The organism is Acetobacter okinawensis JCM 25146 (assembly GCF_000613865.1).
Taxonomy (GTDB): domain Bacteria; phylum Pseudomonadota; class Alphaproteobacteria; order Acetobacterales; family Acetobacteraceae; genus Acetobacter; species Acetobacter okinawensis.
The window spans coordinates 1-53,318 of record NZ_BAJU01000014.1 but is presented as its reverse complement, the minus strand read 5'-3'; the positions used below and the strand labels follow the sequence as shown (position 1 = coordinate 53,318).

Genomic DNA, 53,318 nt, shown 5'->3' with positions numbered 1-53,318 from the left:
CGTCTGATGGTGGCTTGGCGGGGCGGCGCGCTCTCACCCTTCCCCATCCCAGAAATCAGACCCCATATGCCCAGCACGTGCAGTAAAAGCACGAGCAGGAATACAATCACACCGACAGCAGCACTTGCCCGAAAGACATAGTTTGCCGAACCTGGCTGCTGCTCAGGGTTACTCATTTTGGCCCTTCCTCCCTTCAAACTGCCAGAACAGACAGGCTCTGTTCCTTTTCCAGTTATGAAAACACTCAAATCACATCTGGTCCCGGCAACCAGAATGGCAGCCCTGACGGTCTGTCTTGTTATCTATTGTGTTGATTGGGCAATCTGGCACGGCAGATGTCAAGCGACTTATCTGAGAAAAGTTTGCATATAAACTTTAGGAACCTAACCCCCTTGCACAAAAGAAAAAAGGCGGGCCTGAAGCCCGCCTTTTCCTCTCGCCCGCCCATAGCTGGCGCAGCGCTCTAACATGCCATTACTGCGCGGTCGCACTGGCTTCCGAACGGGTGGCACCAACACGCATGGCCAAAGCCGCAGCCATGAACGCATCCAGCTCCCCATCCAGCACGGCATCAGGGTTACCGGTTTCAACACTGGTGCGCAGGTCCTTGACCATCTGATAAGGGGCCAGAACATACGAGCGGATCTGATGCCCCCAGCCAATATCGGTCTTGGCCGCCTCGGCCTCGGCAGCGGCGGCCTCGCGCCGCTGCAACTCGGCCTCGTACATACGCGCACGCAGCATCTGCATGGCCGTAGCACGGTTCCTGTGCTGCGAGCGGTCCGTCTGGCACGCCACCACAATGCCGGTGGGAATATGGGTAATACGGATAGCGGAATCCGTTTTGTTAACGTGCTGCCCACCCGCGCCAGAGGCCCGGAATGTGTCCACCTTCAGGTCAGCATCATTGATTTCAATTTCAATTGAATCATCAATCACCGGATAAACCCAGACCGATGCAAAGGATGTCTGCCGCCGGGCTGCCGCATCAAAGGGAGAGATGCGGACAAGGCGGTGCACGCCTGCCTCGGTTTTCAGCCAGCCATAAGCATTGGGGCCGGAGACCAGAATGGTCGCGGATTTAAGCCCGGCCTGTTCCCCTTCCGAGCTTTCAATCAGCGTCACCTTATAATTATGCGCCTCTGCCCAGCGGGTGTACATGCGCAGCATCATTTCGGCCCAGTCTTGCGCCTCCGTGCCACCTGCCCCTGCGTTGACTTCCAGGTAACAGTCGTTGCTGTCCGCCTCCCCGGAGAGCAGGCTTTCAATCTCACGCCGTTTGGCTTCCTCTGCCAGAGCGCGCAGGCTGGCCATGCCCTCGGCCACCAGATCGGCGTCGCCTTCGGCTTCGGCCATCTCAATCAGTTCAGACGTATCGCTTACGTTGGTTTCCAACGCCTGCACGCCCTCAATCTGGTTGGCCAGAAGCGTACGCTCGCGCATCATTTTCTGCGCAGCTTCAGGGTTGTTCCACAGGTCTGGGTCTTCTGCCTGGTTGTTCAGTTCCGCAAGGCGGGCTTCTGCGACATCCCAGTTAAAGATGCCTCCTCAGCAGCGCTACGGACTGCTTGATCTGTTCATTAAGGGCTTCTGTCTCGGCGGACATCGGGCCTGTTCTCCATTTACCTGCCAGACATTATCGTCTGATTGTGTTCTGTGCGGCCCTCAATAAAGGCCGCCCATGCCAATGTCACCCCCAGAAGGTGCGGGAGCAGGAGCACTGCCCCCACCCGCCGGGCTGGCTCCAGCACCACCGGGTGGCGTGGCACCATTGGTGCTGGCTGCCATATCACTTTCCGAATCCGGCATGTTTTCGGCCCCTGTGTCGGCGGCACTGAGCTGCTGGGCGTCCACATTGCTCAGCAGATTAGCACTGACACCGGGGAGCTGGCCGTCCTTGAACGCGTCTATCGCCACGCCACGCCCTGTATCGTAACTGACCAGCATGATGCCATCGGGGGCGGCAAAGTCCAGCTTTGGCTGGTCCTTGAGTGCTGCCTTCATCACCTTGTTCCACAGCGGGCCTGCAATTGCGCCCCCTGTCTCGTTCCGTCCAAGGGACTGGGGTGTATCAAACCCGACCCAGACGACCGTGACCAGCTCTGGCGTGTACCCTGCGAACCATGCATCGTTAAAATTCTGGCTGGTGCCGGTCTTGCCCGCTACGGGCACGTCTATGCCCTCACCCGCACGCACACCCGTGCCGCGACGGATAACATCTTGCAGCATGGTCGTGATCTGGAACGCACTCTGCTCGGATGCGGCAACAGGCCGGTCATCGCGCAAAGCGGGCAGGTCATCGGGCGTTAGCACCACAACGGCGGGCTGGGCGGATGACGCTGCTGTGGGCGGCGTTGCCGCGCTGGTCAGCCCTGTTGGGGCGTCAGGATGTACTGCGTCCACCCCGACCGATGCAGTAGCGGACCCTGCCGCATTGGACAGAGATGCAGCAGATGCCAAAGAGAGCCCTGTTGTGGGCCGCCAGATCACGTGGCCGTCCCGGTCCTGCACATCGTCAATCAGGGTGGGGGTAATCCTGCGCCCTCCGGCAGCAAGGGCCGCATAGGCACCTGCCTCCTTAAGGACTGTTGTCTCCACAGCTCCCAGTGCGGCAGGCAGCACGTGGGGCATGCTTTCCACCAACCCCAGCTTGATCGCCGTATCGGCTACCGTGTTCATACCCAGATGAGCAGCCAGACGGATGGTGACAAGGTTGCGCGACTCCCGCAGTGCGTCATGCAGGGACGTGGGACCCCAGAAGTCTTTTTCGTAGTTATTGGGATGCCATGTGCCATAGGACACGGGCGAGTCGTCAAACTCCTGCGAGGGCGATATGCCCTGTTCCATAGCCTGTAGATAAACAAATGGCTTAAAAGACGACCCCGGCTGGCGCAGGGCCTGTGTCGCCCGGTCAAACTGCGACGCCTGAAAAGACCAGCCCCCGACCAGAGCAAGCACTCGCCCCGTGCGGGCATTCATGGTCACAATGGCCCCTTCGACCACCGGGATCTGCATCAGAGCAACAGTGGACTGCCCGGTCTGGGGTTCCACCATGACAATATCACCCGTGCGCAAAGGCCGTGAGCGGCGGACCCATGACATATCCTTGGGCTGGATCTGCCCTGTATGCGGCTCTCCCCCCTGCATGGCGTTGCGGCGGACCACGCTCCCTTCCAGCCAGCCGACCTGCCCCTTATTGCCATCAAGCACAATAGCCAGACGCCACTGGTCCAGCATGCCCGCAGGCGCACTGACCGTGCGCAGGGCGCGCACCCACTCCTCCTGTGTCAGAGGGATGGGGGTGGACAGGTGCGTGACCGGGCCATGCCAGCCACGGTGCTGGCGGTCATACGCCATAAGACCCTGCTGCAAAATGGTCTGGGCCGCACGCTGGAGAGGCAGGTCCAGACTGGTATGCACATCCAGCCCGCCCTGCATGGTCGTGTCCTGACCATATTTTTCCAGCAGTTCACGCCGCACTTCCTCGGCAAACCATTCCGAGCCGGGAGCAGGACCGGGGCGGGAAAAACTGGTGGTGACAAGGGCCTCGGCCTCAGCCAGCCGTGCATCGGCCTGTGTAATGGCCCCAATATCGGCCATGCGCTCCAGCACCCAGTTACGCCGGCCGCGTGCGGCATCGGGGAAACGGGCAGGGTTATAATTGGTGGGGGACTTGGGCAGGGCGGCCAGAAAAGCAGCCTCCGCATTATCAAGCTGGTCCAGAGGTTTGTTGAAATACGTCTGTGCCGCGGCGCCAATGCCGTAAGCACCGTTGCCCAGATAAATTTCGTTCAGATAGATTTCGAGAATTTTTTCCTTGGGCAGCACCTGCTCTATGCGCATGGCCAGAAATGCTTCCTTGGCCTTGCGTTTGAAAGAAACAGCATTGCTACCCAGCAGCATAACGCGAGCAACCTGCTGGGTAATGGTGGAAGCGCCAATGGGCCTGCGGCCCTTGCCACGCGTCAGGTCGGTCAGCCCCGCGCGGATAATGGCGGCAGGGTCCACACCCTTATGGGTCCAGAACTTCTGGTCCTCCGCGGCGATAAACGCGCTTTTTACCCGATCGGGAATGGCGTTGGAGGGTACAAACACCCGCCGCTCATCCGCCAGTTCGGCCACAAGCTGGTCATCTGCTGCGTATAGTCGACTCATGACCGGCGGCTGGTAAGAGCGCAGGCCATCCACCGTTGGCAGATCGGCCACAATACTCTGGTATTGCGACCACACCACCACAGCCCCACCGGCACTGCCCACAAGTAGCACGGCCGCAGCCGTGCCAAGCAGCATGCGCCACTGGCGGAAGCGGGGCCGGCTCAACAAAAAGGACCGTGCGTTGTCCCGGCCATGCCGGGGGGAGGAATCCGGGTCACCAGAAGGCGGAGTGCTTGTCATACCGGTCCTTTACCATTCCCATATCCTGTCGTCTCCTTACCATCGTCATTGTGTGCATAATCGTGGCGGAATTCCGACTTCTGTCCCAACATCTGCATGTCTGGCTAACCCAGCAGTTCGCCCAGAATACGGGCCGTATAGTCCACCACCGGCACAACACGCCCGTAATTGATGCGTGTTGGACCAATAACACCAATGGCCCCGACAATCCTGTTGGCCTCATTGCGGGCGGGGGCCATGACAACGGACATGCCCGTGGCCCCAAACAGCCCGCTTTCGGCCCCGATAAAAATACGCACACCCTCCGAACTTTCAACCAGCTCCAGCAGGCGCAGCATGGTCTCCTGCGCTTCCAGCCGGTCAAACAGGGTCTGTATGGCTACCAGACGTTCCTGCCCGTCCACATCGGCCAGCAGGCGCGACTGGCCACGCACGATCAACGTGCCACCACTCTCTCCGCGCTCCGTGTTCCAGATGGCCAGACCGCTCTCCACCACCTCGGCGGTCAGGCTGTTCAGGACCGTGCGGTTCTCACCCATTTCCGCCCCCACACGCTGGCGCAGGTCGGGCAGGGAGGCCCCCATGGCACGGGCATTCAGGTAATTGGCTGCCTCCACCAATGCAGACGGGGGAGTGCCGGATGGAATTTCGATCACCCGGTTTTCCACATGCCCATCCGCCCCAACCAGCACAACCAGCGCACGATGACCGCCCAGCGCCACGAATTCTATGTGCTTGATCCCACCTTCCCCTTTGGGGGCCACCACCAGCCCGGCGGCATCGGACATCCCGGCCAGTAGGAGGAGGCTTCGGTCAGCGTATCCTGCAAGGAGCGCCCGCGCGCTTCCAGCGAATGACCAATGACCTTCTGCTCATCCTCAGACAGCGCACCGAACTGGAGCAGCCCATCCACAAACAGGCGCAACCCTTTTTCGGTCGGCAGGCGGCCTGCCGATGTATGGGGGGAAAACAGAAGGCCCGCCTCGGTCAGGGACACCATGACATTGCGTATGGTCGCCGGAGAGAGCGGCTGCCCCAGCCTGCGTGAGAGGGTGCGCGAGCCCACCGGCTCGCCACTGGCCATGTATTCCTCCACAATCTCGCGCAGGATGTTCGCAGAGCGCCCATCCAGTTCGGGGGGTAGCATCGCTTGGGCTGGCAACAGGCCACGCTTCATGGCTATCAGGCTCCTTTGTGCGGTCTGATGCGTGATTATAATGGCTTATTGCCGGTTTTACTCCTGCCAAAAGCATTTTATGTGCAGGCACAACCCTTTGTCATTGTTTTGTCAGGAGCCGCCGCCATGCGTCCATCAGGCCGACAGGCCGGGCAGATGCGCCCCATTGTTATCGAGACCGGTTTTTCCCGCCATGCGGAAGGCTCAGCCTTATCCGCATTGGCAATACGGAGGTCCTGTGCACCGCCAGCGTGGAAAATCGCGTGCCCCCCTTCCTACGCGGCAAGGGGAGCGGGTGGGTTACGGCGGAATACGGTATGCTGCCCCGCGCCACCCATGCCCGTGGCAACCGCGAGGCCGCAAAAGGCAAACAGTCCGGCCGCACGCAGGAAATCCAGCGCCTGATCGGTCGCTCGCTCCGCGCCGTAACTGACCTGAAGGCCATGGGCGAGCTTTGCATTACACTGGATTGCGACGTGCTCAACGCCGATGGTGGCACGCGCTGCGCCTCCATTACCGGCGCATGGGTGGCGCTACGTCTGGCCCTTGGCAAGCTGGTGGCCAACCGTGTGCTCCCGCGCATGCCGCTGAGCGGGCAGGTTGCCGCTGTCTCCTGCGGGTTGACCAGTGCTGGAGCCGTGCTGGACCTTGATTATGCCGAAGACAGCACAGCACTGGCCGACACCAATTTTGTGCTCAGCGCCGACCACCGTATTGTGGAAATTCAGGCCACGGCAGAAGGAACCCCCTTTGCCGAGGACGCCTTTAACACCCTGTTCTCCCTTGCCCGCCAAGGTGCAGGGGAACTGTTTGCCGCCCAGTTGAACGCCATCCATACAGCAGAGCAACCCACAACATGACCCACCCCACCCTACACTCCGGCGACCGGCTGGTGCTTGCCACCCACAATGCGGGCAAGCTGGCCGAGTTCTCCACCCTTATGGCGGAATTTGGCATTACCGTGCTGTCCGCAGGGGAGCTGAACCTGCCCGAACCGGAGGAGACAGCCACAACTTTTGCTGGCAATGCCGCCATCAAGGCACTGGCGGCGGCCAAAGCGGCCAACCTGCCTGCACTGGCTGATGATTCAGGGCTGTGCGTTAGCGCCCTTGGGGGGGCTCCGGGCATTTACTCCGCCCGCTGGGCTGGCCCCAACAAGGATTTTGCTGCCGCCATGGCCCGTATTGAGGAAGGCATTGGTCAGGATGAGCGCGAGGCATGGTTTGTGTGCGTGCTCTGCCTTGCCTACCCCGATGGGCGGACCCTCAGCTTTGAAGGACGGATTGACGGGCAGATCGTCTGGCCACCCCGTGGCGACAACGGGCACGGTTACGACCCGATTTTTGCCCCCGAGAACGAAACCCGCAGCTTTGCCGAAATGACAGATGCGGAGAAAAACGCCATCAGCCACCGCGCACGGGCGTTTGCCGCCTTCCGAAAAGCCTGTCTGGACTAAAGGCACACCCCATAAAAAATAGCGCCCACAAAGGGGCGCTATTTTTGTGCATGGCAAAAAAGCTTTGCCAAACCGGGATGGCCCAAACCACCCCGGTTTTTTATGCTCAGTCTTCGGTGTTACGACGACGGATCGCCGCACCCAGAATATCACCGAGCGATGCGCCGCTGTCTGCGGAGCCGTATTCGTTGATAGCCTGCTTGTCTTCTTCCACTTCGCGGCCCTTAATCGTCAGGGCAACTTTGCGGGAGGTACGGTCAACGGACACAACCTTGGCGTCCACGCGTTCGCCAACAGCGAAGCGTTCGGGGCGCTGTTCGGCCTTGTCACGAGCCAGTTCCGCACGACGGATAAAGCCGCTCAGAACGTCGTCAACCTTCACTTCAATGCCGTTGGTCTGCACAGCGGTCACGATGCAGGTTACGATCGTGCCCTTCTGGATGCTGGCCAGAGCGTCAGCTGCCGGATCTTCCTGAAGCTGCTTGATGCCAAGGGAGATACGTTCTTTTTCCACGTCCACGTCCAGAACCTTGGCTTTTACAACCTGGCCCTTTTCGTAGTTCTTCATGGCTTCTTCGCCAGCTTCGTCCCAAGACAGGTCGGACATGTGAACCATGCCGTCGATGTCCGCAGACAAGCCGATGAACAGGCCGAATTCCGTAATGTTGCGGATTTCGCCTTCTACCGTGGAGCCAACCTTGTGCTCTTCGGCGAACTGTTCCCAAGGGTTGCGCTGAACCTGCTTGAGACCCAGAGAGATGCGGCGCTTGGAGCTGTCCACATCCAGAACCATCACGTCCACTTCCTGAGAGGTCGCAACGATTTTGCCGGGGTGGACGTTCTTTTTCGTCCAGGACATTTCGGAAACGTGCACCAGACCTTCAACGCCCGGTTCCAGCTCAACAAATGCGCCGTAATCGGTAATGTTGGTCACGCGGCCCGTAAAGCGAGCGCCCGGCGGGTACTTGAGTGCAACATTTTCCCACGGATCAGCTTCAAGCTGCTTCATGCCGAGGGAGATACGCTGCGTGTCGGGGTTGAAGCGGATCACCTGCACGCGTACCGGCTGACCGATCTGCAGTGCTTCGGAGGGGTGGTTGATGCGCTTCCATGCGATATCGGTCACATGCAGCAGGCCGTCAACGCCGCCCAGATCAACGAACGCACCGTAGTCGGTGATGTTCTTGACAACGCCGTCCAGGATCATGCCTTCGGTCAGGCCCTGAATCAGTTCGCTGCGCTGTTCTGCGCGTGTTTCTTCCAGAACGGCACGACGGGAGACAACAATGTTGCCACGTGCACGGTCCATCTTCAGGATCTGGAAGGGCTGGGGCACGCCCATCAGCGGGCCGACGTCACGCACGGGGCGGATGTCCACCTGGCTGCCGGGAAGGAACGCCATGGCGCCGCCCAGATCAACCGTAAAGCCACCCTTGACGCGGCCATAGATGGTGCCGTTGACGCGCTGGTTGGCTTCGAAAGCTTTTTCGAGGCTGGTCCATGCTTCTTCACGGCGTGCTTTTTCGCGGGAGAGAACGATGCTGCCGTCGCGGTCTTCGTAACGCTCGACGTACAGTTCGATCACATCGCCCGGCTGCACTTCGGGCTTGACACCCGGCGGTGCGAATTCACGCAGGGAGACGCGGCCTTCGCTCTTCAGGCCGACGTCAACAATTGCGTAGTCGTCCGTCAGGCGGACAACGCGACCGCGAACAACGGACCCGTCAAAGCCGGAATCGCGGCCGAGGGTCTCGTCAAGAAGGGTGGCAAAATCTTCGCCACGGAAGTGATCCGTGGTCTGGGTGGTGGCTGAAGCCATGTGGTACCGTAAATCCTGAGCCCGCCAGCAACACGCTTGCAGACTGTTCCTGCGCCCCGCAAACTGCGGCACGGCTTGCCTGACGGAACGGATGGGCACCAGCGCCCTCCGACCTGTTGGTCAGACCCGGGTGTTATCAAGAAAAACCCACCATCAGGGGCGGATTTCTGTTTGCACAGAGACCACCTGAACCCTGTTTGTCAACTCAAAGAGCAGTACAGGGCGCAAATGGGGGGCAAAAAATGCGCAACTGCACCCCAGCCCCCTTGGCCCGCCACCTGCGCTCAGGCGCGGGAGGCCACGAGTCGTTCACGCGCAAAGCGTAAGGCTTCGGCCAGAACAGCCTGCGCATCCAGCGTATCGGTCTCGATCACATGCGCGTCATCCGCTACGCACATGGGGGCGGAATCCCGGCTGGCGTCCGCCTTGTCACGCGCGCTCAGGGCTTCTTCCATATCACGCAGCAGCTTTGTGCGTCTGCTGCGGTGGCATCCCCCCCGTTTTGCAAAAAGCGCCGCAACGCCCGCGTTGCGGGGGATGCGTGATGAACAGCTTGACATCCGCATCGGGGAAAATGGCCGTGCCAATATCGCGCCCGTCCAGCACAGCGCCCTGCTCGGCGGCAAAACGGCGTTGTGTGTCCACCAAAGCCGCCCGCACCGCAGGCTGGGCCGCCACCTTGCTGGCCGCCAGAGCCACATCTGGCGTGCGCAGGTCCTTGCGCTGCATGTCCGCTGGGGTCAGGGCCTGAGCAAATTTTTCGGCAGGCTGGGCAGGGTCCTGCCCAGCGTCCAGCGCCAGCCGCCCGACTGCACGGTAGAGCAGCCCCGTGTCCAGATACGGCAGGCCCAGTGCTTCGGCCAGCCTGCGGGCCAGCGTGCCCTTGCCTGCCGCTGCCGGGCCATCCACAGCAATAACCGGTCCGCCCCGCATCACAGTGCAAACCCCGCGCCAAGGCTGTTCATCAACTGCAAATAACCGGGAAAGCTGGTGTCTATGAAGGCGGTATCATCAATCTCCACCGGGTTCTGGGCAACCAGCCCCAGCACGGATGCACTCATGGCCAGCCGGTGGTCCATGTGGGTCTGGACCACACCGCCGCCGGGAATGGCGTTGTCCGTGCCATAGACGACCAGATCATCCCCCTCGACCGCTGTTTTAACACCGTTATTTTCCAGCAAAGCCACGGTCGCGGCCAGCCGGTCGCTCTCCTTCACCCGCAGTTCCTCCACCCCGCAAAAGCGCGACACGCCAGAGGCATACGCCGCCGCCACGGCCAGAATGGGGTATTCATCAATCATGGATGGCGCGCGGTCTGCTGGCACGGTCACGCCCTTGAGGCTGGACGCACGCACATGCAGGTCCCCCACCAGTTCGCCCCCTTCGGTCCGGACGTTGGTGACCTCAAGCTGTGCCCCCATTTCCTGCAAGGTGATGAACAGCCCTGTGCGCAGGGGGTTCAGCCCTACGGTAGAAATTACAATATCCGCACCGGGCACCAGCAGGGCCGCCACAATGGGGAAGGCGGCGGAGGACGGGTCCCCCGGCACCACCACATCGCGCGCAACCAGGTCGGGGCGGCCTTGCAGCACAATAACCCGCCCCCCCTGTGGGGTTTCCTGCACCTTAACGTGCGCGCCAAAATGGCGGAGCATGTTTTCGGTATGGTCACGGGTTGCCACGGGCTCTTCCACCCGAGTCTGCCCCTGTGCGTTCAACCCGGCCAGCAATACGGCGGATTTGACCTGCGCCGAGGCCACGGGCAGGCGGTAGTCCAGCGGTCTGGGCTCGGCCAGCCCTGCAATGGCCATGGGCAGGCGCCCACCCTCACGCGCCATAAATGTGGCCCCTGTGCCTGCCAGCGGTCCATAACGCGCTTCATGGGTCTGCGGCGCAGGCTGGCGTCCCCCGTCATGACCGACACCATGCCGTGGCTGGCCAGAATGCCAGACAACAGGCGTGCCGCCGTGCCGGAGTTGCCCATATCCAGCACATCTGCTGGTTCACGCAGCTTGCCAATGCCCAGCCCGCTCACGCGCCAGTCCCCCGGCGCATTCTGCGTAACATCGGCCCCCAGGGCGCGCATGGCCGCTGCGGTGCGCAGCACGTCCTCGCCCTCCAAAAGCCCGGTGATATGTGTTTCCCCCCGCGCGAGGGAGGCAAACATGAGCGCACGGTGGCTGATGGATTTGTCACCCGGCACACGGATGGAACCGGAAAGAGGAGCCTGCGCGCGCGTGACCCGCAGCGGACGGGCGGAGGGGGAGGATGCGTGTGTCATGCCCTTTTCATTCCGGCGGGATGGCCCGCAAGTCAATCCGGGTTGGGGTAGAAAAAGAGAGGGGGCGGGGCAGAAAATGCACCCCAAAGCAAACTCCGGGTTTGACAGGACCCGAAACACAGTGGCATTGGGCATCGCCTTAACAGTCTGGTTCGAGTCCCGCTTCAGCGTTGCGTTGCTGTTCGGGGTTCGTTCGTGTTCCGGGGCGTTGGCCCCAATATCTGCTCAGGATTGACAGGTAGCAAGATGTCCCAGCCCGATCTCGGCACCAAACGCGTCTGCGTGTCCTGTGGTGCCCGTTTTTATGACCTGAACCGCGCACCCGCCATTTGCCCAAAATGCGGAACGGAACAGCCTGCTCTGGTGCCGCGCCTGCGCCGCAACTCTGACAGCCTGTCCCCCCGTTCCGGCGAGTGCTGCCCCCATCAAGAAAACCGATGAAGACATCGATATCGATACCGATGACGATACGGACGATGATGATGTGATGGAAGACACCGCTGATCTGGATGATGACGACGACGACATCAGCTCAGACATCGATGTCAGCACGGATTCGGAAGACCACGAATCCTGATCCCTTCGGGGGTGCTGGCCACCATCGTGTCAGACGACTAAAAAAACCCCCGCGGGCCTGCCTGCGGGGGTTTTTTTATATCTGAATTACGCGTCTGGTGCGCCCGCAGCGTTCAGGCGCTGGCGGGGCGGCGCTCTATTTCCACACCTACGGCCTCGATTTCCTCAAACACATCCAGTTTTTCTATGCGCACGCGCACAACCCGCACGCGGTCATCGGCCAGAACGCCCGAGGCAATGCGCTCGGCCAACGTTTCCACCAGCCGCACATGCCCCTCGCGCACAATACGATGCACAAGCTGGACAACCCGCTCGTACGAGACGGTACGGCTCAGGTCATCCGGCCCGACCTCAAGGTCCGTACGGTCATCCACACCAAAATGGACCGAAACCCGGATGCGCTGGGTAACACCCTGCTCATGGGGGAACACGCCAATATGGGCGTCGAGCACCATATTCTTCAAAAACAGGCAACGCAGCGGCGGCTGGTCCGCCCATGGAGCAAAAACGGCCATTCTTTTATTCTTCCACGGCATGTCCGGCCAATGGGGCCGGAGACCATTGCAGATGCTGCCCACCATCGAGCGCCAGCATCTGCCCGGTAACGGAGGGCAGGGCCAAAAGGGCAAGGGCTGCGCGGGCGACTTCCTCAGGGGTTGTGCCATGCGCCAGCGGTACGGAAGCGCACTGGCGCGCAAACTGCTCCTGTGTCTGCCGGGGGCTGGGCAGGGCAGGGCCGGGGCCAATGGCGTTAACCCTGATCCCCTTGGGGGCAAGAGCCAGCGCCATGCTCTGCGTAAGCGTCCACAATGCCGTTTTGGATACGGTATAGCTGACAAAATGGGGGGTGAGTGACCACACCCGCTCGTCCAGCATGTTCAGCACCATACCCTGCGCCCCCTGCGGCAGCCCTTTGGCAAAGGCCTGCATCAGCACAAAGGGCGCACGCAGGTTGGGCTTCATGTGCATCATCCAGCTCTCGAGCGAGGCATCGTCCCACTCATCACGCTCAAAAGTGGAGGCATTGTTGACCAGAACGCCCAAAGGACCGCCAAGAGCCTGTGTGGCCTGCCCATACAGGGCCTGCACCTGCTCCTCACGCATCAGGTCGGCCTGAAGCACACATGCCGAGCGCCCCAGCGCGCGCACTGCATGTGCTGTCTCTTCCGCCTCGGCCCTGTTGCTGCGGTAATGGATGGCCACGTCAAACCCGGCCTGCGCAAGAGCCAGCACTATGGCGCGGCCAAGGCGTGCGCCACCTCCGCTCACCAGAGCGCGGCGCGGTATGGCCGGGCTGATCGGCAGCATGTCCACGGGCATGATGGTGTTTTCCTCGATCTGTTTGCGTGGGTTGTCAGGCAGGGCGGCGTGCGCCAAGGGCTGCGGCCAGTGTGCCGTCATCAAGCACATCCAGTGCGCCACCCATGGGCACACCCTGCGCCACACGGCTGATGGTCAGACCCTCGTAAGTTTCCAGCCGGTCCATAAGCCAGTGCATGGTGCTTGCCCCCTCCACCGTGGCCCCGAGCGCCAGAATAACCTCGCGCACGCTCCCTTCATGCAGGCGGGTCAGCAGGGCAGAAACATTCAGGTCTTCCGGCCCGACCCCGGCCAGCGGGGACAACGTACCCCCCAGAACCTGATAAACACCCCTGTGGACCCCGGCACGCTCAAGCGCCCACAGGTCCCCCACCGTTTCCACCACACAGACCAGCCCCTTGTCCCGCAGCGGATCAGAGCAGATGTGGCATGGGTCGGACGTGTCCAGATTCCCGCATGACGAGCAGGTGCGTATGGCTTCCCCCGCCCGTTCCATGGCCCGCGCCAGTGGGGCCAGCCGTGTATGGGGCTCGCGCAGTAGGTACAACGCCACCCGCCGGGCCGAGCGCGGGCCAAAACCCGGCAGACGCCCCAGCAGGCGGATAAGCTGCTCTATTTCCTGACCACCCATGCCCGCCTGCTTTCCCCCACACTTTTAAGGTCGGTTGCGCCTGTGCCTTAGAAGGGCAGCTTCATGCCTGCGGGCAGGTTAAGCCCGCCTGTGACCTTCTGCATTTCCTCGGCGGCTTTTTCGTCCAGCTTCTTGCGCGCATCCGCACAGGCCGCCACGATCAGGTCCTGCAACATTTCCATTTCGCTCGGGTCCGCCAGCTTGGGGTCGATGGTAATGGAGCGCATGTCCCCCTTGCCGCTCAGCACAACGCTGACCATGCCCGCACCGGCAGAGCCATCAATGCTCATGGCTTCCAGTGTGCTCTGCATGGCTTCCATCTTGGACTGCATCTGTGTGGCCTGCTTCATCAGTGAGGCAAGGTTCTTCATGGTCATCCCCTTAGCTTGTCTATCGGCCGCATGGTGCGGCATGGCGCACCCCTGTGGCGCATCATTCGGTCCCTAATCTGGCCCAGAACGCACTGTTTTGCCAGCCCGGCCCGCTCACTTCAGTCCTGCGAGGCACCGGGGTCGAACGGCCGTTCATCCTCATCCAGCGGTTCGGCATCAAGGGGGGCAAACAGCAGCTCCGGCGGTTCCTCGGGCGGCAGGCCGTAATCATCCAGTCCATGATCACTGACCTCACCCATCTGAGCATCGGGGAAGGCTTTCAAAATCGCACGGACCAGCGGATGGGCCTCTGCCTCGCGCTGCCGGAACTGGATCACCTCAGCACCTTGGGCGTCCAGCGTGGGTTCGCCTTCCTCGGGGCTGGTTTCAATCACCCAGCCCATGCCTGTTGCGCGGTCAAGCACACGGCGAAGCTGCTGCACAATATCGCCCGGCACCCCGCGCTCAAACCGCAGGACAATCCGCCCTTGAGAAAAAGAGACCAGATGCGCCGCATGCCGGAGCTGACCATGCAGAATGGCCTCGCGCTGATCCCTGACCAGTGCCACGGCCTCCCGCCAGGTACGCGGGAGCGGAGGTGCCGCAGGCTCCTCCTGTACCGGCACAAGCGGGGCATGAGGGGGCTCGGGTACTGGCTGGGCCACGGCCAAACCACCGGAGCTGACCATACGCAGGCGTGGTGGCTCCTGCACAACACCCCCCTGCGGCGCGGCGCCACCCCCGAATGCGCTGCCAGATAATCCGCCCTGTAGGGCCGTGGGCGCACCGGCCTCTCCCACACCGGGTGCCACACCCCCGACTGGTGCACTCATCCCACTGGTCTGAAGTGGTGCAGATGCGGGCATACCGCCACGCATGCCACCGCCATCTGGCGTGGTCGTCAGGCGCTTGAGCAGATCCTCGGGCGAGGGCAGGTCGGCCACATAGCACAGGCGGATCAGCACCATGTCTGCTGCGGCACGCCGGTCCGGTGCACTTTCCACCTCCCGCACACCCTTGACCAGCATCTGCCATGCCCGCATGAGCACGGGCACGGTAAACGTGCTGGCCATATGCGCGCCACGCACCCGCTCGGCCTCGGGCATGTCTGCCGAGTCCCCCAACGCGGGCACAGCCCGCAGGCGGGAGACAACATGCACAAGCTCCAGCATGTCCCCCAGCACAAGCCCCGGGTCCGCCCCGCGCGCATAGGCTGCATCCAGCAGCGCAAGGGCCTGCTCTGGTCTGCCGGTCAGCACCGCGTCAAGCAGGTCAAACACCACCTCGCGGTCGGCCAGACCCAGCATGTCGCTGACAATAGACGCACCAATCACCCCGCCCTCATCCGTCTGCCCAGCCCCTTGGGCAATGGCCTGATCGAGGAGGGAAAGCCCATCGCGCACCGAACCATCGGCTGCACGGGCAACAAGGGCCAGTGCGTCATCAGACAGCCGGACCTGTTCTTTTTGTGCAATACGGGCGAACAGACCGACCAGATCGGCCTGTGGCACCCTACGCAGGTCAAAGCGCTGGCAGCGCGAAAGCACGGTAACAGGGACCTTGCGCAGCTCGGTCGTGGCAAAAATGAAGGTTACCTGCGCTGGCGGCTCTTCAAGCGTTTTGAGCAGGGCGTTAAAGGCATTGCGTGAGAGCATATGCACTTCGTCGATGATAAAGACCTTCATCCTCCCTGCATGGGGCGGAAGCGCGTGGCCTCTATGATCTCACGCACATCATCCACCCCCGTGCGGGAGGCGGCGTCCATTTCCAGCACATCGGGGTGGCGGTCATTCAGAATGGCAATGCAGTTGGGGCACACGCCGCAGGGGTCAGCCGTAGGCCCACCCTGACCGTCCGGCCCGGTGCAGTTGAGCGCACGGGCAATAATACGCGCGGTCGTGGTTTTACCCACCCCGCGTACCCCGGTCAGCATAAAGGCATGCGCCACACGCCCCAGCGCAAACGCATTGCGCAAGGTGCGGACCATGGCCTCCTGGCCGATCAGATCTTCAAATGTTGTGGGGCGGTATTTGCGCGCAAGCACCCGGTAGGGCGCGGTGGCAGCGTCAGGCACTGGAGGCTGAGGGGCAGCAGGAACGGGAGGTTCAGCCTCGCCAAACAGGCCGGGGCCTTCTGGTTCCGGACTGGGAAGCCCCTCATCGTGAGGGAACTGCTCGTCAGTCGTGTCGCTCATGTCTTGCCCGAAGAATGTAAGGTCACGCCCTGCATGGCCGGGATAACCGGCACAAGATGGTCTGATCCACACGGGCGGGAAATCAGGGTGGAAAGCCGAACAATGACCCGGACGAAACTCACCATGGCTGCTTCCTTCCGGACCTGACCGGTTTAGCAAGGTGTCCGTCCACCGCCGACTTTCCGAGGCCACACCTAGCACCAAACCCAAGGCCATGCCAAGCCTTGAGGCAGCTTTTCGGGGTTGTTTCTTTACCTCTCCAACACAGACAGGCTAGAAAACAGGGAATTGGTGCGCCCATCGCAGACTTCAGGAGAATTGTGCCCGTGTCCGGTTTCCGTTTGTATCATGCCGCTATGGCATCTGCTCTTGTGGCGGGTGGCCTGATCCTGAGCCCCATTGCTCGCGCTGATGACGAAACAGCCCCCCGCAGCAACGTCAACAACATTCAGTTGCAAAAGGAACTCGCCGTTCTGCACCTCAAACCCGATGCGGCAGGCCCTGCGTGCATAGACGCGCTTAAGGAGTTGCACAAAACGCAGGACCTCTTGCAAAAAGATGAGGAAAATACGCACAATCAGGACCTGACCGTTGCTGAGGACGTGCTTGAATCCGACTTTGAAAACTCGATTGAGGCCTGCGCCCCCGACGTGGAAAAAATGTGTGAATCCCACAACCCGTCCCCCGAACTGCGCGCAGCCTGCGAAAAAATAGACAGCCTGCCCTCCAAGGACACACAGGCAGCCGACTAACTCACCCTACCCAAACAGGCTCCAAGCACTATGCCACAGCCCCCCACCCGCACATCTGGCGCAGCACGCGTGCCCTGCCCCGCCGGAGCCTACGGGTGGCGGCCGTTGCTGCTGTGTGCGGTGCTCTTCTTTGTCATCGGGTTTGTCACATGGCTGAACGGGCCGCTCATTTCCTTCGTGCGGGTTGCATTTGACCTGAGTGACCTTGCAGCTTTTATGGTGCCGCTTGTTTTTTACTGTTCCTACTTTGCATTTTCCATTCCCGCGAGCCTGAGCGTTAACCGCACGGGCTTTCGGCACGGACTGGTCTGCGCACTTCTGGTCATGGCCTGCGGCATGGTGGTTGCAGGCCAGTGCCTGCATGCAGGCTCCTACCCCGGCGCGCTAAGCGGCTTTGTGCTCCTTGGTGCAGGACTTGCCCTGTTGCAGGTTGCCATAAATCCCTATGTCAGCTTTTTAGGCCCCAGCAGCCATAGCGCACAACGCATTGCCATTATGGGCATATGCAACAAACTGGGCGGCATTGCCGCCCCCATAGCACTGGCCACACTGGCCATGCGCCACATTACCGACCTATCCACAACGCTACAGAATGGTATAGGTGCACAGAAACAACAGGCCATACAAAAGGATTTTCTGAACGCAGTTTACTGGCCCTATATGGGCATGGCGTTTTTACTGGCACTGACCGCACTCTGGACAGCCCGATCCGGCCTACCTGAAATACAGACTGACCTTTGCAATAATAATGACAGGCCGGAAAATTTTATCAAAACTCTCTACTCGTCCCTGACACCAAGAACCCTGCTGGGTGCGGGGGCTATGTTTTTTTATGTTGGCGTAGAAGTGCTTTGCGGCGATGCCATAGGCACATATGCACAGGGTTTTGGAATACCCCTTGACCAAACAAAGTTTTTTACATCCCTAACATTATTGTTCATGCTCTGCGGCTATGTCTGTGGCCTGCTCCTGTCTCCCCGTGTTATTCCGCAGGAACGTTACCTTGTCCTGTCCTGCCTATGCGGGGGACTGCTCAGTCTGGGAGCATGGGTTACGCAGGGGTACACGTCGGTTCTATGCGCAGCACTCCTTGGTTTTGCAAACTCCATGATTTTTCCATCCCTGTTCCCTCTGGCCCTCAAAGGAGCAGGTCGGCACACGGCTCAGGTTTCGGCTTTTCTGGTCATGGCTTACTGTGGGGGTGGCATTGTACCACAGTTTTTTGTTATTCTGAAAAATATCATGGGTTTTCAGGCATCATTCTCATGCCTTGCACTTTTATCCTATGGTCTGATTGTCATGTACACACTCACCTTCAGCCATACTGATTTTGATAAAAAACATGATTAAACAGAAAGATATCTGAACCATGACTGACCTCAGCGGCCACCTCGTCCTGCCCGACCGCGTTATGCCGGGCCGCATCACCTTTACCGACCAAATACACACACTGACACCCGACAGCACCGCCATTCCCGATCGATACATTCTGCCCGGTTTTATTGACTGCCACGTGCATGGCGGCAATGGAGCCGACACAATGGATGGCGTGCAGGCCATTCATACCCTTGCCCTGTTCCACGCCCGACACGGCACAACCACCATTCTACCCACCACCATTACCAGCCCCTGGCCTGATGTCATGAATGCCCTTTCTGCCATAAGCGAGGTCATCCAAACGCCTATCCCCCAAGGGCCTGCCGTGCATGGGGCACATCTGGAGGGGCCATTTGTCAGCCCGCACAAGCTTGGAGCACAGCCGCCTTACGCCATAGCGCCAACGCCTGAGCGCGTGGCAGAAGTGCTAACCACTGGCTGCGTACGCGTTGTAACACTCGCCCCCGAACTCCCCCATGCCCATGACGCCATGCAGCGCTTTGCGCAGGCCGGAGTGCGGGTCAGCCTTGGGCACACTCAGGCAGGTTATGAGCAGACGGAACAGGCCATCTGCCAGATATGCAATGCCGGCGGCACGCCGGGGGCGACCCATTTGTTCAATGCCATGGCCGGAATAGAAAGCCGCAAACCCGGCCCCGCTACCGCCCTGATGTGTAGCGACGCTTACGCAGAGCTGATTTTTGATACCCACCACGTCCACCCCGCCACATTCCGGCTGGCTCAGCGCGTCATGCCCGAACGGCTGCTGTTTGTAACCGACGCCATGCGCGCAGCGGGGCTACCAGACGGCCCAAGCCAATTGGGGGGGCAGAATGTTATTGTGGAACATGGCGCCGTACGCCTGTCCGGTGGCACTCTGGCGGGGAGCGTACTCACCCTTGATGCCGCCTTGCGCAATGCCGTGCAGGCAGGCCTGCCCTTGCATCAAGCAGCGGTCCTGCTCACGCGCAACCCGGCGCAGTACCTGAACCTGCATGACCGGGGTAGCCTGCACACAGGCAAACGGGCGGACCTTGTTGTGATGGATCGCGCACTGAACGTACTGGAAGTCTGGGTAGCAGGCCAGCGGGTAGCCTGAACAGCGCACAAACCGGCAGGCGGGCAACACGCCCGCCTGCACGGCTCAAACCCTTTACGACTCGGGCAGGCGCAAGATCAGGGCCACGCCCTTGCGGCTGCCCAGAACAGCCGCTTTTTCCTTAACACTCAGGCGGCGCTCTACCTCAGACAGGGTTGACGCCTCTTCCAGCTTGACCAGACCCACAAGCTGGTCTGCGTTAATGGGGTCCCCGGCATGGCGCTCTGCTGGCAGCATGGCAAGGTGCGCCTGACACAACACCGGATCAGCCCGCAGAGCGCGCAGGGCGTCATCAGGCAGGGTCGGTGTCTGGTCCTGTGCTTCTGACTGCTCCAGCTTGAGCAGAACATCTGGCTCTTCCGTTTCCTCCGGCACCAGTAAAAGGCCAGACCGCCTGAAGCCCAGACCAACACTCCGGCTGCTGGTAAAGGCCACAAGGGGGATGGAAAAAACCAGCCCGAGCAGCACCGGCGTCATCCAGAAAAACAGGGAGGGAGAGACAACCCATGCCCCAGCCCCCAGCACAAGACCGAACAGGGTAAAGCGCGCATACTGGCGCGCCACCTCCATAAAGGGGATACCGCCATCATCACGCCGCTGCGTGTTCCAGCCTGAGTCATGCCCGCTGAGAATGGAAATAACCCCTGACGTCTGAATCAGCATGGCAATAGGGGCGATCAGCCCGCCTATCAGTGTTTCCACCAGAACGGACAGGGCCGCGCGGATGGGGCCGCCCGCGCCACGCCGCATCTGCGGGTCCAGCAAAAGAGCAATATAGGCCAGCAGTTTGGGGGCCAGCAGCACAACCATGGTGCCAATAAACACGTATTTGGCCTGCACCGGGTCCACATGTGGCCAGTGGGGGTAGAGGAGTTTTGTATCACCAAAATATTCAGGCCGCTGGAAATGTGCCTGAAGCGAGATCAGAATCCCCGTCAGCAAAAACACCAGCCACAGGGGCGAGGTCACATAAGCCCCGATCCCCACGACCATGTGCATCCGGCTGACCCAATGCAGCCCTTTGGTGGGCAGCACCTTGACGTGTTGCAGGTTGCCCTGGCACCAGCGCCGATCGCGGATGGCAACGTCTGTCAGCGATGGCGGACTTTCCTCATACGATCCGTCCAGTGCCGGGATCATGTGAATAGCCCAGCCCCCACGGCGCATGAGTGCTGCCTCTACAAAGTCATGGCTGAGAATATGCCCGCCAAATGGTGGCTTGCCCGGCACATGGGGCAACCCGGCCTGACTGGCAAAAGCACGGGTACGGATAATGGCATTGTGGCCCCAGTAGTTGCCCTCCGCGCCATGCCACCATGCAATGCCATAGGCGATAATGGGGCCATACACGCGACCCGCAAACTGCTGCAACCGGGCAAACAGGGTGGTGCCACCCACAATAACCGGCAGGGTCTGGATCAGCCCCACACCGGGGTTGCGCTCCATGGCATCGGCCATGCGCACCAGCGTTTGACCGGACATGACGGAATCCGCATCCAGCGTAACCATGTGGTCATAGGCACCGCCAAAGCGGCGTACCCACTCACCCACATTACCTGCCTTGCGCTCCACATTGTTGTGCCTGCGGCGATAAAAAATACGCCCCTGCCCCCCAACCTGTTCACGCAAGGCCAGAAAGGCAGCCTCCTCCTTGACCCACACATCGGGGTTTGTCGTGTCGGAGAGAATAAACAGGTCAAAACTGTCCAGCCGCCCAGTTTCCTCCAGACTGCTGTAAATAGCGCGTAACCCGGCCATAACCCGGTGTGGGGGTTCGTTATAGGTTGGCAGCAGCAGGGCTGTTCTGCGCGTCAGCTCAGGCAGGGGCCCGGTACGGCGAATGCCCAGACCAAGGCCACCATGCGCCACCAAAGAGCAGAAACCTGCAACCGAGGAGGTGAAGGCGAGCGCAATCCACATAAACAGTGCAATGAACAGCACCAGCATGATGATGCCCAGAGCAGACACGCCTGCCTCGTCCATGACCATATGTGTACGCCATGCACCATAGGCTGTCAGGGCCAGCGCGGACCCGATGACGGAGAGACGGCGGAGCACAATGCTGGAGGGCGATGTGGCTGGTGTGCGCCCACGCCCTTCCATGTTGGCAGGTGCCTGCAGGTTCTGGACCGGCATGTCCAGCCGCGCTTCAGGCGGCATGGCCTCAAATGGCAGGGCAGGGGCGTCCTTGCTCGATTCAGGCATGCTCAGGGCGTCCACCGATACAGCCACTGTTCGGAAATGGGACCGGAATCCGTTTCCAGTACGGCGCTGAGGTCGGCGACCTTGGAGTCCCCGGGCACAAATTCAAAAGTCGTGCGAATGCCGTTGATGGCCGGATTGGGCTCAACCACCACATTCTGGATTTTGCCCGCAGATGTCTTGGGCGTGACGTGGAAGTGGGTGTCCTTGGGCAGGTGCTCAAAAGGTGTGCCCATAAAATCTATGGCAAAAAAGCGCGCATCGTTGTTATCCACCACCGAGCCAACACGGGTCGCACCAATGCGGGCCAACGGCGTGGGGAAAGGCGCATCCCACCCCCAGTACATACGGTAGGTAAAGTGGTATTCCTGCCCCGCGCGCAGCGGTTCTTTGGGCCGCCAGAAGGACACGATATTATCGTTCACCTCATTGGGAGTGGGAATTTCCACCAGATCGACCCAGCCTGCCCCCCAATCCCCGATCGGTTCAATCCACAGGGAGGGACGTTTTTCGTAATGCAGGGCCAGATCTTCATAGTCGTGAAACGCGCGCCTGCGCTGCATCAAGCCGAATCGCGCGGAGATACATCGGAAAAGGTTGAGAACTGAAGGTCCAGCGGATTACGCAGCGGGCGGTATATCTGCTGGTCCGCACCGGTCCACATTTGCAGGGCTTCACTGTCATGCGCAGCGGGGCGCCAGTCATCCACGTGGTTATGGTCGTTCACGTCAAAATAAAACATGCCGGTCAGCGGCGCGATGCCGGACTGTTCGATTTTGGTGCGTGGGAACAGAGTTGTCTGCACGTCAAATACGGTGTTGTCGCCCGGGCGGATGGTAAAGCGGAACGCACCAGTTACTGCGGGGCTGTCCAGCAGGGCATGCACAACAACGGACTGCACACCCGGCTGGGGTTTTTCCAGCCAGAACGCGCGGAAGAGGGCAAACTCCTCTCCCTTGGGGTCGCCTGTCCCATTGGCAAACCCACGGGCGGATAACCCGTAGTCCTGCCCCTTGGCCACGGCACGGAAGTAGGATGCCCCCAAAAAGACGCAGAACTCCTCCATCACACCGGGGGTGTTAATGGCCGTACGCAGGCGGACCCCGGCAAACCCGAGGTCTTCGGAAACCCGCAGTGCGGGGTCCTCATAGGTAAACAGGTCGGGGGAGTACGGGACAGCACCGGACTGCCCGTCCTTGACCTCATAAATTTCTATCCGGGGACGATAGAGAAAACCACGGGGGAAAAATTCCACGTCAAACGCAAGGCTGTCACCAGCCCACAGGGCGCGGTCAGGCCGGTAGGCAATGCCACGGTACTGGTCAAACGTCAGGTTATCCAGCGCCTTTGGCAGGGTCTGCCCCGGCGGGTGGTATTCCGCATTGGCCAGCCTGCGAGCAATCTGGATTACGGTGCTGTCATCAAACTTGCCTGTGGCGCCACTGAGCCCTTCCGCACGGGCACGGGGGACGACTCCGCCAACAAGCGATGCCAAGGTCACGCCTGCCCCGGCCCGAATGACCCCACGCCGCTTTACGTTTGATGACACTTTAATCTCCCGCTTTTGCCAAAATACTCTGGCGCGATTGTACTCACGCCATGCAGTTTGTCACTCAGATAAGGTTTTTTGGAGGCATTCGCCCACAGGGGCAAGCAGGGCTTCCATCTGCTCCATGCCGGAGCGGGTCGCATGTGCCGCATCCTGCTCGATCTGGCGATAAAGCGCCAGAACGGTTTTGCCCGTCTCGGTCAGGAAGGCACCACCCCCACCACCGGGCCGGGTCATGACCAGAGGCTCCACAAACAGCTGGTTCAGATTATCCACCAGCAGCCAGGTACGCCGGTAAGACATGCCCATGGCCCGACCCGCGGCAGAAATGGACCCGGTCTCGGCCAACTGCTCCAGCAGGCGGACCTTGCCATGCCCCAATGCGGCACGTCCATCGGCATCAACCCGCAATGGTCAGTCTCAGTCGCCCTGTCATGATCTCTGCTTTTCAGTCATAAGTGGCAGCGTGCAACACCACGCATAAACAGCGGAACCTTGGTATGAACACTTCGCGCGCAGATACCATCTGGCGTTTGATGACGCCAGATGATCTTGACCACGTTACAGCACTGGCCGCTACAGTGCACCCCGACTACCCCGAAGATACAGCTATTTTTGCTGAGCGCCTGCGCCTTGCACCAGATGGCTGCCTGAGCCTGACAGATGCGAGAACCCTGTGCGGCTACCTGATAAGCCACCCATGGCGAGGTCTGCTGTCCCCCCCACTCAACACCCTGCTGGGCGCACTGCCAGCACCAGCGGAGCGGTGGTACATCCATGATCTGGCACTTGCCCCCCACGCGCGCGGGCAAGGTTACGCACAAATGGCTATTGCCAAAGCTGAAGACGCAGCCCGCGCCCATGGTCTGGGCACACTGACCCTGACATCCACCCGCCATGCCCTGCAATTCTGGGCACGACAGGGATTTACAGTAGAGGAAACCAGCGTGGAGGAGCAGGCCATTCTGGCCTCATACGACCCGGAGGCCTGCCTGCTCTCCCGCCGGGTTGACTAGTCAGTCCTCGGCGTCGTGTTCGGGGGCGACCATCATGGCTTCCGCCACAACACCTGCGTGTTCGCGCACCTTGCGCTCAATATCCGCCGCCATTTCGGGGTGATCACGCAGGAACTGCTTGGCGTTCTCACGCCCCTGACCAATGCGCTGGCTGTCGTAGGAGAACCATGCCCCCGATTTTTCCACCACACTGGCCTTAACACCAAGGTCGATCAGCTCCCCAACCTTGCTGATGCCCTCGCCGTACATGATGTCGAACTCGACCTGACGGAAGGGCGGAGCCATCTTGTTTTTAACAACCTTGACGCGGGTCTGGTTACCCGTGACTTCGTCCTTGTCCTTGATCGAGCCGATCCGGCGGATGTCCAGACGGACAGAAGAATAGAACTTGAGCGCGTTCCCGCCCGTTGTGGTCTCCGGGTTGCCGAACATCACACCGATTTTAAGGCGAATCTGGTTCAAGAAGATCATCAGCGTGTTCGAGCGCGCAACTGTGCCAGTCAACTTGCGCAGGGCCTGGCTCATCAACCGGGCATGCAGGCCCACATGGCTGTCGCCCATGTCGCCCTCAAGCTCGGCACGGGGAACAAGGGCTGCCACACTGTCCACCACCAGCACATCAATCGCACCTGAGCGCACCAGCGTGTCGGCAATTTCAAGCGCCTGTTCACCCGCATCGGGCTGGCTGATCAGCAGGTTGTCCACATCCACGCCCAGCTTTTTGGCGTAGCCGGGGTCCAGCGCATGCTCGGCATCAATAAACGCGCAGGTGCCGCCGCGCTTTTGCGCCTCGGCAATGGCATGCAGGGCCAGTGTGGTTTTGCCCGAGCTTTCCGGCCCGTATATTTCCACCACGCGGCCACGTGGCAGGCCACCTATGCCCAGAGCAATATCCAGCCCGAGCGAGCCGGTGGAGATGACGTCTGCCTGTTCCTTGGGCCGCTGGCCCAGCCGCATGACCGACCCCTTGCCAAAAGCCCGCTCAATCTGCCCAAGCGCACCCTCAAGTGCTTTTGCCTTATCCATTCTCTACCATTCCCTCAGCATGTGGGCCGAAACACCCCGGCCAGAACCCCGCAGCTCCACGGCATAAAACCTGTTGGTTCAGGTTTAAAACCCCTGCCACAAACACTTTTGCTTCGCAACGCACAGCCACGGAAGCTCTGCTCCAGCACAAACCCCGTTAAGAATTTGGACCTGTTTTGTTCTATTATAGAACAAAATAAAAACATAACAAGGTAGCAGCCCAGCGCCACAACACCCTGTTATGTTTTTTTAGGCCCCGTAACTAATGGGCCGTTGGCTTGTAACCGACGGCCAGCCCGGCCCCCCTTGGGTCTGTCCAGCCAAAGCACCGGCCACCACCGGAGGAAATCCCGCCCGGGCAGGACACAAAGTTGGCCCGGCCATGACCATTGGTCACCTGTGGCCGCACACCCGCCAAGGCCGCACGCATGGCAATAGCTGCCGTATCTGCCGCAACATTCTGCCCCGACGCAACTGCCGCTGCACGGAACTCATCCTTGCCCTGATGGGCAATCCCCGCCGCCAGCAGAGGCTGTGGCCTTTGCGCGGGAGACGCCCCCAGCACAATTCCGGTCGAACCGGCAATACGCCCGGTGCCAAACAGGTTGTTCATGCTCAGTGCGCAAGCCACTGTCTGGCCCTGACGGTCCGTAACAACAAAGGATGTGGAGGCGGGCAATGCTGGCAGCGCCCCCCCAGCGGGCAGACTCCCCGAGTTCAGCAACGCCTGTGCGTCAGCCACACTACCACCCCGGCTGCTCTGGCGCGCACGCCATGCGGCCACCGCAGGTTCCCCACCATGGCCCCCTGCCAGATAGGACGCCGCCATACCCAGCCCACCATCGGCCGGCGGCGGCAGAAAACTGATATCCACCCCATTGGCATGCACTGTAAGCGGGGGTTCGGCCACGGGTACATCGCTGCGCAGGTCGGTCGTGCTCAACCCACCCCCAGCGGCCTGAGCCCCTTCCACAAAGGTCTGGGCCAGCGCACCGGTGTACAGATCACCCACACCTGCACTGCGCAGGCGCTCCAGCGCACCAGCCAAGCGGGTCTGCACCAGCACGTCATCCGCCACCAGAACGTGCCCTGTATCGTTACCAAATATTGCCCGTATCTTGTCATCCGCCAGAAGGGAGGACTGGACCGCCGCCAGATCCGCCGCCAGCAACCCGCTGATAGGCACCCCGTGCGAAGCCATGTTGCGCGCAGGCACAACAAGCTCGGCAAAGTCCACACTGCCATAGCGCATCTGCATCAGAAAAAGGCCACGGGCGAGCAACGGCACGGATGCGGGCCTGTCGGCCTTGGCATCTGACTGGCTGCCGCCTTTGGGAATAAAGACAAAAGCCTGACCAGCGCTCTCACCCGGGCGCCATGCAATACAGGCACCACCGCCCCCCAGAGACGCACGTGATGGCAGGGAAACCGAAAGAGCCAGCCCCAGTGCCGCCGCAGCATCCGCCGCATTGCCGCCTTTGGCCAGCACATCGCGCGCAACCAGAGCCGCGCGCGGTTCATCCGCCACGACCTCCCCCACAAACCCACCAAGCGCAGGCTGGCTGACCTTCTCCTTTGGTCCACCGCAGGCAGCCAGTGTGCCAGTCAGGGCAAGGGTGAGCGCCACCATGCGGGAACGACCGGACAAGCCGATGCAGGACAGGACAGAACGGTGTTTGTTGAATCGGGCAGCCACGCCTAGCTCTCTCCACTTCTGGCCCGTCCGGCGGGCAGACGTTTTTCCACTTTAAATCTCATAGCTGGATTACCCTGCTTTCTTGCTCTCAGCAACAGACTTGCGTGGCAGCAGAGCAAGGAAACACTTCTGTATTCCCTTGCCCAAAAGGGTGTGTGCACCGTAGCGTCCTGTTTTACGGATAGGGATACCATGCAAAAACTGACCTCTTCATTCTACCGTCTGACCGCCTCAGGCACTCTGGCAACCCTGCTTGCACTGGGAGGACAAACTGCGGCACAGGCTGCCACCGATGGCAGCTTTACCCCCGCCCAACGCGCCGAGATTGTGTCGATCGTACGCAACGCGCTCAAAACCGACCCCTCGATCCTGACCGATGCTGTGGCCGCCATGCAGAACAAGGCGTCGGAACAGAAGGCCAGCTCTGCACTGGAGGTGGTCCGCCGTAACAAGGCGCAGTTTGGTGGCAGCACAACCGACATTGTTCTGGGCAACCCACACGGCACGTTAAGCGTGGTCGAGTTTTATGACCCACGCTGCCCCTACTGCCGCAAGGTTCTGCCTGACCTGGATGCGCTGGTCGCTGCCGAACCTGAGCTGAGACTGGTGGAAAAGGTCATTCCCGTGCTGGGGCCAAACAGCGTGCTGGATTCTCAGGCCATTGTGGCGGCCGGGTTGCAGAACGCCTACAAGCCGTTCCAGCAGGCCCTTATGGCCGACACCAGCGCCCCCGGTCTGGACCGGATACGGCATGCGGCCACACAGGCAGGGCTGGATGCGGACAGGCTGGTCAAGGACATGAAAAGCCCCGCCGTTGCGGCCGTTCTTGCACAGAATGTGGCCCTTGCCCGCTCGATTGATCTGGATGGCACCCCAACTTTTATTATTGGTGAGCAGCAGATTATTCCCGGCGCAGTCTCTGTGGAAGACCTGAAAGCCGCGGTTGAAAAGCTGAAAACAAAGCACTGACTCCCGCCCCCCGGCATGGCCTGACCATGCCGGGGCAGATCAGACACCATGGGAAGCGCCCCCAGCAAGGCAGACCACACCAGATTTTGAATTATTTTTTAAAACCTTATATTTTTTTTAAAATAATTCTAACCTGCGTGTGAATATTGTGAATTTTCCTCCACAATTCTTCTTCCTCCACATTATATGCAACTCCTTGCGATCACTCGGGAATTCCCGCCGACGGGCCGACATAAAACTGTCACTTTACTCCCCGAGAAAACTGACACTAACTTTTAAAATCCTTTTGTTTTAACAAAAAATCGACAAATGACCCTGCCGCAAAAATTCGACCAACTCAGCATGGGGTCCCTCGCGCAAGATGGATTCAGACTCTGCCCGACAGAATCTGGTAGCGCGGTGATGGAAATTTTTAAAAACCATCCAGACACCCATCATATTTGTATTATCAATACCAAGAATATTCCTGTCGGGGTCGTGGAACGTCAGAAGTTCCTCTCCCTTATGTCCAGCCCGTTTTCCTACGCACTTTACCACAAGCGGCCTGTTACCCTGCTTATGGATGACAGCCCACTTATGGTGGAGGCCAGAACACCCATACTGGATTTTACAAAACAGGTTCTGAGCAACAAAATATCCGATATCAACAAATCCTTCATTATCACGCATAACCAGCAGTACATCGGCACGGCAACCCCGTTTGACCTGATGCGGATGTCCTATGTGCATAGCAACCGCATTTCCGATACACTACAGACCAGAACCAGAACGCTGCATGAAACACTGAATAAAATCCAGACCGCCACACATTCGATCAACACCGAATCACGCAACCTCAAGGACGAGTCGGAAACTCTTTCGGAGCGCAACATTACGCAAAACCAGCACCTGCTGGAGTCCGACCTCAGAATTAAATCCACAATTCAGAAAACTGAAGATCAGAACATAAAAATGGAACAGTCCAGAAATTATGTTCAGCATGCCTCCAGAAGCATTCGTGAATCGTGTGAAAAAATCAATGACACCATAGAAAAATTCAAAAAAATCTCCGAAGCATCAGATGATATTGGAAAAATCCTTAATATCATGAAAAGTATCTCATCCCAGATCAATATTCTGGCATAAATGCCACCATAGAAGCGGCAAAAGCAGGCAGTGGTAGTGCCGGTTTTTCCGTAGTCGCGCAGGAAATCCGGAACCTGTCACGCATGACATCGGATGCCCTTCTGCGCACAAAAAGCCTTATTACCTACTCGCAGGATGCCATAAGCACTTGCTCGGACTCGATGAATGATAATTCCAAGACATTGGCAGGAATTATTCATCATGTTGATAAAATAAGCCAGTCATTCAAAGAATTTGAAGAAACATCTATTGCGCAGAAAGAGGAGATCAACCAGCTCCATAAAATTATGCAAAAGCTGAACGCCTCTACCGCCAAAAATAACGAAACTGTCCATAATACAAATGCAATCTGCGACAATCTGTTCATCAATGTTTCAGAGCTCGCGCAGATTACCAGCTCCATGCACACCTTGCCTGCACATTATAACCTGCAATAAAAAACCCCTCCATATATCATGGAGGGGCTTAAAACACGGGTGAACTGATAACGCCCTCAGGCCACTTTTTCAATCTTCTGCGCCCTGATCTCGGGCATCACGCCCTCCTCACGCAAAAGCTGTGCAAGTGCGCGCACCATATCGTCCATCATCTCGTCCGTGTGGAACGGACCGGGGGTCAGGCGCAGGCGCTCGGTACCTTCGGGCACCGTCGGGTAGTTGATCGGCGTTGCATAATGGCCGAACTCCACCAGCAGGCGGCGGCAGATGCGCTTGCAGCGCTCTGCCTCCCCAATGGGAATAGGCACAATATGGCTTGGCGTCATGGTAAAGGGCACACCAGCCGCACGCAGGCGCTGGCGCATGGTGTGCACCCGCTCGAACAGGGACTCGCGCCGCCAGTTTTCGGCCCGCACCTTGCGCACACTGGCCAGAGCAGCCCCCACTACGGATGGTGGCAGAGCGGTGGTGAAAATAAACCCCGAAGCCGTTGAGCGCAGAAAATCCACAATCTCGGCCGAGGCGGTAATATAACCGCCATGCACGCCAAACCCCTTGGCCAGCGTGCCCTCAATAATATCGACCTGATCGGCAACCCCATCACGCTGGGACACCCCCCCCCTTCGTGGCCGTACAGCCCCACGGCATGCACTTCATCCAGATAGGTCAGGGCATTATATTTTCTGGCCAGAGCACAGATCGCGCCAATGTCGGACATGTCTCCATCCATGGAGTACACACTCTCAAACGCGATCAGCTTGGGGGCGTCTGCTGGAGCTGCGGCCAGTTTTGCCTCAAGGTCGTGCAGGTCATTATGTTCAAAAATAACCGTCTGCGATCCCCGAGCCCCCTTGATGCCCGCGATCATGGAGGCATGGTTCAGGCGGTCGGAAAAACAGATCCAGCCGGGCATGGACATAAGAATTGTCTGCAGACTGGCCTGGTTGGACACATAACCCGAAATAAAGAGCAGCCCCGCCTCCTTGCCATGCAGGGCGGCAAGTTCGGCCTCAAGCTGGTTGTGCAGCGGGCTGGTACCCGCAATGTTGCGCGTACCCCCGGCACCTGCGCCATGCTCACGTATGGCGGCAATGGCGGCATCCTGCACTTCGGGGACAACACCCATGCCCAGATAGTCGTTGGTGGACCAGACGATAACCTCACGCCCTTCGGGCATGTTGGCCACGTATTCCTCATATAGGGGAAAGCGTTCTGCCTGACGCGCCAGCGGCGTAAAGGTTCTGTAACGCCCCTGCTGCTTGATCCGCCCCAGCGCTTCCTCGCAATGGTCATAGAAAGGGTGCCGGGCGTTCTTGATCGCTCCCACGCTTGGTTTCTCCTCGCTTCTCGTCAGAAACGGTCGGGGCATGGGCTTACCCATCGGCCGTCTGGCCTTTTGTCTTCAGTATTTTAAGTGTTTCGGTTAGGCAACCTACCGCACATACACCCTTACAGTTGGCTTCGTCACCGCCGAATCCGGCATAGCGGACATTTCCACCTGTGTCTGGGGCACCCCGGCATCAACCAGCGCCTGCATAACGGCGTGTCCATCGTGCTGGACCAGTGCAAGCAGGGCAGACTGTTCAGCCTCCTGCGCAGTCTGGTCCTGTGCTGCAGGGGGCTGCCCGGCCTGCGGCGGCACCAGACAGCTTACAACAAAGAGCACTTCCTGTTTCCGCGCAAGGGCTCTGTGGGCAATCTGCTCCACGGGGGCCTGCCACTCCGCCTGCGGTGTGCCTGCCACAAGCTCGATCAAAGGCGGTACGGGGGGCGGACCGGGAGGAGGTGGGGGAATATACGGTCTGGGCTCAACCCCGGCCTGAGGGTTGAAAGTTCTCTGGTCAACCAACTTGCACCCGGCCATGCCAGCCAGCAGGCCAACGGCAAGAGCCACCCGCAAAGCACGCCCCTTGTTTGCGGCATGAAAAACAGACAGCATGGCCAGATACTTCTCCACTCGAACATCTTGCGCGCCAGGCGCACATATTTTGCAGGGCCGTTGCCTCTTCTTTCGCGCTCCCACGCGCCGGGCGCAAGCCCCTAACAACAGTGTTGCCCCGCAAAAAACGTGAATGCCGCCCCAAATCTGCCTCTTGCGGTGACCATTTGCTCTCTGGTTAACTGCATGCACACGGCCAGCCTGTTCTGGCACGCAGCTTATGTACCGCACTCCCTCTGACAGACACAGGGCAGATGGCCAGCACACCATCCACAGACCATACGACCTTATCCTCCACCCCGCAGGACACACTTGTCCTGCGTATGGACAAGGCCGCACGGGCGCTGCTGGCCGCAGGCACAACAGAGGCCGACACCCAGACCGAACTACAAACCCTCTGCCTGCCCATTACCGCACTATGGTGCCGTATCCTGCGCTTTGACCCAGCCGTACCCAACTGGCCGGACCGCGACAGATGCGTTGTTCCCTCCTCAGCCATGCTGCCCCTGCTCTCAGCCATGCTGCACCTGACTGCCCCGGATACGCAGGATTTGAGTGCCACAGTGGATTATGGCCAGCACCCCGCAGTGGAAATTGCCACCGGCCCAGCCGGGCAGGGCATGGCGGCGGCGGCAGGCATGGCTCTGGCAGAGCAGCAACTGGCCAAACGCTATGGCCGGTCTCTGGTCAACCACCGCACATGGGTGCTCGCGCGTGACAGTGACCTGGCAACCGGGGTTGCACTTGAAGCCGCACAGCTTGCCAGCCGCTTCGGGCTGAACCGCATGGCCGTACTGGTCTGTCCCTCCCCCCTGACAGACCCGACAGATTTTTCGGACTCGCTGGCGCGCTTTGGCGCTTCAGGGTGGAGTGTGCGCAAGGTACGCGCGCATGACCTCGGGGCGATCATGAGCGCATTGCAGGCCATTATGCGGGCCAGAAAACCAACATTGCTCGCCTGCATGCCCGAGTGCTGCCACACCCTCGCCCGACCTGCCCGCAGAAGAAGAACTGACAGGCCCGTGGAGCCCCCACAGCCAGACGCGGTGCCTCCATCCGCCGCTCATGGCTGCGCAGGCTGGCCCAGCACCGCGCCCGCGCGGACTTTGAGCGCGAGCAGGCCGCAAACCCCGCCAGACCATGCGTGAGGACTGGGGCCGACTATGGCGGCAGGCCATGCGTGCCGCACCCAACGGATCGTCCAGCAGGCGGCCTTTGCCGGGTTGGGGGCTCTGGCACTCCTGCGTCAGGACCTCGCTATTCTGGCCGCAACCTCCAGCACCAGAAGCTCACGCCGGGCCAACCTGCCCATTCCCTTCAGCCATTCCGCGCAGCCTTGTGGCATACAGGAGCATGGCATGGCGGGCATGCTCAACGGCATGGCCCGCCATGGCGGCATACTGCCCTGTGGCGTTGCGGGGATGATGACCATTGACCGCATGCGCTCCGCCTTGCGCATGACAGCGCTCATGCGCAGCAAGGTACTCTACCTGCTGACAGATGACGGGCTGGCCCTGAGCGATAACGGCGGGGGCTGGCAGCCCGTGGAACAGCTGGCCAGCCTGCGCGCCATGCCGCATCTGGCGGTTTTTCGCCCCGCCTGTGCGGAGGAGACCTTTGCCTGCTGGCAGGCCGCATTGAACTGGCCGCAAGGCCCGGCCCTGCTGATCCTGTGCCCCAACCCTCCGCCCCCACGGGCCGGGGCCAGCAGACGGGCAGGGCATTATGGCGGGCCATCCCACGGGGGCTACCTTGCAAGCTGTGGGGCAGGAGCGCGGCATGTCACGCTCATGGCATCCGGCCCCGAGGTTGCCATTGCCACACAGGCAGGCCAGCATCTGAGCGAACAGGGGTTGAATGTGGCTGTTGTCTCCATCCCCTGCTGGGAGGTTTTTGCACAGCAGCCCCCTGCCTACCGCGCAGCTGTGCTGGGGAGCGAGGGCCTGCGCGTGGGAATAGAGGCAGCAAGCAGCTTTGGCTGGGAGCGCTGGCTTGGGGCGGATGGAATTTTCGTTGGCATGGATGATTTTGGCATATCCGCTCCCGCCAACGCGGTGTATGAACGCTTTGGCATTACAGCCGGAGCGATCTGCGAGAAAGTGCTTGCGCGTTTTCTGGCATCTGGAGCGCAAAAGGACTCGTCCCCAACCGCCCCATCTTCGTCCCGGCTGGAAGACCTGGACATGTCACTAACGATAACAAGACTATAAAAAATACGGAGACACATCCCATGGCAGTCAAAATCGCCATCAATGGCTTTGGACGTATCGGTCGCCTTGTGCTGCGCGGCATTATTGAAAGCGGGCGCACGGACGTGGTGCCGGTTGCCATTAACGATCTGGGCAGTGTGGAAGACAACGCACACCTCCTGAGCTACGACAGCGTGCATGGCCGCCTGCCTGCGGATGTACGGGTGGAAAATGGCAAGCTGATCATTTCCGCCAATGGCCGCACATGGGACCCGATTACCGTTTCCGCCGAGCGTGACCCCTCCAAGGTTCCTTTTGCGGGTGTTGATGTGGCCATGGAATGCACCGGCCTGTTCACCACCAAGGAAAAGGCAGGCCTGCTGCTGGCCGCTGGCGCACGCAAGGTCATTGTCTCCGCTCCGGCAACGGATGTGGACGCCACCATCGTTTATGGCGTCAATGAAGATGTGCTGACATCGGACATGACCGTTATCTCCAACGCATCCTGCACCACCAACTGTCTGGCTCCCGTTGCCAAGGTGATGGAAGATGCGTTTGGCATCGAACGCGGCTACATGGTGACAATTCACTCCTACACCGGTGACCAGCGCACGGTGGACACGCTGCACAAGGACCTGCGCCGTGCACGTGCTGCGGGCATGAACATGATCCCCACCTCCACAGGTGCGGCGCGCGCCGTAGGTCTGGTTCTGCCCCAGCTCAAGGGCAAGCTTGATGGCACGGCCATTCGCGTACCCACGGCCAACGTCTCCGTGGTCTCGCTCGATTTTGTGCCAAAAACGGCTCCGAGCAGCGTGGAAGAGGTCAACAACGCCATTCGCGCCGTTGTGGACGCAGGCACAATGAAGAACGCTCTGGCCTATAACGAAGCCCCTCTGGTCAGCTCCGACTTCAACCATGCCATTGCATCCTCCACCTTCGACGCCACACAGACGGCTCTGGTCGATGGCGGCAAGCTGGTGCGCGTGTGCTCCTGGTACGACAACGAATGGGGCTTCTCCAACCGTATGTCCGATACGGCAGCCCTGTTTGGATCGCTCTGATGGCAACCAACCTCCCCTTTGCTACGCTGGACACGCTTGACCCCAAGGGCAAGCGCATCCTGCTCCGCGTGGATCTGAACGTCCCCATGAAGGACGGTCAGGTCACTGACCAGACCCGTATAGAGCGCATTATTCCCACCATTGCGGAACTGGCAGACAAAGGCGGGCGGGTTATTCTGCTCAGCCATTTTGACCGGCCAAAAGGGCAGGTTGTGCCTGCCATGTCGCTCAAACCCATTGCCACGGCACTGGCCACGGCACTGGGGCGTCCGGTCAACTTTGCGCATGACTGCATCGGCCCCGATGCAGAAGCCGCAACACGCTCCCTGAACGATGGCGAAGTGCTGCTGCTCGAAAATACCCGCTTCCAGCCTGGTGAGGAAAAGAATGATGCGGAACTTTCCGCAGCACTCGCCAGTCTGGGGGATGTGTATGTCAACGACGCATTCTCGGCCGCACACCGCGCCCATGCCTCCACGGCAGGTGTTGCCACGCATCTGCCATCCTTTGGCGGACGTCTGATGGAAGCGGAACTTCAGGCCCTGTTCGCCGCGCTGGAAAACCCCGAGCGCCCGGTTGGGGCCATTGTGGGTGGGGCCAAAATTTCCACCAAACTTCAGTTGCTTGAAAACCTTCTGGACAAGGTGGACATGCTGGCTATTGGTGGCGCCATGGCCAACACGTTTCTGGCCGCACAGGGGCTGAATGTTGGCAAGTCGCTCAAGGAAGACGACATGCTGGACACGGCCCGCCAGATTATGGCGCAGGCCAAGGCCAAGAACTGCGACCTGATCCTGCCGGTTGATATGGTCATCTCCGAGGACTTTATAGCCGGAGCACCCACCAGCACCGTGCCTGCCAACGCCATTCCCGACGGGTGGATGGCGCTGGACGTGGGGCCGGAAACGGTCAAGCTCCTCAACAGCAAACTGGCAGGGTTGAAAACTCTGGTCTGGAACGGTCCGCTTGGCGTGTTTGAACTCCCTCCGTTTGATGAGGGCACAAACGCCGTAGCGCAGGAAGCCGGACGCCTGACCAAGGCAGGGGCACTCAAAACCGTAGCGGGTGGGGGGGACACCGTGTCGGCCCTGCGCCATGCCGGTGTGCTGCATGACATGACCTATGTCTCCACCGCTGGTGGCGCTTTTCTGGAATGGCTGGAGGGCAAGGTTCTGCCGGGCCTGACTGCCCTTAGCACCACGCTGGAAAAAACCCTGCCAATCTAAGCAGGTTTTCTACTTTAGACGACCAGACCGCCGGAGGCTCAGGCTTCCGGCGGTTTTTTATTGTCTGGCAAAAAATCGTTCTGTGGAGCGCAAAAAGTAAAACCTTCATCATACGATGGGGGGAGACATGGGACTATGCTCTTGGTTTATTCCCTAAATCTTCCTGCAGCTTATGGATGTTGTTCATCAAGGCGTCAGATGTGTATCTACACTGTTACTTTCCTGACGAAACATCAGAAGAAAAACATTTTCACCAGACCTGAACCGCGTCTGCTACTCTCTCCTGAGCACCTGATCGGTTAGAAAAGCGGCAATCCGGCCCGCCACAAAATCCTGCTTAAGGGCCTCCTCATCATACTCGTTGCACACCCATTCCATAAACGGGATGCGCCCCTCCGCCTGTGCTTGATACCGCAGAAAGAAAGCGTCCAGAATACCCGTGCGTGACCCACGAAAATGCCCAAACCGCCAGGACAATTCGCCAAGAGCCTGCTCAGCACTCCCACCTTCGAACATGATAACCAGCGCCGAGGCCAGCCCCGCCCGATCCGCCCCAGACTTGCAGTGCATAAGCATGGGAAACTGCAAGGAGCCATACATCTTGGCAAACCGCAGAATACGGTCTTTGTGGGGAGCGCCCCTGCTTTCAAACGCCATATCCAGATGGGTCAGCCCAATCCGGGCCGCCGCATTGCGCGAGAGGGCGTCCGAACCGCACTGCCTGTGGCCACGCAGGTTCACCAGTGTCCGCAGGCCCAGCTTGCGCACAGCCCGCCGCAGGCGCGCAGGAGTGGGGTGGTTACAACGGTACACCTTGCCCGGAATAACGGCATGGAAATTAGTCCAGACCAGACGCAGCACCGCATGGTCCACAAACAGGCTGTCCGTCCATGCTCTGGCACGGCCGGTCTGGGTCGTAAGATGGCCGTTAAACACAAGACCCCCTTTTGTCATGCTTGGTGCATGGTTGGATTTTTATGTTCCACCTCCAACGCCATACGTCAATATTGGCCCCGGTCTGCCGCCTACTGCAAACAGCAAAAACCCTGCGGGAGTATTCTCCCGCAGGGTTTGCCCAAAGACTGACAGAGTGAACCGGTAAGGATCAGACCTTACGTTCGATCTGGAGTTCCTTGATCCGGCCAATGGCCTTGGCCGGGTTCAGACCCTTGGGGCAGGTCTGGGTGCAGTTCATGATGGTGCGGCACGCATAGAGCTTGAACGTATCTTCCAGCGCATCCAGACGTTCGCCCGTATGCTCATCACGGCTGTCTGCGATCCAGCGGTGTGCGGCAAGCAGAACGGCCGGGCCAAGGTATTTGTCCCCATTCCACCAATAGGACGGGCAGGACGTTGTGCAGCAGAAGCACAGAATGCACTCCCACATACCGTCAAGCTTGGCGCGCTCCTCAATGCTCTGGCGGCGTTCACCATCGGGTGGTGGCGCACTGTCGGCCTGCATCCATGGCTGGATGGAGCGCAGCTGTGCATAAGCCCCATCCAGATTGGACACCAGATCCTTGACAATGGGCATATGGGGCAGCGGATAAATCCGCACATCGCCCTGAATGTCCTTGATCGGCTTGAGGCACGCAAGCGTGTTCTCGCCATCAATGTTCATCGCGCAGGAGCCACAGATCCCTTCGCGGCAGGAGCGCCGGAAAGTCAGCGTGGGGTCCACCTCATTCTTGATGTGGATAATGGCGTCCAGCACCATTGGCCCGATTGTATCCAGGTCAAGATCGTATGAATCTATGACCGGGTTTTTCCCGTCATCGGGGGACCAGCGGGTAAACCTTGAAGGTTTTGACATTTTTTGCCCCAGCAGGAGCGGGAAAGGTTTTGCCTTTCCCTACGGTGCTGTTACGCGGCAGTCTGAGTTCGACCATGTTCGCCTCCCTTTGCCCTGCGGATCAGTAAACGCGCTTTTTGGGTGGGAAAACCTCGACATCGTCGGTCAGGGTTTTCATATGCACCGGACGATAGGTCAGCTTGACGCCGCCCTTGTCATCCAGCCAGGAAACGGAATGTTTGAGCCATTCCTTGTCATCACGTTCGGGGAAGTCATCGCGGGCATGCGCGCCACGGCTTTCATGCCGGGCCAGACCACTTTCGAGCGTAGCTGTTGCATTGGCCAGCAGGTTTTCAAACTCCAGCGCTTCCATCAGGTCACTATTCCAGATCAGTGAGCTGTCAGAAACGCAGAGATCGCCCAGACCACTCCAGATATCGCGGATCTTGTCCACACCTTCCTGCAGGCTTTCCTGCGTGCGGAACACGGCTGCATGAGTCTGCATGTCACGCTGGAGGCGGTCCCGCATGGCGGAGACCTTGGTGCCCCCCTTGGCGTAACGCAGCTTGTCCAGACGATCGAGAGCAAACTCGCCAGCCCCAGCGGGAAGTGGGCGCACAAAGTCCGTCGGTTTGACCACCTCCGCCGCACGGCGGGCTGCCGCACGACCAAATACGATCAGGTCAAGCAGGGAGTTTGTGCCAAGGCGGTTTGCACCATGCACGGACACGCAGGCGGCCTCGCCCACGGCCATCAGGCCTGGTACCACCGCATCGGGGTTATCTGCTGTGGGGCGCACAACTTCGCCGTGAATATTGGTGGGAATACCACCCATATTGTAATGCACGGTTGGCAGAACCGGCACCGGCTCCTTGGTTACGTCCACACCGGCAAAAATACGCGATGTTTCCAAAATCCCCGGCAGGCGCTCATGCAGCAGGTCGGAGCCCAGATGCTCCAGATGCATCATGATGTGATCCTTTTTGGGACCACAGCCACGGCCTTCCTTGATCTCGATTGTCATGGCGCGGGACACCACGTCGCGCGAGGCAAGGTCTTTGGCGGTCGGGGCGTAGCGTTCCATAAAACGCTCACCCTCGGAGTTGGTCAGGTAACCACCCTCACCACGGCAGCCTTCGGTCAGCAGGCACCCTGCGGGGTAAATACCCGTGGGATGGAACTGGACAAACTCCATATCCTGCGTAGGCAGACCCGCACGCATGACCATGCCGTTGCCATCACCCGTGCATGTATGGGCAGAGGTGCAGGACTGGTAGGCACGGCCATAACCACCTGTAGCGAGCACAACCATTTTGGCATTGAAGCGGTGGATGGTGCCATCATCCTGGCACCAGGCCATAACGCCCCGGCATGCGCCTCGTCATCCATAATCAGGTCAATGGCGAAATATTCGACAAAGAACTCAACATTATGCTTGAGGCACTGCTGGTACAGCGTGTGCAGGATGGCATGGCCCGTACGGTCAGCCGCAGCACAGGCGCGGGGCACGGGGGCCTTGCCAAAGTCGCTCATATGCCCGCCAAAGGGGCGCTGGTAGATTTTACCCTCTTCCGTGCGGGAGAAGGGAACACCAAAATGTTCCAGTTCCTGCACGGCGGGCACTGCCTCGCGCACCATGAACTCGATGGCGTCCTGGTCACCCAGCCAGTCAGACCCTTTTACGGTGTCATACATGTGCCAGCGCCAGTGATCCTCGGCCATGTTGCCAAGAGAGGCCCCAATGCCACCCTGCGCGGCCACGGTATGGCTACGGGTGGGGAAAACCTTGGTAATGCACGCGGTGCTCAGGCCTGCGGCCCCCATGCCCAGCGTTGCACGCAGGCCCGAACCACCTGCTCCCACGACCACAACATCGTATGCGTGATCAACAATCCGGTAAGCTCCCCGAGAAGGAGAGGAATTGGCATTCATCGTGACGGCGCTCCCATATGCGTTCGGCCTGTCAGTCGTTCAGGTTCATGCCGCCGCGTATCCGACCTGTTCCGTCGGCGGCACAAGGCTCTTTTATACTTGGGCAAAGGCCCGGCTTATTTGCCGGAACCGCTCCGCACCACCAGCTTGATCACGGCGAACACGCCAAGCAGCCCCATAAGGGAGGTACCGATCTTGATCAAAAGACGGGTGGGCAGGTGCGCCTTGCCGTGCACGTAATCGTCCACAATGACCTGCAGGCCAACCTGCGCATGGTAGAATGTGGTAATAATCAGTGCCGCCAGCATGGTGGCGTTAACGGGCTTGCCGCCCCATTTGACCACCTCTGCGTGGTCAGCCCCGCCAAGGCGGAACATCTGCACCACAAACCATGTGGAAAGTGGCAGCAGACTGGCAGCAGAAACACGCTCGGCCCACCAGTGGCCAACGCCTGAATGCCCCGCACCCAGACCGCGTGCACGCCCAAGCTGGGAGCGCATGACTTCAATATGTGGAACAGAAGCGTTCATGTCAGGATACCTTCCCGGCTTTGGCGCGTTTGCTCCTGCGGCAGCCAGCCACAGCAAGCAGGGCAGCGGCCAGCACGGTGCTTACGCCCGCGGTTACGCCCACTGCCACTGGGCCATCCTTGTTCAGTTCTTCCTTGTCGTAACGGTAGCCCGCATCCCAGATAAGATGCCGGATGCCGCCGACCGTGTGGTAAACGACCGAAGCCAGCCACCCCACCAGCACAAGCTGGCCCAGCGGGTTGCCCGTTACCTTGCGCGCCGTAGCAAAGGACTTTGGCCCTTTGGCTGCCGCACCAAGCCAGAACACACCCAACGCCGCACCAGCCGTGGCGATCACTCCCGTGATTCGATTCGAAATGGAAAGAACCATGGAAAGCCGATAACGGTACACCTGCAAGTGCGGCGACATGGGCCGCTCGATCAGTGTGCCGTCACTTCGGCTCCCTACATAGAGGGCCTTACGGATATCCTGCATTGTCAGCCTCGTACCCCGTGTCTATCCCTGAGCGCTGGTTGCATCCAGCGTTTTGCATCGTTTTTGTCCTACGCCCCGCGCCTCGGCCCGGTCAATTCAACGGATCAACACGAGACCGAGAGGGGGTGGATTCTCACTCAGGCGTGTCTGGGCAGAAGATCCAGCGCGATCATGGTTTCAGCGATCTGCACGGCGTTCAAAGCCGCGCCTTTCCGCAGATTATCGGCAACACACCAGAAGGCCAGCCCATGGGGCACGCTCGGATCGACACGAAGGCGTGACACATAGGTCGCATCTTCCCCCACAGATTCAAGCGGGGTCACATACCCGCCATCTTCACGCTGGTCGAGCAGCACAACCCCTTCGGACTCCCGCAGCGCCTCACGCGCGCGCTCAAGGTCCACCGGCTCGACAAATTCGGCCACAACGGCTTCGGAATGACCAACAAACACCGGCACACGCACGCAGGTGGCCAGCACCTCCACGTCCGGGTCGAGAATTTTTTTGGTCTCGACTCGCATCTTCATTCTTCCTTGGTCGCACCGTCATCCATAAAGCGGTCGATCTGGGGAATGCAGTTGAAGGCGATCTGCTTCTGGAACTGCTCGATCTTGGGCGGGTCATTTACAAAGCTCCCACGGGTCTGGGAGAACAGCTCGTCCATCCCGTCCTTACCCGCGCCAGACACAGCCTGATACGTGGAGACCACCACCCGCTTGAGGGTAAACAGGTCGTGCAGCGGCTTGAGGGCCACCACCATCTGAATGGTTGAGCAGTTGGGGTTGGCAATGATGTTGCGCTTCATGTCCTTGAGGGCGAGGGGGTTTACCTCGGGCACCACCAGCGGCACATCCGGCTCCATGCGGAAGTGGGATGTGTTGTCGATGACAACGCAGCCAGCCTTGGCAGCGATGGGCGCATACTTGGCCGACACCGAACCACCGGGGGAGAACAGCCCGACATCCCAGCCCTTGAAATCAAAGGTTTCAAGGTTCTGCACTTTCAGAACACGGTCCCCGAAGGACACTTCACGCCCGCAGAGCGGGGGAGGCCAGGTGCGACAATATCATCCACCGGGAACTCCCGTTCGGCCAGTGTCTTGAGGATTTCCCGTCCCACTGCACCTGTCGCGCCTACAACAGCAACCCGATAACCCATAATCCACCTTTGATTCAGAGCACGTTAGAAGTCAGAACAACGGGTGCCCGCGCGCAGCCCGTTCAATCGCGCGAACCCTAGACCATTCCGCCTACAAATGGAATTGCTCGGCCCGCGCTTTCCCTGACCCATACGCATGGCAGGGGGCTGGCATGATCTACCACCACCGCGCGGCCCCTGCCCCAAAAAGCTGAGGGGGGCACACGCTCCGTGCAACTTATTTATAAAGTGCAATAATGAAAAAAATAATTTTATATCATGTTCGAAAGGTTTCTTTGACGCATATCAATGCAACCTTTCGCAGATATGCTTGTCATATCAACCAGCAAAGTTGTGGAGGAAGGCCGTCTATCTACCCCGCCATCCCGGTCCCTCCTCACCCCATACAGAATGCATTGGGAAAAGAACGTGACCGTTAAAATTGCCATCCTGAAGGAAACGCAGCCTGACGAACGCCGGGTTGCCATGATTCCCGCGGTAGCACAGCGCATAGCCAAGCTTGGGGCAGATCTTGTTCTGGAGCAGGGAGCGGGCAGTGCTGCAACCTACACCGACGACGCCTACACAAAAGCACAGGTCACGCAGGAGCCCGATACCGGGAAACTGGTTGCAGATGCGGATATTGTGCTGGCCGTCCAACCGCCATCAGTCGAAACCGTCAAAAAAATGAAGCCCGGTGCCCTGCTGGTCTCCTTCATTTACGCCCAGAGCCAGCCAGAACTGGTCAAGGCGCTGCGTGATGGCAAGATCACCACCTTTGCCATGGAGCTGATCCCCCGCATCAGCCGTGCGCAGGCCATGGACGCCCTGTCCAGTCAGGCAGCTCTTGCCGGGTATTACGCTCCCCTGCTGGGCAGTGTGCACATGCAGAAAATCCTGCCCATGATGACCACCGCCGTTGGCTCCCTGCGTGCGGCCCGCGTGCTGGTCATGGGGCTTGGTGTTGCAGGCCTGCAGGCACTGGCCACAGCACACCGCCTTGGCGCTGTGTGCGAAGGCTACGACGTACGCCCAGAAACCAAGGAAGAAGCGGAGTCCGTTGGTGCCAAGTTTGTGGATACGGGCATTGATGCACGAGGAGCCGGCGGCTACGCCCGTGAACTGACAGCGGACGAAAAAGCCAAGGTGCGCGCGACCCTTTCGCAGCATATTGCACAAGCTGACCTGATTATTACCACAGCAGCCGTCCCCGGTCGCAAGGCCCCACGCCTGATTGATGCCGAGCAACTTGCAGGCATGAAGGAAGGCTCCGTTGTGGTGGACATGGGCGCGCCCAACGGCGGCAACTGTGAAGGCACCAAGGCGGGCGAAATTGTCAAGGTTGGCCCCGTGGTCATGGTTGGCCCGACCAACCTGCCCTCCAGTCTGGCCGCACAGGCGAGCGAGTTGTACGCCAAGAACATTTACAACCTGCTGGAGCAGGTTCTGCATGACGGTGTGCTCAAGCCCGATTTTACGGACGAGGTCATTACCGGCACCACCCTGACCCACGATGGCAAGATTACCAACGCCGCCATCCTCAAGGTCATCGAAGGCACACCAGCGGAGAAAGCATGATGGATTCCGTAACATCCATGACCTTCATTATCGCCCTCTACATCTTCATGCTGGCCGCATTTACCGGCTACGTGGTAATTAGCCGGGTGCCTCCATCCTGCATACGCCGCTCATGTCCGGCTCCAACTTCATCCACGGTATTGTGGTGGTTGGGGCACTGGACGCGCTGTTCAATGCCACCACACTTACGGGGCAGATTATCGGGTTTGTCGGGGTTTTTCTGGGCGCTGGCAACGTGATGGGGGGTTATGTCGTAACCGACCGCATGCTGGCCATGTTCCGCCCGAGCCAGAAGCAGACACCAGAGAAAAAAGGCCAGCCGTAACATGTTGATCGAATATATTGTTGGCCTGAGCGGGCTGATTGCCGCGGGTCTGTTCATTTACGGGCTGAAGGCCATGTCCTCCCCCGTAACCGCTGTCTCGGGCATTGTCACCGCAGGCTACGGCATGGTGTTTGTGGTTGGCGCTACGTTCCTCAACCTGTTCAACATCAGCCCGATGCCCGCCCGCACCTGCTTGTTAACGTAGCACTGGCTGTTGTGGCCCTGCTGCTGGGCTGCCTGTGGACCGGCTGGCGTGGCCGCACGGTGCAGATGACCGCCATGCCGCAGATGGTTGCCATCTTCAATGGCATGGGCGGTGGTTCCGCGGCCTCCCTTGCTGCGGTCAGCCTTCTGTCCGACCATGCCACGTCCGGGCTGCACCTGAGCGTTACCATTGTTGGCGCGCTGATTGGCTGTATCTCCTTTACCGGCTCCATTATCGCATGGGCCAAGCTTGACGGGCGGATGAGAAAGCCCGTGCGTTTTGGCGGCCAGCGCATTTTTAACGCTGCACTATTCCTGATTGCGCTTGTGCTTGGTGCGCTTACGGTCATGCAGTACGCCACCCCGCAGGGTGTGCTGCCGGGTATTCTGTTCTTTGCTGCCGCACTGCTGTTTGGCGTGTGCATGACCCTGCCCATTGGCGGGGCGGACATGCCGGTTGTGATCTCGCTCTACAACGCCTTTACCGGTCTGGCTGTGGGGCTTGAAGGCTATGTGATGGGCAACCCCGCGCTGATGATCGCAGGTATGGTCGTGGGCTCCGCAGGCACCCTGCTGACTGCACTGATGGCCAAGGCCATGAACCGCTCGCTCACCAACGTGCTGTTCAGCAACTTTGGGGATACCGCCAGCTCCGCCAAGGGACCGGAAGGGGAAATGAAATCCGCCGACCCGTCGGATGCTGCAACCTCCATGCGTTATGCCTCGAGCGTGATTATTGTGCCCGGCTATGGTCTGGCCGTCGCACAGGCACAGCAGAAGCTGTACGAATTTGTTAAAATGCTTGTGGCCGATGGTGTGGATGTCAAGTTTGCCATCCACCCCGTTGCAGGCCGCATGCCGGGGCATATGAACGTGCTGCTGGCCGAAGCTGGCGTTCCATACGACATGATCTGCGATATGGACGATATTAACGACAGCTTTGCCACCACCGACGTTGCCTGATTATTGGCGCGAACGACGTGGTCAACCCCGAAGCCCTGACCGACAAGTCCTCCCCCATTTATGGCATGCCGATCCTGAACGCCTACAAGGCCCGTCAGGTCTTTGTCATCAAACGTGGGTCTGGCACCGGGTATTCGGGGGTGCAGAACCCGCTGTTCTTCCAGAAAAACTGTACGATGGTCTTTGGGGATGCACAGGCGGTGCTCTCCAAGATGGTCGAAGCAGTCAAAGCTCTGGGCACTGCCTGAGGGCAAGCTGGAGGGAACCAGACGGTCCCTCCCGTTTTTTTGTTTACAACAAAAGGCGTAGATTATGTCAGGCAAGATGAAAGCCGCTGTTGTCCATGAATTTGGCAAGCCGCTCACGCTTGAAGAACTGGACATTCCCTCCATCAACTCCAACCAGATTCTGGTCAAGATGATCGCCTGCGGCGTCTGCCATACGGACCTGCACGCAGCCAGTGGTGACTGGCCCAAAAAACCCACACTTCCCTTTATTCCCGGGCACGAAGGCGTGGGCACCGTAGTCGCGGTTGGCAGCAATGTTGACTGGGTCAAGGAAGGGGATGTGGTGGGTGTACCCTTCCTGTATTCCGCCTGCGGTCATTGCGAACACTGCTATGCAGGCTGGGAAACCCTTTGCCAGAAACAGGAAGAAACCGGCTACTCCGTTAATGGCTGCTTTGCGGAATATGTGGTGGCGGACCCCGGTTATGTTGCCCATATTCCCCAAGGGGTTGACCCCATTAAGGTTGCGCCAGTCCTGTGTGCGGGGCTGACGGTCTATAAAGGCCTTAAAATGACAGACACACGGGCAGGCAACTGGGTTGCCATATCCGGCGCGGGCGGGTTGGGGCAGATGGCCATCCAGTATGGTGTTGCCATGGGCCTGAACATGATCGCAGTGGATATTGATGACGCCAAACTGGAAACCGCACGGAAACTTGGTGCAGCGTACACCGTTAACGCCAGAACAACTGACCCGGCGGCCTTTATCCAGAAGGAAGTCGGCGGCGCACATGGGGGTTTGATCACGGCGGTTTCCACCAAGGCCTTTTCTCAGGCCATGGGGTATGTTCGTCCAGGGGGTACGCTGGTGCTCAATGGTCTGCCGCCGGGTGATTTCCCCATTTCCATTTTTGACATGGTCATGAACGCCATTACCATCCGCGGCTCCATTGTGGGGACAAGGCTGGACATGATCGAAGCGCTCTCCTTCTTTGCTGAAGGAAAAGTGACCTCGGTTACAAAGACTGACCGGCTTGAAAACATCAATCAGATATTTGATGATCTTGAACACGGTCGCGTTGAAGGGCGTATTGTTCTGGATTTCCGGAACTGACATCCTTCAATATCCGCAATCAAAAGGATTTTTTCCATGGCTTACGCAACGACAAACCCTTTTACCGAAGAACAGGTCAAGGTTTTTCCAAGCCCGACGGATGCCGAAGTGGATGCAGCACTGGACAAGGGCCATGCCGCATTCAAAAAATGGAAAAACACATCTTTTGCTGAACGCGCACGTGTTTTGCAAAAAGCTGCCGACCTCCTGCGCGCCAATGTGGACGAATACTCCAAGCTGCTGACGCTGGAAATGGGCAAGCTCTATGCCGAAGCAAAGGCAGAAACCGAGCTGTCTGCTGCAATTTTTGAATATTATGCTGTTAATGCCGAGCGCCTTCTGGCCCCGGAAGTACTGCCCCTTGCCTCCGTCAAGGAAGGGCGCGCCAAGATCGTGTTCGAGGCACAGGGCATTCTGCTGGCCATTGAACCGTGGAACTTCCCCTACTATCAGGTCGCGCGGATTATTGCGCCACAGCTTTCTGCCGGGAACGTGGTCATTCTCAAACACGCTTCCAACGTACCGCAGTGCGCCGCAGCTATGGAAAAGCTGATGCATGACGCAGGGCTGCTTGAAGGTGGCTTCCAGAACCTCTACCCCACGCGTGACCAGCTTGCCAAAATCATTGCTGACATTCGCGTCCGCGGCGTGGCCCTGACCGGCTCCGAAGGTGCTGGCGCCAAAGTTGCCTCCGAGGCAGGGCTGGCGCTTAAAAAATGCACCATGGAACTGGGCGGGTCTGATGCCCTGATCGTGCTCAATGATGCCGATGTGGAAAAAGCCGTAAAATGGGCCGTATTTGGCCGCCACTGGAACGGCGGACAGGTGTGCGTAAACGCCAAGCGCATGATTGTGGAAGACGGCGTGTACGACAAATTTGTCGATCTGTACCGCAAGGGCATTGCCGCCCTGCGCATGGGCGACCCGATGGACCCGGCCACAACACTGCCGCCCCTATCCTCCCGCGGAGCTGTGGAAGGTCTTAAACAGCAGGTAGCCGATGCCGTGGCACAGGGTGCAAAAGCTGAAGAAATTCCGCTGGAAATGCCCAACAAAGGCTGTTTCTTCCGCCCGGTGATCCTGAGCCATCTGGAAGAGGGCAACCCAGCCCGCCACACGGAATTCTTTGGTCCGGTGACCATGCTCTTCCGTGCCAAAGATGCTGACCACGCCATTGAAATTGCCAACGACTCCCCCTACGGCCTGGGTGGTTCCATCTTCACCAAGGACGAAGAGCGTGGCGCGGAACTGGCACGGCGGATTGATACAGGTATGGTTTACATCAACCATCCGACCATGGTTAAGGCCGACCTACCGTTTGGCGGCGTCAAACGCTCGGGCTTTGGCCGCGAACTGCTCGGCCTTGGCCTGAAGGAGTTTGTAAACGCCAAGCTGATTGATATTGTGGACATTGACGCACCGTTCTGATGTTTTTCTGAACCGCGCTTACCAGAAGGGGCGGGGGGAGCAATCCTCCCGCCCTTTTTGCGTACCATCCTGTTTGGTGGTTTTATGATACTGCATGTATCATTCAGGTGTTTTTATAAAAAATTCGCCCTCCGCCCGCACAAAAAAGGCTGCGTGCCACGCACACAGCCTTTTTAAACCACTGACGTTCAGGCACACCTAAACCAAAGAGCAGGTTACGCAGGCACAACCAGCGCAAATGCCCAATCCAGCCATGGCAGCAGTGCTGCAACATCGGCCGTCTCGACTGTCGCGCCACCCCATATCCGCAGGCCCACAGGGGCATCACGGTAGCTGGCAAGGTCAAAACCAATGCCTTCCTTATCCAGAACAGACAGCATGGTTTTAACCGTTGCCATCTGTCTGTCGCGCTCAAGCGCTAAAAACCATGGGGCCACAATACACAGGCAAATCGCGGTAGAAGAACGTTCTTCCTCTTTTCTGCCAGAAAAGAGACCCAGTCCGTCTTTTGCACCCACGCGGCAACCGTTGCCAGATTAGCTTGCGTGCGCGCCTTGAGCCTTCCAGCCCACCAACGGATTCTGCCCAGAGCAGACTGTCCAGCGCATCTTCCACACACAGCATGGAGGGGGTGTTGATGGTATCGCCCTTGAAAATACCCTCGATCAGGGCATCCTTGGCTGTCATGCGGAAAATCTTGGGCAGCGGGCGTGGTGCCTTGTAGGTTTGCAGCCGCTCCACCGCACGGGGAGAAAGGGCGATCATGCCGTGTGCGGCCTCACCCCCCAGTGCTTTCTGCCAGGACCACGTCACCACATCCAGCCGGTCCCATGGCAGGTCCATGGCAAAGGCTGCGGATGTTGCATCGCAGATCACCAGCCCCTCATGCTCGGCGGGGATAACATCTCCTGACGGCAGACGCACGCCAGAGGTGGTGCCATTCCATGCAAGAACCACATCATGCGCCAGTTGACCTCGGACAGGTCAGGCAACTGGCCATAATCAGCCTTAAGCACACGGGTGTTATCCAGCTTGAGCTGGCTCACAATATCCTGCGCCCACAGGGCCGAGAAACTTTCAAACGCCAGAACATCCACCGGGCGTTCGCCCAGCAGGGACCACAGGGCCATTTCCACCGCCCCGGTATCGGAGGCGGGTACAATCCCTACCCGCCAGCCTTCAGGCACACCCAGAATTTTGCGGGAGCGTACAATAACCTCGTTCAGCCGTGCGCGCCCTTCTGGCGAACGGTGGGAGCGGCCAACCAGCGCGTTGGACAGTGCAGCAAGGTTCCACCCCGGGCGCTTGGCGCAGGGGCCGGATGAAAAGCACGGATTGAGCGGGCGGATGGCCGGACGGGACGAAGCGGAAGGGGAAAGGGCGTTCATAACCTTGGCCGAGAAGAGGGAGGGGCAACTCTGGTGCGAGAGAGGGGACTCGAACCCCTAAGCCCGTAAGGGCGGTCGATTTTGAGTCGACTACGTCTACCAGTTCCGTCACTCTCGCGAACTGCTTTTTCCCCTACCAGCAAATTGCCGCCCGGAAAAGGGTTTGTTGGCAGCATTTGTCGTTGATTACAGGCTGCGGCAGCGTTCCTGCGGGTCTAACGGCAGATCCGCTGTGTGCCATCGGCAGCAATGTAGGTGCCTGTCTGGGTGTTAAAGCATGCATTGCGCACGCAACTTCCCCCCAAAGCAAGGGGCTGGGGGTAGTTCTGCACCGCCATGGCCATGGCCTCCCGCGCAGCCGTTCCGCACAGAGGCGTATTGGTGGGGGCGGAGGGGTCGTTCACCAATTGGCTTTCATTCGCTGGGGGTGGGCTCTCCCCACTCAACCCCGGCGCAAAGCTCTGGGGAGGAATGCGGGAGGGCTGGCTGGCGCAGCCGGCCAGCAGGCCAAGCAGCAAGCCAGAAGCCAGAACCTTCATACGAACAGGTATGGACATACGCTTTGGTCTTTCCGCACGTTGTGGGTGGCGTTTGCCCACACGGTTGCAAGGAGCAGCCAGCATAACCCGATTGCCGGCCTGTACCCAACAGGGCGCTTACAGGTCCAAAAGCCCCTGTACCGGTCGCCCCCCAATAACGGCATGGCAGGCTCCGTCCCCAAATGTCAGATCAACCTGCTGGCCACTCTTCAGGTCCGCGGCTTTTGTCACAGGGTGGCCATCAGCCGTAACCAAAGCATAACCACGCGCCAGCACCGCAAGCGGGGATACGGCCTCAAGCTGTCCGGCCGCCCCCCCTAGCGCAATACGTCGCTCACGTAACAGGGCCATAAGCGGAGCGGGGGACACCCTACACCGGCCAAGCCTGACTTCCTGCCGTTGCAGGCTGTGCTGCATCCCTCCGGCAAAAGCGCCCCCCAGCACGGCAAGCCGTGTTCTACGACCTGACAGAAGGGTTTCCACCGCAGGCATATGCCGCTCCACCCCCAACCAGATCTGCCTTGCGCCTGCGCACAAGGGCGGGCAGGGCCACATCCAGCCTGCGCCCTCTATCATCAAGCTGCATGCGTGCGGTCTGCACAAGGGTGGGCAGGTCCGGCAGGGCGGCGGCGGCCCTGTCCAACCGCAGGCGGGCAGTCTGCAACTGCCGGGCCAGAGCGCCGGTTGCACGCGCAGCGCGGTGCGCAATTTCGGCCAGCAGTTCGCTCCGCACAGGTACGGCCATTTCCGCTGCCGCCGTGGGGGTAGGGGCACGCCGATCAGATGCAAAGTCGATCAGGGTTGTATCGGTCTCATGCCCCACGGCCGAGATCAGGGGGATGGAGCAGGCCGCCGCTGCCCTGACCACGCCCTCATCATTAAAAGCCATCAGGTCTTCAAGCGAGCCACCGCCGCGCGCCACAATCACCACATCCGGTCGCGGCACAGCCCCTGCACCGTCAAGCGCGGAAAACCCGTTAATGGCGGCCACAATCTGGGCGGCAGCCCCCTCGCCCTGCACTGGTACGGGCCACACCACCACAGGGCGGGGGAAGCGCCGCTGGAGTGTGGTACAGATATCATGCAGCACAGCCCCCTGAGCGGATGTGACAACACCGATCACGCGGGGCAGCAGGGGGATGGGCTGTTTGCGGGCGGGGTCAAACAGACCCTCCTCCCCCAGCCGGATGCGCAGGCGCTCGATGCGGGCCAGCAGAGCACCCTCGCCCGCATATTCCATACGCTCGACCACCAGCTGGTAGCTTGAGCGCTCGCCGTAGGAAGAGACCTTGCCGGTTGCAATAATTTCCAGCCCGTTCTCTGGCACCAGACCAAGACGACTGACACTGCCGCGCCAGACCACGCCGGAAATCTTGCCCTGCTCATCCTTGAGCGAAAAATAAAGATGCCCGGAGGGGTAGCGTTTGAACTCCGTAATTTCGCCCCGCACACGCACGCGACTGAACGAGCCTTCGAGCGTACGCCGGATTGCGCCGGAAATTTCCGAAACCGTATATTCAGGGACATTGCCGCCAGAAGGGGGGGCGGCTCCAAACTCTTCGTGCATCCGCCTAACCTATGCTACAGACGCTCGCCCTGAAAGAGCAGACATGAACAGCAGGAGAAAAGAATTGCGCGTACTTCTGGTAGGCTCAGGCGGCCGCGAACATGCCATGGCCGAAACACTGGCCAAATCCCCCGCCCTTTCCGCGCTGTTCATTGCCCCGGGCAACCCCGGCACGGCGCGCTGTGGGGTCAACGTGCCCATTGGCGCACATGACGTGGCAGCCCTTGTCACCTTTGCCCGTGAACAGAAGATTGATCTGGTGGTCCCCGGCCCCGAAGCGCCACTGGTAGCGGGGCTGGCCGATGCCTGCGCACTGGCGGGCCTGCCCTGTGCAGGCCCCACGCAGGCCGCCGCCCAGCTTGAGGGCAGCAAAAGCTTTACCAAGGAAATATGCGATGCGGCGGGTATCCCCACCGCTGCATGGGAACGCTTTACCGATTCCGCAGCCGCCATTGCTTACGTCCGCCGCAAGGGAGCGCCCATTGTGGTCAAGGCCGATGGACTGGCCGCAGGCAAGGGGGTTGTTGTCGCCACAACCGTAACCGAGGCCGAAGCCGCAATTACGGACATGATGACCGGCAACACACTGGGCGATGCGGGCCATAGTGTGGTGATAGAAGATTGCCTGATCGGGGAGGAGGTCTCGCTTTTCGCATTCTGCGCGGGGGAGACGGCCTGCCTTATTGGAGCCGCACAGGACCACAAGCGCATAGGCGATGGAGATACAGGGCCAAATACCGGCGGCATGGGTGCGGTCTCCCCCCCCAAAGGCTTTGGCCGGGCAGAGCAGGAAGCCGCACTGGACCTGCTGGTACGCCCCATGCTGCGTGAAATGGTGCGCCGGGGCACGCCGTTCCGCGGTGTTATTTTTGCAGGGCTTATGCTGACCGAGCAGGGGCCATCACTGATCGAATACAACGTGCGCTTTGGCGACCCAGAGGCCGAAGCCCTGCTCCCCCGCCTGACATCGGACCTGCTGCCTGCCCTGCGTGCACTGGCCGAGGACCGGCTGGATGTAGCCCCCATCACCTTTTCCAACCAAGCATCGGTCTGCGTGATCATGGCCGCACGCGGCTACCCCGGCACGCCGGAAAAAGGGGCCGTGATCCGTGGCGTGGATACCGCCAATGCGCTGGAAGGTGTCAGGGTTTTTCAGGCTGGCACCACACAGGACATGGCGGGCGATCTGGTGGTCTCTGGCGGTCGTGTGCTGGCCGTATGCGCACTGGCAGACACTGTGCAGGAGGCACAACAGCGCGCCTACGCTGCGTTAAGGCCATTACGTGGGATGGGGCCGTGTGGCGCACGGATATTGGCAACCGAGCCCTGTAAAACCAACGCCCCATACGCCAAGCATCCGGGTGGGGCCGTAAGGCCCCCGAGCCCGCAGCATTGGGTGCGGGCAGGTCCCTACTCCGCCCGCCCCAGCATCCGGCCAAGCACCAGAGCATCGGAGCCATCGGGGTAGTACCCCCTGCGTAGTCCTTTTTGTTCAAACCCTGCCTGCACATACAGTTCTTGCGCCGCAGGGTTGCCAACCGAGACTTCCAGAAAAACCATATCCGCGCCTTGTTCCGCGCTACGGCCAAGACCCCACGCCACCAGTTGCGCGGCCAACCCCTGCCGCCTGTACTCTGGCAGCACGCACAGGGTTAGAATTTCCGCCTCCCCCGCAACACAGCGCAGCATGACAAATCCGGCTGGTTCTGCCCCCACCACCACAACCCCGGCCAGAACCCCGGTAGACCCGAGCAGGCTGGCCATGGCGGCTGTGTCCCACTGCTCCTGCGTGGCAAAACACTGCATATGCAAGCGGGCCAGAACCTGAGCATGGGCTGCCCCCACGCACTGCACATCCACCACAGGCATTAGACGGGAGCAGCCCGTAACCCGCTGGCTGGCAGTTTGGCCTCTGGTGGGTCCACATAAACCGGGAGCGCCGCCCGTGCCGGGAGTTCCCCCCGCACACGCCGGAGTGCTGCGGCAGCAATCTGTTCCACACTGGGGTGGCTGGTCTGGCACATAATGGCGGAGGGGAAGGGCAGCTCTGTCCGGGCCTCGCCCGCAACCAGCCACGCTTCCTGCGGTGCCTGCCAGTCGGCTATATTGACGGCCCGTACCGCATGTTTATCTTCCACAAAACACGGCCCCGGCGGGCTGCGGTTACAACCAGCCAGCCAGCCAAAGGGCCTGCCCGCAGCCACAAGGGCTGCATCCAGCTCTGGCGCCAGAG

At 59.8% G+C, this 53,318-nt stretch carries 32 protein-coding genes, 1 tRNA gene, 1 other RNA gene and 17 pseudogenes; 20 read left to right on the top strand and 31 right to left on the bottom strand.

Features of this window, described 5'->3' with window-relative positions:
* Positions 1-474: 474 nt before the first annotated feature.
* From prfB to hrcA, 3 genes and pseudogenes are all read right to left on the bottom strand, one after another.
* A protein-coding gene (gene prfB, locus JCM25146_RS08010) for a peptide chain release factor 2 (protein WP_148299009.1) occupies positions 475-1,606 on the bottom strand; the annotation gives its coding sequence in 2 pieces (ribosomal slippage) (positions 475-1,536 and positions 1,538-1,606; 1,131 coding nt in all).
* A gap of 59 nt (positions 1,607-1,665) precedes the next feature.
* On the bottom strand, positions 1,666-4,395 hold the full coding sequence (locus JCM25146_RS08005) for a penicillin-binding protein 1A (protein WP_025827148.1): 2,730 nt from the start codon (positions 4,393-4,395) through the stop codon (positions 1,666-1,668).
* 104 nt (positions 4,396-4,499) lie between these two features.
* Positions 4,500-5,572: pseudogene (gene hrcA, locus JCM25146_RS18160) on the bottom strand (heat-inducible transcriptional repressor HrcA).
* A gap of 126 nt (positions 5,573-5,698) precedes the next feature.
* Here hrcA and rph point away from each other — a divergent pair.
* A pseudogene (gene rph / locus JCM25146_RS18155) lies at positions 5,699-6,432 on the top strand (ribonuclease PH).
* Positions 6,429-7,028, top strand: coding sequence for an RdgB/HAM1 family non-canonical purine NTP pyrophosphatase (rdgB, locus tag JCM25146_RS07990; protein WP_025827146.1), 600 nt, complete (start codon positions 6,429-6,431; stop codon positions 7,026-7,028). The pseudogene rph and the gene rdgB overlap by 4 nt, the downstream one beginning before the upstream one ends.
* 106 nt (positions 7,029-7,134) lie before the next feature.
* Here rdgB and rpsA read toward each other — a convergent pair whose 3' ends face one another.
* The 3 genes and pseudogenes from rpsA to aroA all read right to left on the bottom strand — a co-directional run bounded on the left by rpsA (position 7,135) and on the right by aroA (position 11,128).
* Positions 7,135-8,847, bottom strand: a complete 1,713-nt coding sequence (gene rpsA / locus JCM25146_RS07985; protein WP_025827144.1) for a 30S ribosomal protein S1 — start codon at positions 8,845-8,847, stop codon at positions 7,135-7,137.
* A 284-nt stretch (positions 8,848-9,131) separates the two neighbouring features.
* Positions 9,132-9,780, bottom strand: a pseudogene (cmk, locus tag JCM25146_RS18150) ((d)CMP kinase).
* Positions 9,780-11,128: pseudogene (gene aroA, locus JCM25146_RS18145) on the bottom strand (3-phosphoshikimate 1-carboxyvinyltransferase). Before aroA ends, cmk begins: the two co-directional pseudogenes overlap by 1 nt.
* A gap of 246 nt (positions 11,129-11,374) precedes the next feature.
* Between aroA and JCM25146_RS24880 the strand changes: the two are divergent.
* A pseudogene (locus tag JCM25146_RS24880) lies at positions 11,375-11,705 on the top strand (TIGR02300 family protein).
* Between the two features lie 112 nt (positions 11,706-11,817).
* On the opposite strand, the gene folB reads toward JCM25146_RS24880, so the two are convergent.
* The 6 genes and pseudogenes from folB to ffs all read right to left on the bottom strand — a co-directional run bounded on the left by folB (position 11,818) and on the right by ffs (position 16,404).
* Positions 11,818-12,219, bottom strand: coding sequence for a dihydroneopterin aldolase (folB, locus tag JCM25146_RS07965; RefSeq protein ID WP_025827142.1), 402 nt, complete (start codon positions 12,217-12,219; stop codon positions 11,818-11,820).
* A 4-nt stretch (positions 12,220-12,223) separates the two neighbouring features.
* Complete coding sequence (locus JCM25146_RS07960) at positions 12,224-13,024, bottom strand: SDR family oxidoreductase (protein ID WP_025827140.1); 801 nt, start codon at positions 13,022-13,024, stop codon at positions 12,224-12,226.
* 34 nt (positions 13,025-13,058) lie between these two features.
* Complete coding sequence (gene recR / locus JCM25146_RS07955) at positions 13,059-13,655, bottom strand: recombination mediator RecR (RefSeq protein WP_025827138.1); 597 nt, start codon at positions 13,653-13,655, stop codon at positions 13,059-13,061.
* 47 nt (positions 13,656-13,702) lie between these two features.
* The gene (locus JCM25146_RS07950; RefSeq protein ID WP_025827136.1) at positions 13,703-14,026 is read right to left on the bottom strand and encodes a YbaB/EbfC family nucleoid-associated protein; all 324 of its coding nucleotides are present in this window, start codon (positions 14,024-14,026) and stop codon (positions 13,703-13,705) included.
* Between the two features lie 119 nt (positions 14,027-14,145).
* A pseudogene (locus JCM25146_RS18135) lies at positions 14,146-16,220 on the bottom strand (DNA polymerase III subunit gamma/tau).
* 86 nt (positions 16,221-16,306) lie between these two features.
* An RNA gene (ffs, locus tag JCM25146_RS21340) (signal recognition particle sRNA small type) lies at positions 16,307-16,404 on the bottom strand.
* A 142-nt stretch (positions 16,405-16,546) separates the two neighbouring features.
* Between ffs and JCM25146_RS07935 the strand changes: the two genes are divergently transcribed.
* Genes JCM25146_RS07935 through nagA form a run of 3 tightly spaced genes read left to right on the top strand, consistent with a single transcriptional unit; the run spans position 16,547 to position 19,448 of the window.
* On the top strand, positions 16,547-16,972 hold the full coding sequence (locus JCM25146_RS07935; RefSeq protein ID WP_025827135.1) for a hypothetical protein: 426 nt from the start codon (positions 16,547-16,549) through the stop codon (positions 16,970-16,972).
* A gap of 30 nt (positions 16,973-17,002) precedes the next feature.
* Positions 17,003-18,322, top strand: a complete 1,320-nt coding sequence (gluP, locus tag JCM25146_RS07930) for a glucose/galactose MFS transporter (RefSeq protein ID WP_025827133.1) — start codon at positions 17,003-17,005, stop codon at positions 18,320-18,322.
* A gap of 19 nt (positions 18,323-18,341) precedes the next feature.
* Entirely contained in the window at positions 18,342-19,448 is a 1,107-nt protein-coding gene (gene nagA / locus JCM25146_RS07925; protein ID WP_025827131.1) for an N-acetylglucosamine-6-phosphate deacetylase, read from the top strand.
* A 54-nt stretch (positions 19,449-19,502) separates the two neighbouring features.
* Here the strand turns inward: nagA and mdoH are convergent, their stop codons facing one another.
* The 3 genes and pseudogenes from mdoH to JCM25146_RS18125 form a co-directional block, all read right to left on the bottom strand.
* Positions 19,503-21,653 (bottom strand): glucans biosynthesis glucosyltransferase MdoH, encoded by a 2,151-nt coding sequence (gene mdoH / locus JCM25146_RS07920; RefSeq protein ID WP_025827130.1) that lies wholly within the window; start codon positions 21,651-21,653, stop codon positions 19,503-19,505.
* Positions 21,654-21,655: 2 nt separating this feature from the next.
* Positions 21,656-23,199 (bottom strand): annotated as a pseudogene (locus JCM25146_RS18130) (glucan biosynthesis protein).
* A gap of 60 nt (positions 23,200-23,259) precedes the next feature.
* Entirely contained in the window at positions 23,260-23,610 is a 351-nt protein-coding gene (locus JCM25146_RS18125) for a winged helix-turn-helix domain-containing protein (RefSeq protein ID WP_051544129.1), read from the bottom strand.
* Between the two features lie 89 nt (positions 23,611-23,699).
* On the opposite strand from JCM25146_RS18125, the gene JCM25146_RS07905 reads away from it, so the two are divergent.
* On the top strand, positions 23,700-24,215 hold the full coding sequence (locus tag JCM25146_RS07905) for a GNAT family N-acetyltransferase (RefSeq protein ID WP_025827129.1): 516 nt from the start codon (positions 23,700-23,702) through the stop codon (positions 24,213-24,215).
* Here JCM25146_RS07905 and recA read toward each other — a convergent pair whose 3' ends face one another.
* Both recA and JCM25146_RS07895 read right to left on the bottom strand, forming a co-directional pair.
* Positions 24,216-25,241: a recombinase RecA gene (gene recA, locus JCM25146_RS07900; RefSeq protein ID WP_025827127.1), complete on the bottom strand. Its 1,026-nt coding sequence runs from the start codon at positions 25,239-25,241 to the stop codon at positions 24,216-24,218.
* Positions 25,242-25,503: 262 nt separating this feature from the next.
* Complete coding sequence (locus tag JCM25146_RS07895) at positions 25,504-26,871, bottom strand: gamma-glutamyltransferase (protein WP_081774789.1); 1,368 nt, start codon at positions 26,869-26,871, stop codon at positions 25,504-25,506.
* A gap of 258 nt (positions 26,872-27,129) precedes the next feature.
* Here JCM25146_RS07895 and JCM25146_RS07890 point away from each other — a divergent pair, with 258 nt between their 5' ends.
* The 3 genes from JCM25146_RS07890 to JCM25146_RS07880 all read left to right on the top strand — a co-directional run bounded on the left by JCM25146_RS07890 (position 27,130) and on the right by JCM25146_RS07880 (position 29,468).
* Positions 27,130-27,906, top strand: coding sequence for a DsbA family protein (locus tag JCM25146_RS07890; protein WP_025827123.1), 777 nt, complete (start codon positions 27,130-27,132; stop codon positions 27,904-27,906).
* Between the two features lie 402 nt (positions 27,907-28,308).
* On the top strand, positions 28,309-29,031 hold the full coding sequence (locus tag JCM25146_RS07885) for a hypothetical protein (RefSeq protein WP_025827121.1): 723 nt from the start codon (positions 28,309-28,311) through the stop codon (positions 29,029-29,031).
* Positions 29,007-29,468 (top strand): methyl-accepting chemotaxis protein, encoded by a 462-nt coding sequence (locus JCM25146_RS07880; protein ID WP_081774787.1) that lies wholly within the window; start codon positions 29,007-29,009, stop codon positions 29,466-29,468. Before JCM25146_RS07885 ends, JCM25146_RS07880 begins: the two co-directional genes overlap by 25 nt.
* Before the next feature lie 56 nt (positions 29,469-29,524).
* On the opposite strand, the pseudogene hemA reads toward JCM25146_RS07880, so the two are convergent.
* Positions 29,525-30,837 (bottom strand): annotated as a pseudogene (hemA, locus tag JCM25146_RS18120) (5-aminolevulinate synthase).
* Between the two features lie 63 nt (positions 30,838-30,900).
* Positions 30,901-31,425: a hypothetical protein gene (locus tag JCM25146_RS07870; protein WP_242400997.1), complete on the bottom strand. Its 525-nt coding sequence runs from the start codon at positions 31,423-31,425 to the stop codon at positions 30,901-30,903.
* A 236-nt stretch (positions 31,426-31,661) separates the two neighbouring features.
* Here JCM25146_RS07870 and JCM25146_RS23665 point away from each other — a divergent pair, with 236 nt between their 5' ends.
* The 4 genes from JCM25146_RS23665 to JCM25146_RS07855 are packed head-to-tail and all read left to right on the top strand — an operon-like array spanning position 31,662 to position 35,886.
* Entirely contained in the window at positions 31,662-32,555 is an 894-nt protein-coding gene (locus JCM25146_RS23665; RefSeq protein ID WP_035372216.1) for a transketolase family protein, read from the top strand.
* Positions 32,556-32,570: 15 nt separating this feature from the next.
* Complete coding sequence (locus JCM25146_RS23660; RefSeq protein ID WP_242400996.1) at positions 32,571-33,617, top strand: transketolase-like TK C-terminal-containing protein; 1,047 nt, start codon at positions 32,571-32,573, stop codon at positions 33,615-33,617.
* A gap of 20 nt (positions 33,618-33,637) precedes the next feature.
* Complete coding sequence (gene gap / locus JCM25146_RS07860) at positions 33,638-34,660, top strand: type I glyceraldehyde-3-phosphate dehydrogenase (RefSeq protein WP_025827115.1); 1,023 nt, start codon at positions 33,638-33,640, stop codon at positions 34,658-34,660.
* Complete coding sequence (locus tag JCM25146_RS07855) at positions 34,660-35,886, top strand: phosphoglycerate kinase (RefSeq protein ID WP_025827113.1); 1,227 nt, start codon at positions 34,660-34,662, stop codon at positions 35,884-35,886. The genes gap and JCM25146_RS07855 overlap by 1 nt, the downstream gene beginning before the upstream one ends.
* A gap of 273 nt (positions 35,887-36,159) precedes the next feature.
* Here JCM25146_RS07855 and JCM25146_RS07850 read toward each other — a convergent pair whose 3' ends face one another.
* From JCM25146_RS07850 to JCM25146_RS18095, 6 genes and pseudogenes are all read right to left on the bottom strand, one after another.
* Entirely contained in the window at positions 36,160-36,822 is a 663-nt protein-coding gene (locus JCM25146_RS07850) for a tyrosine-protein phosphatase (protein WP_025827111.1), read from the bottom strand.
* A 169-nt stretch (positions 36,823-36,991) separates the two neighbouring features.
* Positions 36,992-37,775 (bottom strand): annotated as a pseudogene (locus tag JCM25146_RS18105) (succinate dehydrogenase iron-sulfur subunit).
* A gap of 24 nt (positions 37,776-37,799) precedes the next feature.
* A pseudogene (gene sdhA, locus JCM25146_RS18100) lies at positions 37,800-39,610 on the bottom strand (succinate dehydrogenase flavoprotein subunit).
* 116 nt (positions 39,611-39,726) lie between these two features.
* Positions 39,727-40,140 (bottom strand): succinate dehydrogenase, hydrophobic membrane anchor protein, encoded by a 414-nt coding sequence (gene sdhD / locus JCM25146_RS07835; RefSeq protein ID WP_025827109.1) that lies wholly within the window; start codon positions 40,138-40,140, stop codon positions 39,727-39,729.
* A gap of 1 nt (position 40,141) precedes the next feature.
* Positions 40,142-40,615: a succinate dehydrogenase, cytochrome b556 subunit gene (gene sdhC, locus JCM25146_RS07830; protein ID WP_025827107.1), complete on the bottom strand. Its 474-nt coding sequence runs from the start codon at positions 40,613-40,615 to the stop codon at positions 40,142-40,144.
* Between the two features lie 137 nt (positions 40,616-40,752).
* Positions 40,753-41,773 (bottom strand): annotated as a pseudogene (locus tag JCM25146_RS18095) (aspartate-semialdehyde dehydrogenase).
* Between the two features lie 408 nt (positions 41,774-42,181).
* On the opposite strand from JCM25146_RS18095, the gene JCM25146_RS07820 reads away from it, so the two are divergent.
* From JCM25146_RS07820 to JCM25146_RS07800, 5 genes and pseudogenes are all read left to right on the top strand, one after another.
* Positions 42,182-43,330, top strand: a complete 1,149-nt coding sequence (locus tag JCM25146_RS07820) for an NAD(P) transhydrogenase subunit alpha (RefSeq protein WP_025827104.1) — start codon at positions 42,182-42,184, stop codon at positions 43,328-43,330.
* Positions 43,330-43,655 (top strand): annotated as a pseudogene (locus tag JCM25146_RS18090) (NAD(P) transhydrogenase subunit alpha). The gene JCM25146_RS07820 and the pseudogene JCM25146_RS18090 overlap by 1 nt, the downstream one beginning before the upstream one ends.
* 1 nt (position 43,656) lies before the next feature.
* Positions 43,657-45,070, top strand: a pseudogene (locus JCM25146_RS18085) (NAD(P)(+) transhydrogenase (Re/Si-specific) subunit beta).
* Between the two features lie 64 nt (positions 45,071-45,134).
* On the top strand, positions 45,135-46,163 hold the full coding sequence (gene adhP / locus JCM25146_RS07805) for an alcohol dehydrogenase AdhP (RefSeq protein WP_025827102.1): 1,029 nt from the start codon (positions 45,135-45,137) through the stop codon (positions 46,161-46,163).
* A 36-nt stretch (positions 46,164-46,199) separates the two neighbouring features.
* The gene (locus tag JCM25146_RS07800; protein WP_025827100.1) at positions 46,200-47,591 is read left to right on the top strand and encodes an NAD-dependent succinate-semialdehyde dehydrogenase; all 1,392 of its coding nucleotides are present in this window, start codon (positions 46,200-46,202) and stop codon (positions 47,589-47,591) included.
* A 215-nt stretch (positions 47,592-47,806) separates the two neighbouring features.
* Here JCM25146_RS07800 and JCM25146_RS18080 read toward each other — a convergent pair.
* The 4 genes and pseudogenes from JCM25146_RS18080 to xseA form a co-directional block, all read right to left on the bottom strand.
* Positions 47,807-48,979 (bottom strand): annotated as a pseudogene (locus JCM25146_RS18080) (phosphoserine transaminase).
* A gap of 31 nt (positions 48,980-49,010) precedes the next feature.
* Positions 49,011-49,097: transfer RNA gene (locus JCM25146_RS07790), tRNA-Leu, on the bottom strand.
* Positions 49,098-49,194: 97 nt separating this feature from the next.
* Entirely contained in the window at positions 49,195-49,536 is a 342-nt protein-coding gene (locus JCM25146_RS07785; RefSeq protein ID WP_025827099.1) for a hypothetical protein, read from the bottom strand.
* 99 nt (positions 49,537-49,635) lie between these two features.
* A pseudogene (gene xseA, locus JCM25146_RS18075) lies at positions 49,636-51,085 on the bottom strand (exodeoxyribonuclease VII large subunit).
* 43 nt (positions 51,086-51,128) lie between these two features.
* Here xseA and purD point away from each other — a divergent pair.
* Positions 51,129-52,417: pseudogene (purD, locus tag JCM25146_RS18070) on the top strand (phosphoribosylamine--glycine ligase).
* 78 nt (positions 52,418-52,495) lie between these two features.
* Here the strand turns inward: purD and JCM25146_RS07770 are convergent.
* Both JCM25146_RS07770 and JCM25146_RS23655 read right to left on the bottom strand, forming a co-directional pair.
* On the bottom strand, positions 52,496-52,954 hold the full coding sequence (locus JCM25146_RS07770) for a GNAT family N-acetyltransferase (protein ID WP_035372214.1): 459 nt from the start codon (positions 52,952-52,954) through the stop codon (positions 52,496-52,498).
* Positions 52,954-53,318 (bottom strand): annotated as a pseudogene (locus JCM25146_RS23655) (tRNA (adenosine(37)-N6)-threonylcarbamoyltransferase complex dimerization subunit type 1 TsaB); the annotation flags it as partial. The pseudogene JCM25146_RS23655 and the gene JCM25146_RS07770, both read right to left, overlap by 1 nt.

Excerpts from the sequence above, each read along its gene's own strand:
- JCM25146_RS08005 (WP_025827148.1), bottom strand. The coding sequence starts at position 4,395 with ATGACAAGCACTCCGCCTTCTGGTGACCCGGATTCCTCCCCCCGGCAT.
- rdgB (WP_025827146.1), top strand. The coding sequence starts at position 6,429 with ATGACCCACCCCACCCTACACTCCGGCGACCGGCTGGTGCTTGCCACC.
- rpsA (WP_025827144.1), bottom strand. The coding sequence starts at position 8,847 with ATGGCTTCAGCCACCACCCAGACCACGGATCACTTCCGTGGCGAAGAT.
- folB (WP_025827142.1), bottom strand. The coding sequence starts at position 12,219 with ATGGCCGTTTTTGCTCCATGGGCGGACCAGCCGCCGCTGCGTTGCCTG.
- JCM25146_RS07960 (WP_025827140.1), bottom strand. The coding sequence starts at position 13,024 with ATGCCCGTGGACATGCTGCCGATCAGCCCGGCCATACCGCGCCGCGCT.
- recR (WP_025827138.1), bottom strand. The coding sequence starts at position 13,655 with ATGGGTGGTCAGGAAATAGAGCAGCTTATCCGCCTGCTGGGGCGTCTG.
- JCM25146_RS07950 (WP_025827136.1), bottom strand. The coding sequence starts at position 14,026 with ATGAAGAACCTTGCCTCACTGATGAAGCAGGCCACACAGATGCAGTCC.
- gluP (WP_025827133.1), top strand. The coding sequence starts at position 17,003 with ATGCCACAGCCCCCCACCCGCACATCTGGCGCAGCACGCGTGCCCTGC.
- nagA (WP_025827131.1), top strand. The coding sequence starts at position 18,342 with ATGACTGACCTCAGCGGCCACCTCGTCCTGCCCGACCGCGTTATGCCG.
- mdoH (WP_025827130.1), bottom strand. The coding sequence starts at position 21,653 with ATGCCTGAATCGAGCAAGGACGCCCCTGCCCTGCCATTTGAGGCCATG.
- JCM25146_RS07905 (WP_025827129.1), top strand. The coding sequence starts at position 23,700 with ATGAACACTTCGCGCGCAGATACCATCTGGCGTTTGATGACGCCAGAT.
- recA (WP_025827127.1), bottom strand. The coding sequence starts at position 25,241 with ATGGATAAGGCAAAAGCACTTGAGGGTGCGCTTGGGCAGATTGAGCGG.
- JCM25146_RS07895 (WP_081774789.1), bottom strand. The coding sequence starts at position 26,871 with ATGGTGGCGCTCACCCTTGCCCTGACTGGCACACTGGCTGCCTGCGGT.
- JCM25146_RS07890 (WP_025827123.1), top strand. The coding sequence starts at position 27,130 with ATGCAAAAACTGACCTCTTCATTCTACCGTCTGACCGCCTCAGGCACT.
- JCM25146_RS07885 (WP_025827121.1), top strand. The coding sequence starts at position 28,309 with ATGGAAATTTTTAAAAACCATCCAGACACCCATCATATTTGTATTATC.
- JCM25146_RS23665 (WP_035372216.1), top strand. The coding sequence starts at position 31,662 with ATGGCCAGCACACCATCCACAGACCATACGACCTTATCCTCCACCCCG.
- JCM25146_RS23660 (WP_242400996.1), top strand. The coding sequence starts at position 32,571 with ATGGCGGCAGGCCATGCGTGCCGCACCCAACGGATCGTCCAGCAGGCG.
- gap (WP_025827115.1), top strand. The coding sequence starts at position 33,638 with ATGGCAGTCAAAATCGCCATCAATGGCTTTGGACGTATCGGTCGCCTT.
- JCM25146_RS07855 (WP_025827113.1), top strand. The coding sequence starts at position 34,660 with ATGGCAACCAACCTCCCCTTTGCTACGCTGGACACGCTTGACCCCAAG.
- sdhD (WP_025827109.1), bottom strand. The coding sequence starts at position 40,140 with ATGAACGCTTCTGTTCCACATATTGAAGTCATGCGCTCCCAGCTTGGG.
- sdhC (WP_025827107.1), bottom strand. The coding sequence starts at position 40,615 with ATGCAGGATATCCGTAAGGCCCTCTATGTAGGGAGCCGAAGTGACGGC.
- adhP (WP_025827102.1), top strand. The coding sequence starts at position 45,135 with ATGTCAGGCAAGATGAAAGCCGCTGTTGTCCATGAATTTGGCAAGCCG.
- JCM25146_RS07800 (WP_025827100.1), top strand. The coding sequence starts at position 46,200 with ATGGCTTACGCAACGACAAACCCTTTTACCGAAGAACAGGTCAAGGTT.
- JCM25146_RS07785 (WP_025827099.1), bottom strand. The coding sequence starts at position 49,536 with ATGTCCATACCTGTTCGTATGAAGGTTCTGGCTTCTGGCTTGCTGCTT.
- JCM25146_RS07770 (WP_035372214.1), bottom strand. The coding sequence starts at position 52,954 with ATGCCTGTGGTGGATGTGCAGTGCGTGGGGGCAGCCCATGCTCAGGTT.